The organism is Thioalkalivibrio sp. ALJ21 (genome assembly GCF_000378605.1).
Taxonomy (GTDB): domain Bacteria; phylum Pseudomonadota; class Gammaproteobacteria; order Ectothiorhodospirales; family Ectothiorhodospiraceae; genus Thioalkalivibrio.
Genome location: NZ_KB905157.1, coordinates 217,761 through 273,884 on the forward strand (window position 1 = coordinate 217,761; position 56,124 = coordinate 273,884).

The following is a 56,124-nucleotide window of genomic DNA, read 5'->3' on the forward strand; positions in this document are numbered from 1 at the left end:
GCGAGGCCGCCTGGTCGGTGATCGACGCAACGAAATTCCTGTCGATCACCGCGAACCTGGGCGATACCAAGACCACCATCACCCATCCGGCCACCACTACCCACGGCCGTGTGGACCCGGACAAGCGGGAGGCTCAGGGCATTACCGAGGCCCTAGTGCGGGTCGCGGTCGGGCTGGAGGCGGTCGCCGACATCCAGCGCGATCTGGCCCGCGGGCTCGACGCGCTCTGACGCAGGCACCGGGTCGACCGCGCGGATATGTCCAGACCCGGGTCCGGTGATGTCCATCCGAAGCCGCGCCGGCGTCCGCGCTGGCGTGTACTGCTGACGATTGTCATTGGTTTCCACCTGCTGGGGTTCCTGTCGTCGCTGGATGCGCTGATGTCCACCCGCACGCCGCAGGGCGCGGTGGCGTGGATCGTGTCGCTCAACACCGTTCCCTATGTGGCTGTGCCGGCCTACTGGGTATTCGGCGCCAGCGAGTTTCGCGGCTATGTGGTCGCGCGCCGTGACGAAGACTCCGCTCTGGCGCGGGCCCTGCAGCCGAAAACCGAGGAGCTGTGGTCGCACCAGTACATCGCGCAAGAACCGAGCAAGCACCTGGACGGGGTGCAGCAACTCGCCCGCTGGCCGTTTCTGCACGGCAACGAGGTCGAGCTCCTGGTGGATGGCGAGGCGGCTTTCGACAGTATCTTCGAGGGGATCGAACAGGCCGAGCGCTACCTGCTGGTGCAGTTCTATATCGTGCGTGACGACGCGATCGGGCGCGAACTCCAGCGACGGCTGGTGGAGCGGGCGCAAGATGGGGTCGAGGTCTACTTCCTGTACGACGAGATCGGCAGCTACCGCCTGCCCGGCAGCTATCTCGACGACCTGCGCGAGGCGGGGGTGCATGTGCAGCACTTTCACTCGACCCGCGGGCGCGGCAATCGCTTCCAGCTGAACTTCCGCAATCACCGCAAGATCGTGGTGGCCGATGGCGAACAGGGTTGGGTCGGCGGACTGAACGTGGGGGACGAGTACCTCGGGCGGGACCCGAAGATCGGCCCCTGGCGCGACACCCACCTGCGCATCGAGGGGCCGTCCGCCCTGGCCCTGCAGTCGGTGTTCCTGGAGGACTGGCACTGGGCCACCGAAGAGATCCCGGAGCTGGACTGGCAGCCGGCGACCATGGCGGACGATGGCGTCCCGGTGCTGATCCTGCCCTCAGGACCGGCCGACGAGTTCGAGACCGCCAGCCTGATGATGCAGCAGGCGATCCATGCGGCGGAGCGGCGCATCTGGATCGCCAGCCCGTACTTCGTGCCGGACGAGGGCGTGCAGGGCATGCTCAAACTGGCCGCGCTCAGTGGCGTCGACGTACGGGTGCTGATCCCCGAGGTCACCGACAACCCGCTGACCACGCATGCGGCCTATGCCTTTCTGGGTCCGCTGCTGGATGCCGGCGTGCGCATCTACCGCTATCAGGAGGGTTTCCTGCACGGCAAGGCCTTCGTGGTGGACGACATGGGCGCGGCGGTGGGGACCGTGAACCTGGACAACCGCTCGTTCCGGCTGAATTTCGAGGTCACCGCGCTGGTGATGGATCCGGCCTTCGCTCGCGAGACGGCGCGCATGTTTGAAGCCGACTTTGCCCGCTCGCGCGAGATGACCCGGCAGGACGTGGACGACCTGCCGCTGTGGCGACGGGTGGCCGCAAGGGCTGCCTATCTGCTGGCGCCGGTGCTGTAGGTTTCAAGGCAGTGACCGGAAGGCTTGATCTGTGTCATGTGCAGATGCAGCGCCAGTGCTAGACTTGCAAAACGAATACCTGTTCAGGCCAGCCCGTGTCGCGAGCCCTGCACCATCTGCTGAATCTGCTGATTGTCGCCGCCCTGTTGCTGGCGCCGATTGCCGGCGCCGGGATGATGCACGGTGATCCCGCGGACAGCATGACCGCGGCGGATCACTGCCCGAATCATGGAGCGGGATCACCTGCGGAGCCCCTGCCTTCGGACCTTTCCCTGGACCTCGTGATCCAGGCCGAGCCTTCGGCCTGCGAGATGCCCTGCGCGGTCTGTGGCGTCTGCGGGGTCCCGGCCTTGCCTTCGCCCGCCGGCACGCCGGTCACCGCGGCTGCACCGGTTCTCGCGCCCCTTCCCGTTGCCATGGGCCCCGGTATCCCCGCAGCACCGGATCTGCGACCTCCCCTCTGAGTTCTCCCTGGCTGGGGTTCCGCCCGGCCCCGGGTGATCGTGGATCACCCACTCGGTGCGCGGTGTCGCGCATTGCAGTTGTCACGATGTCCTTGGGAGGACTACACCATGATGCATGAACAAGGTTTTGGCTGGATGACGGGCCTCGGCTTCGGCCATGGCTGGATTGGTCTCCTGATTCTGGTACTGCTGATCCTCGGGATCGCGGCCCTGATCAAGTATCTGTTCAGCAATCGCTAAAGGAATCGCACGATGACGACGGAAACGAAGCCAGCGGACGCCCGCGAGGCGGTGGTGATCGTCCCCGGCATGGGGTCGGATCACTGCGCGGGGATTGTGCGCGCGGCGCTGGAGAAGATGCCGGGCGTGGCCTCGGTGGGGACCAATATCGCCCGCCACCGGGTCACCGTGGGATACGATCCCGAGCAGGTTGACCCGCAGGGGTTGCGAGCCGCCGTGGAGGGGGCTGGCTACGATGTCGCCCAGGTCGAGGGCGCGGCGGGCGGTGCCGGTGCGGTGCGTCTGGTGGTACCCGGCATGGGTTCGGATCACTGCGCGGGGATTGTGCGCGGTGCGATCGAGAAGCTGGACGGCATCCAGGCGGTGCGCACCAATATCGGCGATCACCGTGTGACCGTAGAACCCGGTCCCGGTGGCCCCGACGCCGAGGCCCTGCGCGCCGCGGTCGAGGGGGCCGGCTATGACGTGGCGGCGGTGGAGACCGAGGAGGCCGGCAGCGAGGCGGACGACGCCGAGATTGATGCGGCCTATCTGAAGCAGGCCTGGCGCCGGCTGTGGATCGCGATGATCCCGACCATCGCGATCATGGTGCTGATGATGCCGCACATGTTCTGGCAGGAGATCCCCGGCTATCTGCTGATCATCGCCGTGCTGGCGTTCCCGGTGGTGTTCATGGCCGGGGGTGCGGCCACCCACCGTTCGTCCTGGCGCGCGCTGAAAAGCGGCAGTCTGAACATGGACGTGCTGATCTCCATGGGCTCGCTGCCGCCCTATCTGCTGGGGCTGATCGGCTTTGTCTACCCGATGACCTCGTTCATCGAGATGGCCGCGACCATCATGGCCTTCCACATGCTCGGGCGGTACCTGGAGTACCGCGCCAAGGGCGAGGCCTCCTCTGCGATCCGCAAGCTGCTGGATCTGGGCGCGAAGTCGGCCCGGGTGGAACGCGACGGCGAAGAGATCGAGGTGCCGGTGAAATCGCTGCAGGTGGGCGAGGTGATGATCGTGCGCCCGGGCGAGAAGATCCCCACCGATGGCGAGGTGGTTGCCGGCGAGAGCACCGTGGACGAATCCATCGCCACCGGCGAGTCGGTGCCGGTGGACAAGGCTGAGGGCGATACCGTGCTCGGTGCGACCCTGAACCAGCAGGGGCGGCTGAAAGTGCGCGCGACCCGTGTGGGGGCCGACACTTTCCTGTCGCAGGTGATCCGTCTGGTGAACGAGGCGCAGGGTTCGCGGGTGCCGGTGCAGGAGCTGGCGGACCGCATCACCGCGCGGTTCGTGCCGGCGGTATTGATCATCGCGCTGGCCGCGTTTGCAGCCTGGCTGGCGTTTTCCGGGGCGCTGCAGCCGATCCTGATCTGGGGCGAGGGCTTTCTGCCCTGGGTGGACTCGGAGCGGCCGCCGATCGTGCTGGCTATCCTCGCGGCCATTGCCGTGCTGGTCATCGCCTGTCCCTGCGCGCTGGGCCTGGCCACGCCCACGGCGCTGATGGTGGGCTCCGGCATGGGGGCCGAGCGTGGGGTGCTGATCCGCTCGGGCTCCGCGATCCAGACGCTGAAGGACATCCGCGTGATCGTGCTCGACAAGACCGGGACCATCACCCGCGGGCAGCCGGCACTGACCGACGTGATCGCGGCCGAGGGCTTCGATGACGCTCGCGTGCTGCGCGCGGCCGCGGCCGTGGAGGCTGGTTCTGCGCATCCGCTGGCCGAGGCCATTGTGCAGGGTGCGCGCGATCGGGAGCTGGCGGTCGCCGAGGTCGAACAGTTCCAGTCGCACACCGCGCGCGGGGTGGAGGCCCACCTCGACGGGGAACGCGTCCTGGTCGGCAGCCAGCGGCTGCTGGAGGAGCAGGGCCTGGATCCCTCCGGCCTGCTGGCATCGCTGCGCCGGCTCGAGGATGCCGGCAAGACCGCGATGCTGGTGGCCATTGGCGATCGACCCGCCGGTATCGTCGCGGTCGCCGACACCCTCAAGGCGGAGTCGCAGGCCGCCATCGAACAGCTGCATGCCCTCGGCATCCGCTGCGTGATGGTCACCGGCGACAACGAGCGCACCGCCAACGCGGTGGCCGCGCAGGTCGGGATCGACGAGGTCCGTGCCGGCGTGCTGCCGGAGGGCAAGGTCGAGGCGGTCCGCGAACTGCAGGCGCAGTACGGCGACCACGTGGCGATGGTGGGCGACGGCATCAACGACGCCCCGGCGCTGCAGCAGGCGAACGTCGGCATCGCGATCGGGGCCGGCGCGGATGTGGCCATCGAGGCCGCCGATGTGACCCTGGTGCGCGGTGAGCTGACCAAGGTCGTCGAGGCCGTCCGGCTCTCGCGCCTGACCTTCCGCAAGATCGTGCAGAACCTGTTCTGGGCCTGGGGCTACAACACCGCCGCGATCCCCATCGCCGCGGTCGGCCTGTTGCACCCGATGATCGGCGTGATCGCGATGACCGCCAGCTCGCTCTCGGTCATCGGCAACTCCATCCTGCTGCGCCGCAGCATGCCCAAAGGAGAACAATCATGAAACGACGTCAGTTTCTCGGACTGGCCGCGGCGCTGCCCGTGGTCACCACGTTTGGCGGCTGGACCCTGTTCAACCATGCGGTCTCCGCCCCGCGTTTCGACAACACGCTGTTTCTGCCCGGGAGTGACGGGCCGTTTGCAGTACTGGCGCCCGATGCGCCGTTCACCCTGGTGGCCGAACAGGGGTGGTTGCCGGTGCCGGGCCGCAGCGAGACCCCATTCCTGTGGTACCGCACGCAGGTGAACGGGGCCGACTATCAGAATCCGATCCTGCTGCTGCGCACGGGCGACGAACTGGACGTGACCCTGGACAACCAGCTTGACGAGGGCACGATTATCCACTGGCACGGCCTGCATGTGCCGGGCCGGGAGGACGGGCACCCGATCCATACGGTCGACCCCGGTGACCAGTACGAATACCGCTTCAAGGTCACCAACCGCGGCGGTACCTACTGGTATCACACCCATGCCCACCACCGGACCGCGCGCCAGGCCCACCAGGGACTGGCCAGCTTTCTGCTGGTCGGGGACGACGACAACGATGCCCTGAACGAGGCACTGGACCTGGAGCTGGGCAGCACCGATCTGCCGCTGGTGCTGCAGGACAAGCGCTTCGACCGGCTCGGGCATCTGGTGTACCAGCCGAATCCGATGCAGGGGATGATGGGGTATCTCGGGGACGAGGTGCTGGTGAACATGACACCGTCCGCCCGCCACGAGGTCGAGCGTCGCATCCATCGCCTGCGCCTGCTGAACGGCTCCACCGCCCGGATCTATCGCCTCGCCCTGCGGGCCGATGGCGACGCGGTCCCGTTCCGGGTCATCGGCACGGACGGGGGTCTGCTGGGGTCGCCCCGGGAGGTGAAAGAGGCCTTCCTGTCACCGGGCGAGCGTCTGGAGGTGCTGGTCGACTTCGCGGCCTTTGCCGGGGGCGATCGGGTGGAACTGCACAGCCTCGAATTCGACCCGATGGCCGGCGGCGGCATGATGGGCCGCGGTGGTATGGGAAGAGGCATGGGCGGTGGCATGGGCCGGATGATGGGCGGCGCGATGCACGACGGCGACCCGCTCGCGCTGCTCGAATTCGTGGTCCGCGAGGGCGAGGCCGTGACCGCCCGGGTGCCCGAGCGCCTGTCACGGATTGAGCCCATCGACATCACCGATGCCAGGGAGCGGGACATCCGCCTGGACATGGCCCCGATGCAGTGGCGCATCAACGGCGAGGTCTATGACCCGGACCGGGTGCCGATCGAGGTGGATGCCAACACGAAGGAGGTGTGGGTCATCCGCAATGCGGACCACAGCATGCCGCACCCAATGCATATCCATGGCTTCTCGTTCCAGGTGCTGTTGCGCTCTGGCGGCCCCGATTTCGTGCGCGAACAGGCGGTCAACGACGACGGGCTGACGGTCGCGGATCTGGGCTGGAAGGACACGGTCCTGCTGTGGCCGGGCGAGACCGTGCGCATCGCCATCGACTTCACGCACGATTACGATGGCGACCAGCTCTACGTGTTCCACTGCCACAACCTGGAACACGAGGACAATGACATGATGGTGAACGTCCGCGTGCGTGCCTGACGGCGCGCCTGCACGTACAGGGAGATCCATGAACGCGACAGCGCGACCGGAGGCAAACCTCTACCGGGCGGCCGAGGCCGCCCTGCTGGAATCCGATCCGGAGGGCAAGTGCGAGCGCGTGCTGGGGCTGATGGACGCCTGGTGGTCGGGCGCGACGGCGCTGGCAGCGGCGCCACCCCCGCGGCGCCTGGAGGTGCCCGGGCGCCCCGAGCGTCCGGTGCTCGTGCACCCGCGCGAGCTGCCGCGGCGCGGGCTGCACACGACGGCCGGACGGGCAGCCCTGGTGCATGCCGTTGCGCATATCGAGTTCAACGCGATCAACCTGGCGCTGGATGCCGTCTACCGCTTTCGCGACATGCCGGCTCCCTTTGTCAGCGATTGGCTGCAGGTGGCGGCCGAGGAGGCGCGCCATTTCCGGCTGTTGCGTGCGCGGCTCAACGAGCTGGGAGCGGACTACGGCGACCTGCCGGCCCACAACGGGCTGTGGGAGGCCGCACTCGCGACCGACCACGACGTGATGATCCGCATGGCCCTGGTGCCGCGGGTGCTGGAGGCGCGCGGGCTGGACGTGACCCCGGGCATGATCGAGCGCCTGACGGCGGCGGGCGATCACGCGACCGTGGCGCTTCTCGAGATCATCCAGCGCGAGGAGGTCGCTCACGTGGCGATCGGCACGCGCTGGTTCCGCGAGCTGGCCCACGCACGCGGGCTCGACCCCGAGCCGCTGTTCCTCGAGCTGCTGGCCGAGTACATGCCGGGCCGTGTACGCCCGCCCTTCGCCCACGAGGCCCGCCGCGCCGCCGGCTTCACCGACTCCGAGATGGCGCAACTGGAGGCCCAGGCCATCACCGAACCGTCGCCCTAGACTCGACCGCCTGCCTTATTGAGGCTGGCCTTGGTTCGGCACCCGGTGTTTACGTGCCTTCGGTCCGCATACTGCCGAGCGCTCACTCGCGAGTGCGCCGCGAGGTACTTTCTTGTTTGCCCAAGAAAGTACCCGTCGAGGCGCACCCGGATTCCGCCCGGGGACCTTGCTCCAGGGCCCTCGGGCCGGCGGCGCTGAAACTCGCTGCGCTGTCGCTCCGCTCAGACAGTCAGCGCCCCCGTTTCTATTTTGAATCGTCCGTCCCGAGAACCCTTCCGCAAGGGGCTTCATACGGGGGGATAAGGTCAAGACAACGGCTGGCCTGACGTTCCTGCCAGTGGATAGAGGCTAGGCATTCGGACATCTTGGCACGCTCGGCCTTCGGCCCTGGCGTGCCGCGCCCGCCAGCGGGCGCCAGACCCATCGTAGGATGCGGATGAGCGCAGCGAATCGCATCAGGGTTAACCCCGGCGTCGGATCGGTGAGTTTCGCTGTGCTCAACGCACCCTACAGCTCGGGACTTAGACAGGTGCGGGAACACCGCCTGTTTTGACCTACCCTCCCGATATGAGCCCCTTGTGGAGGGCGTGACAGGCCGGGAGAAGGCGCTGACTGTCTGAGCGGAGCGACAGCGCAGCGAGTTTCAGCGCCGCCGGCCTGGCGCGTCCGGAGCAAGGTTCCCGGGCGAATCCCGGGCGTGTTTCTTGGTTACTTCTTTGCACGAGCAAAGAAGTAACTCGGGGCGCGCTGCCGAAACAGCGCTTGGCAGGCGGCCGGCCGAAGGCACCGTAAACACCGAGTGCCGAGAAAGAGGCCCAGCTTTACAGCGGCGCGAGGCGCGTGGTTCAGGCGTGCAGCAGGTGCGCGGGGTAGGGCGAGCCGTCCAGCTCGCGCAGGACGGGCCCGGTTGCCGCGACCTCGAGGTAGCCCGGGTGCTCGTCCCAGGCCGGGAGGACGCAGCGCTGGCGGGGCTGACCGTCGACCGCCAGGTCGTGGATCGCGGGGCGGTGGGTGTGGCCATGGATCATCAGCGGGACATCGGCGTCGCGGAAGGTATCCGCTACGGCGTTCGCATTCACGTCCATGATGGCGTCGGCCTTCATCCGGCTGTTGTCACGACTGGTGGCGCGCATGGCCTCGGCCTGCCGGATGCGTTCCTCCAGTGGATGGGCCAGGAAGGCCCGCTGCCATTCGCCGCCGCGCACCTGCTGGCGAAAGGCCATGTGTTCGGTGTCGTCGGTGCACAGGGAATCGCCATGCAGCAGCACGGCGGGCCCGCAGGGCAGGGCCGCGTGCAGCGGCTCGGGCGCCAGCTGCATCCCGGCGCGGGCGGCATAGTCCGGGCCCACGAGAAAATCCCGGTTGCCATGGATGAAGGCGACCGGGATCTCGAGTGACTTGAGGGCGTTGGCCAGTTGTTCGGCGGCCGGGAAGCCGGCGTCATCGCCGACCCAGTATTCGAACAGGTCGCCGAGGATGTACAGCGCCGAGGCGCTGCGCGCCGGTCCCTTCAGGAAGGCGAGCGCGGCCTCCAGCAGGGGGCCGGGCTCGCGATCCAGGTGCAGGTCGGAGATGACCAGGGCCGGCGCACTCGAAGCCACGGGGTGGCTCAGTCCTCGACGCGTTTCACGCTTTCCATCACGACCGGCTCCTGCGGCACATCCTGGTGCATGCCGGAACGCCCGGTGGGCACGGATTCGATCTGGCGCACGACGTCCATGCCCTCGGTCACCTTGCCGAACACCGCATAACCCCAGCCCTGCGCATTCGGGGCCGTGTGGTTAAGGAAGTCGTTGTCGTTCACGTTGATGAAGAACTGCGCGGTGGCCGAGTGCGGATCCTGGGTGCGGGCCATGGAGATCGCACCCACCTCGTTCTTCAGGCCGTTGTCCGCCTCGTTGCGGATCGGCTCGCCGGCGGACTTCTGGCTCATGTTCTTGTCGAAGCCGCCGCCCTGGACCATGAAGCCCGGGATCACGCGGTGAAAGATCGTGCCGTCGTAGAAGCCGTCATCCACGTAGGACATGAAGTTGGCGACCGTCTCCGGGGCGGCCTCGGCGTTGAGTTCCAGCACGATGCGGCCATGGTTGGTTTCGATCGCGACCTGCGGATTGGTATCGGCCATGGGGGCTCCTGAAAGCAGTAGGGCAAGAAGGGCGGTGGCCAGCACAATGCCGAGCCGGAAACGGGATCGCTGCACGGGACTGGCCCTCCGGATGAATGTCGGGCAGCCATGGTACCCGGCAGGCGGGGTGCCTGCCAGCAACGCTACTAGGGAGACGCTGATTGAATCGCGCGTCCGCGCTCGAGTCGCTTTTGCGTGCGAACAAGGCGCGGTGACTGCCGTGCAGTCATTCTGCACAAGGGAACCGCAACGCCGTTCCCACGCAAAAGCGGCCGAGCCCCTGCAGTAAATGGCTTGTGGGGTTGGTGCCCCCTGTTCCCCGATCCTGCGTTGCGCCGCTTGCGGGTAGAACCACTACCCGCTGCACGACGCGCCTTGTCTCGGAAAACAGGGGGCACCAACGCGGACGTGCGATTCAATCAGCGTCTCCCTAGGGCCACGGCCAGCCCGGCTGGTGGCGTGCGGGGTGCTCCGCTAACATGCGCGCGATGACGACACCGCCGACCAAGACCCGTTTCGCGCCCAGTCCCACCGGGCTTCTCCATCTCGGCAACGTGCGCACCGCGTTGTTCAGCGCGCTGTTCGCCCGCTCGCGCGGCGGGCATTTTCTGCTGCGGATCGAGGACACCGACGCCGAGCGCTCGCGCCCGGAGTTCGTGGCCGCGCTGATGCGCGACCTGCGCTGGCTGAAGCTGGACTGGGACGAGGGCGTTGATTCGGGTGGCGATGCCGGACCGTATGCCCAGTCCGAGCGTGGCGGGATCTTCGATGGCTATTACCAGCAGTTGATCGACGCCGGTCAGGCCTACCCCTGTTTCTGTTCGCCCGCCGAGCTGGAGCGGGGGCGCAAGCGCATGCGCGCCCAGGGCAAGCCGCCGCGCTATCCGGGGACCTGCGCCCACCTGAGTGCGGAGGAGGCCGAGCGGCGCTTGGCCGAGGGGCAGAAGCCGACCCTGCGCTTTCGTGTGCCGCTGGGCCGCACGGTCCGTTTCGAGGACGGGGTGCGCGGGCCGGTGAGTTTTCGGACCGACGAGATCGGCGATTTCGTGATCCGCCGCTCCGACGGCACGCCTGCCTTTTTCTTCTCCAATGCGATCGACGATGCCCTGATGGGCGTAACTGACGTGGTGCGCGGCGAGGACCATATCGCCAACACCCCGCGCCAGATGCTGCTGCTGGAGGCGCTGGGGCTGGCGGCGCCGGCCTATCATCATCTGCCGCTGGTGATGGGACACGACGGTGCGCCGCTTTCCAAGCGCAATGGCTCGGCCAGCGTCGAGGATCTGCGCACGGCGGGCTACCTGCCGCTCGCGATCCTCAACCATCTCGCCCGCCTTGGGCACCGGTACGAGTCGGATGAACTGTTGAGCGTTGAGGAACTGGCGACCGGGTTCAGCCCGGAGCGTATCGGTCACAGCGCTGCACGCCACGATGCACAGCAGCTGGAACACTGGCAGGCCGAGGCCCTGCGCCAGCTGTCCGATCCCGATCTGCTGGCCTATCTCGAGGACTTCGATGTATTCGGGCAGGTGCCAGAGGACCAGCGCCCGGCACTAGCGGGACTGTTGCGTGACAACATCACCCGCGCCGAGGACGCCCGTATCTGGGTGGAGGCCTTCGCCGCCGATCCGGCCCCGGTGAGCGAGGCGGCCGCCGCCGAGCTGCAGCAGGCGGGTGCCGATTTCTACCGCGCCGCCCTGGAGGCCCTGGACGAGGCCGAGGATTTCCCGGCTCTGGCAAAGGCCGTCGGCGCAGCGACGGGTGCGAAGGGGCGCAAGCTGTTCATGCCGTTGCGCGCAGCGCTGTCCGGCCAGACGCATGGGCCCGAGCTGCCGCGTATCTTCGAGTATCTGGGACGCGAGCGTGTACGTGCGCGCCTGCAGGTCGCGCTCGAACAGGCGGGCTGAAGCGCTTTTTCAGTCTCCCTCGGGCGATTTCGTCGCCGTCACCTTCAGTTCCAGTGCGCCGCGCGCCAGGCGGGCCTTCAGCGGCGCGCCAATCTCGGTTCTTGCGGCGTCGCGCAGGACCTGTCCTTCTTCCGTTTGCAGGATCGCATAGCCGCGCTCCAGGACCGCCTGGGGGCCGAGGGCGTTCAGTTGGCGCCGCGTCGCCTCCAGCCGCTGCTGGCGGATCGTCAGGGCCTGGCGCATCTGGTATTCGAGATCCCGGTGCAGGCGTGCCAGGCGCTCGCGGTGCGCGCGGATGTCGTGTGCCGGGGTGGCACGCGCGAGACGCTGGTGCAGATGGTCGAGGCGCATTCGCGCAGAGGCGATGCGATTGCCGGGTGAGGCCCCGGCCAGGCGCAGGCGCAGATGCTGCAGGCGCTGGCCGGCCTGCTCGTGGCGGCGCTGCCAGGCGCGTTGCAGGCGCTCGTGCTGGTCGTCCAGGCGCTGTGCGTTGCGTTCCATCAGCTGGCGCGGGTGGCGCCGCTCGAGTCGGGTCCACAGGGCGTTCAGCGTCTGCCGGTGCTGGGCAACGCGCTGGGCCGCAAGTGTGGTCATCCGGTCGCGCGCCCGCTCGATCCGGTGGCGCAGGGTGGCGCCATCCGGGCTGACCGCCTCGGCCGCCGCGGTGGGTGTGGAGGCGCGCAGGTCGGCGACGAAGTCCGCAATGGTGGTATCGGTCTCGTGCCCGACCCCCGTCACGACCGGGATCGGCGAGGCGGCGATGGCGCGGGCCACGCTCTCCTCGTTGAACGCCTGCAGATCCTCCAGCGACCCGCCGCCGCGCGCCAGGATGATCACGTCCACGGTGCCCTCGCGGGCGGCCTGCTCCAGGGCCGCGGCGATCTGGCTGGCGGCCTGCGCGCCCTGTACCGCGGTGGGGTAGAGGGTGAAGGGCAGCAGTAGCGGGAAACGCCGCGCCAGGGTGCGTTCGATATCGTGCCGCACATCGCCCTGGGTGGAGGTGATCACGCCGAGGCGGTGGGTCCAGGGGGGGAGGGGCTTCTTCCGCTCGGGGTCGAACAGGCCCTCGGCGGCGAGCTTTTCCTTGAGGCGCTGGAAGGCCGCCAGAAGCTGGCCCTCGCCGGCCGGCTGCAGCTGCTCGACGATGATCTGGAACTGGCCGCGTGCCGCGTAGATCCCGGCGCGGCCCTGGATCTGCACTGCGTCGCCATCGGAGAAGCGGGCAGCGTTGCGGGCATTCCCGCGAAAGAGCACGCAGCTCACCGAGCTGTTCGCGTCTTTCAGCGAGAAGTACTGGTGGCCGGAGGCGTACTGGCGCAGGTTGGAGACCTCGCCCTCCACGCGTACCCGGCCCAGGCCGTCGCGCAGCAGGCCGTCGGCACACTGGTTGAGTTCGGTGACGGTCAGTACGGGGGCGTCGCTCATGGCTCGGGATTCGCGGACGTGGGTTTAAGGGTATGGGGGGGCGAGGGGCTACTGGCGCCGGAACACGCGGTGCAGGACATCGGTGCCGCGTCCTTGCGGGTTGGCCCGCAGGCGGGCCTCCTCTTCAGCCAGCATGAAGAACAGGCCGTCCATCGCATGCTCCAGGACGTGCTCGACCGGGTCGAAGCGCACGCGGGCGAGGAAGGGGATGTCGCGCATGCGCTCCTTCAGTTCGCCGTAGGTGTCCAGGGCCTGCACCTGCTCCAGACTCTGCTGGATGGCCGGGCGCATCGCCTCGGTGATGCCGGCGCGTGCGTGGTATTCGAGATGCCGGGTGGCGGCGTCGTCATCGCCACCCAGGATCTCGCGGGCATTGTCCAGATCCAGCGCGAACACGGCCCGCACCAGCGGCTCGCGTGCCTCGGGTATGGCGGCCTCGGCGGCCCGGTTCATCCCCTCCTCAAGCTGGGTTAGTGGTGTTGCCATGCCGATGCGGTCCAGCGACCGGCGGGCGGTCGCGAGTACCTCCGGGAGCGGGATGCGTACGTCCGGGTTGCCGAAGAAGCCGTTGCGCTGGGACAGGGTCTCGGTGGCTGAATGGGAGGCGATGATCAGGGCTTCGTGTACCGCCTCGATGATCTCGGCCGTCGTGAGATCGGAGGCATCCGGGCGGCGGGTCAGCGCGCGCAGCACGTCGGGGTTGAAGGGCCACCAGCTGGCGCGGGCCGTCGGTGCCGCGGCGATCGCGATCAGCCCGGGCGCGAGCATCAGGGCAAGCAGTCGGCGGCGGCTCAGGCGGGGCATGCGCTCGGGCATGAACGGGCTCGGTGGCTTGAAACGAGGACGGTCATCGTAGCAGGGTGCCGACGTTGCGTCTGCCGGGCGACATGCACGGCGTTTGCCCGGTCTGCTTGTCGGGAGCTAGCCGGAAAATTTATACTGACCGGCTATTTATCTTTCTGGGAAAGAATTCGGTTCTTCCCCCCGCTGGACAGTCCTGGAGCGATGCATGCGGATACTCGGTGAAGCCCTGACCTTCGATGACGTGCTGCTGATCCCGGGGCATTCGAATGTCGTCCCCCGCGATGTCGATCTGACCACGAACATCACCCGCGAGATCCAGTTGAGCGCGCCGGTCGTCTCCGCCGCGATGGATACGGTGACCGAGGCGCGCCTGGCGATCGCGATGGCGCAGGAAGGCGGGCTCGGGATCGTGCACAAGAACATGTCGATCGAGGCCCAGGCCGCCGAGGTCCAGCAGGTCAAGAAGTACGAGAGCGGGGTGATCAGCGAACCGATCACCATCGGCCCGAGCGCGACGATCGGCGAGGTCGTGGAGCTGACCCAGGCCAATCACATCTCCGGCGTGCCGGTGGTGGATGGCAATGACCTGGTCGGCATCGTGACCTCCCGCGACCTGCGCTTCGAGACCCGTATGGAGGCCCCGGTCACCGAGATCATGACCCCGCGCGAGCGCCTGGTCACCGTGCCCGAGGGCGCGGATCGCGGTCACGTGCTGGAACTGCTGCACAAGCACCGCATCGAGAAGGTGCTGGTGGTCAACGACGACTTCCAGCTGCGCGGGATGATCACCGTCAAGGACATCCAGAAGTCCACCGAACACCCGAACGCCTGCAAGGACGATCGCGGTCGCCTGCGCGTGGGCGCGGCGGTCGGTGTGGGTGCCGGTACCGACGAGCGCGTGGCCGCTCTGGTCGAGGCCGGGGTGGACGTGCTGGTCGTGGATACCGCACATGGCCACTCGCAGGGCGTGCTGGATCGCGTCGCCTGGGTGAAGAAGCACTATCCGGACGTGCAGGTAATCGGCGGCAACATCGCCACCGCCGCCGCCGCGAAGGACCTGGTCGCGGCCGGGGCCGACGGCGTGAAGGTCGGGATCGGCCCGGGCTCGATCTGCACCACCCGTATCGTGGCCGGCGTGGGTGTGCCGCAGATTACCGCGATCTCGGATGTGGCCGAGGCGCTGAAGGGCACCGGTGTGCCGATGATTGCCGATGGCGGCGTGCGCTTCTCCGGCGACCTGGCCAAGGCGATCGCCGCCGGCGCCAACTGCGTGATGCTGGGTTCGATGTTCGCCGGGACCGAAGAGGCCCCGGGCGAGGTCGAGCTCTATCAGGGCCGTTCCTACAAGATCTACCGTGGCATGGGCTCGCTGGGCGCGATGCAGCAGGGCTCCTCGGATCGCTATTTCCAGGACCCGAACAGCTCCGCCGACAAGTTCGTGCCCGAGGGCATCGAGGGCCGCGTGCCGTACAAGGGTTCGATCGTCGCGATCATCTACCAGCTGATGGGCGGGCTGCGCTCGTCCATGGGCTATGTCGGCGCGCACGACATCGAGGAGATGCGCAGCAAGCCGCACTTCGTGCGCGTGACCGCCGCGGGCATGCGCGAGAGCCATGTGCACGACGTGGCGATCACCAAGGAAGCCCCGAACTACCGAATGGACTGATCCTGCCCCCGGGCGGATCCCCGACAGCGACCCGGCCGTCCGGCCGGGATACCGGATGACCTCATGACCCAGGATCTTCACGCCCACCGCATTCTGGTGCTGGACTTCGGCTCCCAGTACACCCAGCTGATCGCCCGCCGCGTGCGCGAGGCCGGGGTCTACTCCGAGGTGCATGCCTGGGACATGCCGGCGGCGGACATCCGCGCCTTCAATCCCACCGGGATCATCCTGTCCGGCGGCCCGGAGTCGGTGAACGTCGACCACCCGCCGCGCGCCGAGGATGCAGTGTTCGAGCTGGGTGTGCCGGTGCTGGGGATCTGCTACGGCATGCAGACCATGGCCGCGCAGCTGGGCGGACGGGTCGAGCCCTCCGAGCGCCGCGAGTTCGGTTACGCCCAAGTGCGTGCCCGCGGCCATACGCCGCTGCTGCGTGATATAGAGGATCACACCACACCGGAGGGCTACGGCCTGCTGGACGTGTGGATGTCGCATGGCGACCACGTGACCGAGCTGCCGGAGGGCTTCCGCCTGATGGCCTCCACCGATTCCGCGCCCATCGCCGGCATGGCCGACCCGGAGCGCGGTTTCTACGGTGTGCAGTTCCACCCCGAGGTCACGCACACGACCCAGGGCCAGCGCATCCTGGAGCGCTTCCTCCACGAGATCTGCGGCTGCGAGTCGCTGTGGACTGCGGACAACATCATCGACGACATGGCCGCGCGGGTGCGCGAGCAGGTCGGGGACGACCACGTGGTGCTGGGCCTGTCCGGCGGGGTCGACTCCTCGGTGGTCGGGGCGCTGCTGCACAAGGCGATCGGCGACCAGCTGACCTGCGTGTTCGTGGACACCGGCCTGCTGCGCCTGGGCGAGGGCGACCAGGTGATGGCGACCTTCGCCCGCCACATGGGCGTGAACGTGATCCGCGTGGATGCCGAGGACCGCTTCATGCGCTCGCTCGCCGGGGTCGAGGACCCGGAGGCCAAGCGCAAGGTCATCGGCGGGCTGTTCATCGACGTGTTCGACGAGGAGGCCGCGAAGCTGAACAACGTGCAGTGGCTGGCCCAGGGCACGATCTACCCGGATGTGATCGAGTCGGCCGACTCCAAGACCGGCAAGGCGCATGTGATCAAGTCGCACCACAACGTGGGCGGGCTGCCCGAGAACATGAAGCTGGGGCTGGTGGAGCCGCTGCGCGAGCTATTCAAGGACGAGGTGCGCAAGATCGGCGTGGAGCTGGGCCTGCCCACCGAGATGGTCTACCGCCATCCGTTCCCGGGGCCGGGCCTGGGCGTGCGCATCCTCGGCGAGGTCAAGAAGGAATACGCCGAACTGCTGCGCCGGGCGGACGCGATCTTCATCGAGGAGCTGCGCGCCGCGGATCTGTACGACAAGACCTCGCAGGCGTTTGCGGTGTTCCTGCCGGTGAAGTCGGTCGGGGTGATGGGCGACGGCCGGCGCTACGACTACGTGGTCGCGTTGCGCGCGGTGGAGACCATCGACTTCATGACCGCGCGCTGGGCGCACCTGCCGTACGACTTCCTCGACCACGTCTCGCGCCGGATCATCAACGAGATCCCCGGCATCTCGCGTGTGACCTACGACATCTCCGGCAAGCCCCCGGCCACGATCGAGTGGGAGTAGGCGCTGCGGCGCGAGGGGGCGAGTCTCCCTCAGGCCCCGGCCAGAAACAGATAGCCCGCCGTACCGGCGATGCCTGCGGCTACGGCGGCCGCGACCCAGCCCGCCAGGGCCAGCAGGCGGCGCCGATCGCCCGGCGGGGCGTGGCTCGTTGAAGGCGTGCTCCCGCTGGTCGCGGGTGCGGTCTCCAGCTCGCTGTCGCGTCCGCTGCGCAGGAGATCCAGCATCGCCTCGATCTGCTGATCGTCGAAGCCGAATGGATCGAACCGGCGCTGCCCGAACTGCTGCAGCAGGGCGCGTACCTCGCCGGCCGCGGGTACATATTTCATCGACCACTCTCCGAACCCGGGGCGCTCCAGTTCGCGCTCGCGCAGTACGGTGATCTCTTCGTGGCGCGGGTCGCAGCGGATGCGCTCCAGGGTCGCGTAGACGGCCTTGGGCTCGCCCTCCAGGCATTGGAAAAAGTGGCCGTCGCCGTAGTAGAGCGCACCCACGATGCCGGCCCGGGGGTTGTTCTGGCGCGACTGCAGCAGGATCCGCCCGACCTCGGGCTCGATGCCCTGGGCGGCATGTTCATGGGGCGCAAAGGCCGCGCGGCTGACATACACCAGCTGGAGCGTCATCAGCGGAACATCCCTGAATGGATATGTAGGGAAGACCACACCCGGGGTCGGACGTTCCGCAGCGGGTGTCGGTGTCCTCGTTTTACTCGATGATCTGGTTGACGTGTTCCAGACCGATCGCGTCGCCTTCCCAGTCCAGATTCCGGGTGGACGAACGCGGGGCCAGTCGGCGCAGTGAAGCGACCCCTTCGCGATCGATGTGGGCCAGGCGGTGGGGAGTGCCGACATGGCTTTCGATGTTCGCGGCCTGTACGACGTCGCTGTAGCTGATCGGGGACTCGGGCTCCGGTTCGCGCTGGAGGTTCTCGTGGTCGGCGACCGCGCGGATGATCTCCGGCTCGAAGTTCCAGTTCTTCAGCATCGCGCGGCCGATTGCGACGTGCGCGGCATCTGCCGCTGCCTGCAGGGCGCGTGGATCCTCGTAGATCGCCGGCGTCTTCTCCGCACGGCGCAGGATCGGGATCATGCCGATGTCGTGCACCAGGCCGGCGAGCAGGGCGGTGTCCGGGTCCAGATGCGGATGCCGGCGCGCCAGCAGATAGCTAATGATCGCGACCTCGAGGCTGTGGTTCCACAACGCCTCCATGCGTTGCCGGATCGCGTCGTTCCCGCTTTGAAAGACCTCTTTCATCGACAGGGCGATGATGGTCTGCCGCGCCCGCTCCATCCCCAGTCGGGTCACCGCGGAGCGGATGGTCGCGCAGCGGCTCAGCCCCCGATAGGCGGGGCTGTTGGCATGGCGTACCAGCCGCGTGGCCAGCGCCGTATCACGAGAGATCAGGTTGACCAGGTCGGCGATGGAGCTGGTGTCGTCCTGCACGATGAACAGCGCCTGCACGGAAATATCCGGCAGGGTCGGGATGTCGATCTGCTGACGTTCCAGATCCGAGCGCAGTCGCTCGAGGAATTTTTCCACTTCCGCGCGGGTGGCCAAGGGTCGTCCCTGTATGGCTGGGAGGTCAGGCGGGATTATGCCACACGGTGTCGCCCTCGCCGATCGGAAGGTGAACCTGGTTGACGGGTTTGCGACCGCCGCCGATGATGGAGAAAGAACCCGACAGGAGGTCGTGATGCGCCGCTTTGTGCTGGATACCAGCGTGTTCACCAACCCGCATGTGGCGGGTCAGTTCGGTGCGGATCCGGAAGACATCCTGCGGACCTTTCTGCACCTCGCTCGGGACTGCCCGGCCGAGTTCTACATGCCGCTGTCGGTGTACGACGAGTTTCGCGGCATGCGCGATCTCGAGGCCCTGGCCGCCGATTTCGAGACCGTGGTCTGGGTACGCTCGCCGCGTCGCTTCGCCCTGACACTACCCAGCGACATCCTCTACGAGTTCATCGACGAGGTGCGTACACGCATCGACCGCGGGCTGCGCATTGCCGAGGAGCACACGCGCCAGGCCGGTGCAGCCGAATCGCTCAAGCCGGAACTCATTACCCAGCTGCGTGAGCGCTTTCGCGAGGCCATGCGCAAGGGCCTGGTGGATTCGCGCGAGGATGTCGACGCCGTCCTGCTGGCGATGGAACTCGATGCCGAGCTGGCCAGTGCCGACGAGGGCATGCGCAAGCTGGGCAATCGCATGGGGATCAAGCTGGTCACCGCCGACTACCTGCGTCGGGTGATGGAGAATCTCGCGGAGACGGAGCGCCCCGGCGCCTGACCCCGGGCCCGGGTCAGTCGTACTGGCGGTCGCCGGCCAGGGCGGAGGCCAGCGTGCCGGTGATGCGGTCGAACTGGCGTTCGAACTCCAGCAGCCAGTAGCCATCCTCCTCGCGCGGCCCGTCGTCGGCAAAGCTTACGTGACGTCCGCCCGTGGCCTGCATGTGATTCATGAAGTGCAGGGCGTTGGCATGCTCGCGAAAGCGGCAGCGATAGCGATGGCCGACGTGCCCCTGCCGTCGGTGTTGAGCGACCGCGCCATGGAGCCCTGACAGCAGTGCCTGGCCCAGTGCCTGATCGAGGTCGGCGTGGTGCCGATCCGGGTGTTCGGACAGGAAGATCGCGAGCCGTGTCAGGCGGTTGGTGAAATACTCCGGCGGCAGGTCCAGTAGCTGTTCCGCGCAGACCCGGATATCGGAGACGCAGGAGCTCCCGGTCACATACTTGGCCCGGTGCAGCCCGTCCGCAGTCTTCAGCACCAGTCCCTCGGCGCCTTCCTCGTCCAGTCGCTGAATCAGGCGCCAGAGTGGCTTGGTGTCGCGCGGGGTGAACTGTCCGTGCAGTGGTGCCGGGGGTAGGGCGTGGCGCTCGATCAGTGCGAACTTCTCCGGCTGGGGTACGAAGCCGGGGTGGCCCAGGCGCATCAGATCGAACACGAACAAGCCCACGTCATGGGCGACCCGGGGCGTGGACCCTTCCAGGTACGGCGTATCCGGCCCGGCGATCTCCGCGCACAGGATCAGGTCGGGTTCGGCATCGAAGATCACCGGGTCCATGAAATCCACTACCCGGTCAGTGCTGAATGCGCAGACGTAACCGCCGCGGCTGAACGCATAGACGCGCCCCTGCCAGCGCAGGATGCGCACGTTGAAGCCGTCGATCTTTTCCTCCGCCCAGAACGGCTGCTCGAACTGCCGTGGCAGCCCGGCCTCCAGCGACTGGATGCGCCCGATCGACGGGTATCCGGGCACCACCGAGCCACCTGGCAGCACCACGGAACCACGCGGATAGTGGTTCACCGGTTCCAGCAGGCGGGCGTATTTCAGTCCGTCGAACGTCAGCGCCTCGGCGCGACGATTCTCGATGGCTTCTTGCAGCACTTGGTGCTCGATCATGCGGTTTCCGAATCCAGTGTCGAGTCGAGGTCCCGAGGATGGTTTTGCAGGATCTCGCTGTGGCGGCGCGCCTTGTCGGCCTGAGTCACCAGACGACGCGCCATGCTGATGATCCGCAGCTGCCGCTCCATCTCGGCCATGCTCAGCGAACCGAAGGTCCCCTCGCGCAGCAGCGCGGCCTTTAGTTCGGCATAGGCGATCTCAACCGATTGCACGGCCTCGGCAGCCGCGATGTTCTCGCCATTTTCGGGTTCCAGGTTGGCCAGGTCGAGGGCGCGGATAACCTGCTCCTGCCAGGTGCGACGCTGTTCGCTGACGGCCGGGCGTTCCTCGCCGGTGGATTGCCTGCGCAGGTCGCTGATCTGCTCGGCCAATACGGCAATCTCGCGATGATAGCGGGCGATGCGGACGACCTCGGCGATCCCGTGCCCTATCGCCTGCGGCATGGGGTGGTTGGCGGTGCGGGTGGCGAAATCGCTGATCGCCGCCGTCAGCTGCTCGACTGCGGCACGCCGGGTGTCCAGGCTGCCCTCGGCTGGTGGGTCGGCCCGCAGGGCCTCACGCGCCATGGAGTGGCTGATATCGGCGAGACGGTCGGTCTCCTGCAGCAGTGACTGCAGCGCCAGATCCGGCACGCCGGCGCTGTGCCGGTCAAGGAAACGCGGCCGGGCGATGTCTTCCTCTTCTGTGCGAAAGCGTGTCTGCAGGAAGCGGATCATCGGCGGGGCGACCGGCACCATCAGCGCCACACCCAGCAGGTTGAACGCGGTATGGAACAGCGCCAGCAGTACCGCCGGGGCCGGGGCCTCCCCGGTGCTGCCCCAGATCCAGGCGATCGCGGCCAGGAACCAGGGCAGGATAAGCAGGGCGACAATTGCGGTCAGGCCATTGAAGATCACATGGGCCGCGGCGACGCGCTTGGCGTTCGGGGTCGCGCCGATCACGACCAGCAGCGCCTTGACCGTGGTGCCGAGGTTCGCGCCAATCACGGCGGCGGCGGCCGCTTCCAGCGGAACCGCGCCGCTCATCGCGGCGGTCAGGGCCATGGCCATGGAGGCCGAGGAGCTCTGCATCAGCACAGTCAGCAGCGCGCCGAGGCCGACCATGATGACCAGCCCGAGGAAGCCGGGGCGGGCCAGCGCGCCGAGGTCAAAGGTCGCGCTTAGGCCCTCGAAGGCCTCGCGCAGCACGTCGATGCCGAAGAACAGCAGGCCGAAGCCGGCCAGGGCCAGGCCCAGATAGCGCGGCCGCGCGGCCTTCATGAACAGGTAGAGCAGGGCGCCGATGCCGATCGCCGGCAGGGCAAAGGCCTCGATGCGGATATTGAAGCCGATCAGCGCGACCAGCCAGCCGGTCATGGTGGTGCCGACGTTGGAGCCGAAGATCACCCAGACGGACTGGCCGAGCGTCAGCAGACCGGCGTTGGCGAAGCCGATGGTGGCCACGGTGACCGCGCTGGAGGACTGCACCAGCGCGGTCACACCCATGCCCGAGGCGAGGGCGCGCGGGCGGGTGCGTGTCCACTGCCCGAGGATGTGTTGCAGCGCCTTGCCGCCGGCGGTCTTCAGGCCGTCGGTCAGCAGGGTCATCCCGAGCAGGAACAGCCCGAGACCGCCGAGGAAGCCGGCGATCAGGGCATAGGTGCTGACGGCTTCGGCCTCCAACATCGGTGCTGATTTTTCGTGCGGTTACAGGGTGATGGTCTCGCCGAAGGCGGGTACATGCGCCTCGGCCCCCAGCTCGTCGCGCAGGCCGGCGGCCAGGGCCTCGCGCGCTTCCGGCTCGCCGTGGACCAGATGGAACACCGGCTGGTCCTGAAAACCGCGTGCCCAGTCGAGCAGCTGGCTGCGCCCGGCGTGGGCGGAAAAGCCGCCCAGGGTGTGGACCTTCGCGTTCACTGCGACCTCGTCGCCCAGCAGCTTGACTCGCTCGGCGCCGTCCACCAGCCGCCGTCCCAACGTACCCGCCGCCTGGAAGCCGACGATCACCAGGTGCGCCTCGCGCCGCCACAGGTTGTACTTCATGTGGTGACGGATGCGCCCGCCATTGCACATGCCGGAGCCGGCAATGATGATCGCGCCGCCGGTGATGCGGTTGATCGCCATGGATTCCTCCACCGTGCGGCAGACCTGCAGCCCCGGCAGGTAGCCGTTCGGGTCGCCATTCGCGGCCTGGTGGAGTCGGTCGACGTCCTCCGGGTCCAGTGTCCGGCGCAGGCGGGCGTACAGCTCGGTGACCTTGATCGCCATCGGGCTGTCGAGGAAGACCTTCTGCTGCGGCAGGCGCCCGGCGTGGTGCAGCATGCTCAGGTGGTAGAGGATCTCCTGGGTGCGGCCCACGGCGAAGGCCGGGATCAGCACGTTGCCGCCGCTCTTGTCGGCCTCGGCCAGCACCTGCGCGAATTCCTCGACCGTTTCGTCCATTGGGCGGTGGTCGCGGTTGCCATAGGTGCTCTCCAGCAGCACATGATCCGCGTGTTCCGGGCGAGCCGGCTTGTGCATCAGCACCGCGTCGTCATTGCCGAGGTCGCCGGAGAAGATCAGGTGCCGGTCACGCCCGCCAGAGGGCACGATCAGGCCCACGATCGCGGAGCCGAGGATATGCCCGGCATCGCGAAAGGTCAGTCGGACCTCGCCCGCGATGGTGCGGGTGTCGCCGTAGGGGATGGCTTGGCAAAGCCCGAGGGTGGTCGCGACATCATCGATGTCGTAGACCGGCTCCAGCAGCGGCCTGTCCGCGCGCCGGCGCCACTTGTTCTCCCACTCGATGTCCTTGCTCATCACGAACGCGGCGTCCTCGAGCATGATCTCGAGCAGCTCCTCCGTGCCCGGCGTGCAGTAGATCGGGCCGCGGTATCCGTCGCGCACCAGCTTGGGCAGTAGCCCCGAGTGATCGAGGTGGCCGTGGGAGAGGACCACCGCATCGATTGTTTCCGCCAGTTCGGCGAGCGAGGCGCGATTCGCCTCGTCCGCCTCGCTGTTGCCCTGGTGCAGGCCGCATTCCAGCAGGATGCGGGCGTCGTTGGTCTCGAGGAGATAACGCGATCCGGTGACTTCGCCGGTCGCGCCGAGAAAGGTCAGTTGTGCCATGGCAGGAAGTGTACGCACGGTCAGGCCCGTCTGCGCAACCCGCTGGTGCTTTCCGGGCGCGCCGGGCGCTTCGGTTCAGCGGCGCTCCAGGCGTTCGAAGGTAAAGGCGCAGGCGTGGCGGTCGTCGGGTTCGTGGCGTTCGGACCAGACGCAGTCCCAGTCATCGGGGTTGATGGCCGGGAACCAGGTGTCCCCGGTATGGGGTTCGTGCACGCGTGTCAGGTGTAGCACAGAGGCCCGGGGCAGGGCCTCGGCAAACAGCCCGGCACCGCCTATCACGAAGGCGGGGCCCTCGGGGATGGAGGCCAGGGCGCTGTCGAGATCCGGATAGACTTCTACACCGTCCTCCTGCCAGTTCGCCTGGCGCGTCAGCACCAGGTTGCGGCGTTTCGGAAGAGGGCGGCCGATGGACTCGAACGTGCGCCGACCCATGATCATCGGGTGCCCGTCGGTGACGCGCTTGAAGTGCTGCAGGTCCTTCGGCAGGTGCCAGGGCAGATCGTTGTCGCGTCCGATCACATGGTCCGGGTCCAGCGCGACGATCAGGTGGATCTCGGGGGTCGCCATCAGATCGCCACCGGCGCCTTGATTGGCGGGTGCGACTGATAGTCGCGCACCTCGATGTCGTCGAAGGTGAAGGCGAACAGGTCGGTGACCTCGGGATTCAGGTGCAGGGTGGGCAGCGGCAGGGGCTCGCGGCCCAGCAGCTCGTCCACCTGCTGTTCGTGGTTGTGATACAGGTGGGCGTCGCCGAAGGTGTGCACGAAGTCGCCCGGTTCCAGGCCGGCGACCTGCGCCAGCATGTGTGTGAACAGGGCATAGCTGGCGATGTTGAACGGCACACCGAGAAATACGTCGGCACTGCGCTGGTAGAGCTGACAGGACAGTCGGCCATCGGCAACGTAGAACTGGAACAGGGTGTGGCAGGGCGCCAGCGCCATGCGCCCGGCGTTCGCATTCTCCTGCGGCGAGACGGACTCGTCCGGCAGGTCGGCCACATTCCAGGCGCTGATGATGTGGCGCCGCGAGTAGGGACGGTTCTTCAGGTTGTCCACCAGTTCGGCCAGCTGGTCGTGCCCGGCCCAGTTGCGCCACTGTGCGCCGTAGATCGGGCCGAGGTCACCGTCCTCGGTCGCCCACTCGTCCCAGATGCGGACCTTGTGTTCCTTGAGATAGCCGATGTTCGTCTCGCCGCGGATGAACCACAGCAGTTCGTGGATCACCGAGCGCAGATGGGTGCGCTTGGTGGTGACCAGCGGGAAGCCCGCAGCGAGGTCGAAACGCATCTGGTAGCCGAACACCGAACGTGTGCCGGTGCCGGTGCGGTCCGGGCGGTCGGTGCCGTGTTCGCGAATGTGGCGGACGAGGTCGAGGTATTGCTGCATGTCAGGGGCTCTCGGTGGCCGGGCGGGATTCCGGCACGGCGTTCTTGCGTGACCAGACGATCAGACCGATCCCGAACAGGATGACCGGCAGGCTCAGGACCTGGCCGAGCGTCAGCCAGTCGAAGGCCAGATAGCCGATATGCGCATCCGGCACGCGCACGAACTCGACCAGGAAGCGGAAGCTGCCGTATAGCGTCAGGAACAGCCCGGAGACCAGCCCCGTGCGGCGTGGATGACGCGAGACGATCCATAGCACCACGAACAGCACCAGCCCCTCGAGGAAGGCCTGGTAGAGCTGCGACGGGTGGCGCGGCACGTAGTCTGCGGCCGGGAAGATCATTGCCCAGGGCAGGTCGGTGGGCTTGCCCCACAGCTCCCCGTTGATCCAGTTCCCGATGCGTCCCGCGCCCAGGCCGATCGGCACCAGCGGGGCGATAAAGTCCGTCAGGCGGAAGAAGCCCACGCCCAGTCGGCGTGCATAAAGCCAGGCCGTTACGAGTACCCCGACCAGACCGCCGTGGAAGGCCATGCCGCCCTCCCAGACGCGGAACAGGCTGACCGGGTCGGCCAGTGTGGCATCCAGGTTGTAGAACAGGGCATAGCCCAGGCGCCCACCGATGATTACGCCGATCGCGCCCCAGAACAGCAGATCGCCGACCTGTACCGGCTGCAGGGGCGCCCAGCCCTGCGTGCGTGCACGCCAGGCCCCCAGCGCCCAGAAGGCCACGAAGCCGATCAGGTACATCAGCCCGTACCAGTACAGGGTCAGGGGTCCCAGCGACAGGGCTACCGGATCGATAAACGGGTGCGTGGGCATGGTCGCTTGCGGATGGAAAATCGGCTGCACATGCTACCCGGCCTGGCCCTGACGTGCACCTGTGCCCGCCGGGGCGAATCCGATTTCCAGGGAGGTCGTGCGATGAACCGACTGGCTGGAGCCAGCAGCCCGTATCTGCTGCAGCATGCCGACAATCCGGTGGACTGGTATCCGTGGGGCGAGGAGGCGCTGGAGCGCGCCCGCCGCGAGGGCAAGCCGATCCTGCTGTCGATCGGTTATTCCGCCTGTCACTGGTGCCACGTGATGGCGCATGAATCGTTCGAGGATCCGGCCACCGCCGAGGTAATGAACCGCCGCTTCATCAACATCAAGGTGGATCGCGAGGAGCGTCCCGACCTCGATCGTATCTACCAGAACGCCCACATGCTGCTGTCCCAGCGCCCGGGCGGCTGGCCACTGACGGTGTTCCTGACCCCCGACCAGGTGCCGTTCTTTGCCGGCACGTACTTCCCCAGTACCCCGCGCCACGGGCTGCCGTCATTCGTCGACCTGATGAACCGGGTGGCTGATTTCCTCGCGGAGCACCCCGACGAGATCCAGCGCCAGAACGAGTCCCTGCAGCAAGCGCTCTCACGCATCTACCGCCCGGCAGGCGGGGCGATACCGGCGATCGGCGCACTGGACAAGGCGCGGGCGGAACTCGCGCAGACCTTCGACGCGCAGTTCGGGGGCTTCGGCGACGCGCCCAAGTTCCCGCACCCGGCCAGCCTCGAATGGCTGGCCTGGCACTCGGCGCGCCACGATGATGCCGAGGCCGACCACATGCTCGAACGGACGCTCGCGGCGATGGCCGCAGGCGGGATCTTCGACCAGGTCGGTGGCGGCTTCTGCCGCTACTCGGTGGATGCGCGCTGGATGATCCCGCACTTCGAGAAAATGCTCTACGACAACGGGCCGCTGCTGGGCCTGTACGCCGAGCGCGCGGCCACCGGCGACGACCGCGCCCGGCGCGTGGCCGAGCAGACGGTCGCCTGGCTGGAGCGCGAGATGCGCGACCCCTCCGGCGCGTTCTACTCCAGCCTCGACGCCGATTCCGAGGGCGAGGAGGGTCGCTTCTACGTCTGGGATCCGGAGACGGTCGAGGGTCTGCTGGCGGAGGACGAGTGGGCGGTCGCCAGCCGGGTCTGGGGGCTGAACGGCCCGGCCAATTTCGAGGGCCGCTGGCACCTGCACGAGGTGGTCCCGATTGCGACCGTGGCCGATGCCGTGGGCATCGACCAGTCCGAGGCGGATGCGCGCCTCGGCCGTGCCCGCGAGCGCCTGCTGGCCGCGCGCGAGCAGCGCGTGCGGCCGCATCGCGACGACAAGATCCTGGGCGCCTGGAACGCGCTGATGATTACCGGGCTCGCCCGCGCCGCGCGCGCGCTCGGGCGGCCCGACTGGCTGGGACTCGCCCGCGCGGCGATGGACGCGGTGCGCGAGCGGCTCTGGCGTGACGGTCGGCTGTTTGCCAGCTACCGCGAAGGGGCAACCGGCCAGCTGCCACGCGCCTATCTGGACGACCACGCCCTGCTGCTGGAGGCCACGCTGGCGCTGCTGGAAGCCGAATGGGACAGCGACCTGCTGGGCTGGGCCACAACCCTGGCGGAGGCCCTGCTGGACGACTTCGAGGATGCCGAGCACGGCGGCTTCTTCTACACCGCGCGTGATCACGAGGCGCTGATCCAGCGGCCCAAGGTCTACGCCGACGACGCGATGGCCGCCGGCAATGGCATCGCCGCGCAGGTGCTGCAGAAGTTCGGCTTCCTGCTGGCCGAGCCACGCTATCTGGAGGCCGCCGAGCGTACGCTGGCCAATGCCGGGCCGATGATCGAGCAGGCCCCGCTGGGGCACATGAGTCTGCTGATCGCGCTGGACATGCATCATCAGCCGCTGCCGTTGATCGTGCTGCGTGGCGCGGCGGACGAGCTGCCGGCCTGGCAGCAGCGCCTGCGGTCACAGGGCCGCCCGGTGTGGGGGTTCGCGATCCCGGGCGATGCCGACGGCCTCCCGGCAACCCTGGCGGAGAAGACGCCGCCGGAGGCTGGCGTGTGCGCCTATCTCTGCCGCGGCCTGCAATGCGAGGCGCCGGTAGCGGCCCCGGATGCCCTGGAAAACGCCCTGGGTCAGGGTTGAATCGGCGCCCTTTGGCCACAGTTTGAAGTACCGTCGTATCCGTTTTCTGTTCACTGCAAAGGGAAGGTTCGAATGAGCGAGAAGAAGCTGATGGATTTCGTCGCCGAGGCGCGCCAGAACGTCGAGGAGATCTCCCCCGAGGAACTCTCGGAGAAGATGGAGGCCGGAGAGGACTGGTTGCTGGTGGACGTGCGCGAACCCTACGAATACGAAAAGATCCATGTGCCGAACTCGCTGCTGATTCCGCGCGGCCTGCTCGAAGGCGCGGCGGATCCGAACACCCCGCATCGCATCGATGCACTGGTCAACGCCCGCGAGAAGCCGGTGGCCGTGATGTGCGCCACGGGCGGACGTGCCGCGATGTCGGTGCAGCGCCTGCGCGAGATGGGCTTTGGCCAGGTCGTGAACGTGGCCGGCGGCATAAAGGGCTGGGAGGCCGAGGACCTGCCGGTGGAATCCGGCGCCTATACCGGTCAGCTGCCGTAGAAAACCCTCCCTGCTGACACCCGTGGCGTGTTCACGGGAACGTCACGCGGGTTACACGAGGCCGTCAAATCGCGGGCGTAGTCTCCGGGACAGTTCAACCGGAGGTGGCGCCCATGTCCGCACCGCAGATCATCCCGCCCGTAAAGGCGGCTCACGCCGAGACGGGCTTTCGCGTTCATCTGGCCGCCGGACCGGGCGATCTGGAGGCCGCTCAGCGCCTGCGCTACTCCGTGTTCGCGGAGGAGATGGGCGCGCGGATCCCCGACGCCGAACGCGAGCTGGGTGCCGATTATCTGGACCCCCACTGCCATCACCTCCTGGTACGCGAGCCCCGCACCGGGGAGCTGGTCGCCTGCACACGCATCCTGACCGAGGAGAGCGCGGCCATTGCCGGTGGCTTCTACTCACTGGCCGAGTTCGAGCTGGGTCCGTTGATGAATCTGCCCGGCAAGACGCTGGAGATCGGGCGCACCTGTGTGCGCGCGGATCAGCGCCAGGGTGCGGCGATCAATGCCCTGTGGTCCGGTCTCGCCCGCTTTATGACCGCGCGGCAGTATCAGTACCTGATGGGCTGTGCCAGCCTGCCGCTGACCGAACGGACCCCGGCCCAGCTCGCCTGGCTGCGCCTGTTCCATCGCGGCCCGTCGCGCCTGCGGGTCACACCGCGCCGGCCGCTGCCCAATTCCCTCAGTATCTGGCACGGCACACCCTCGCGCGCCGACTTGCCGCCGCTGCTCAAGGCCTATCTGCGTCTGGGCGCCCGTATCTGTGGCGAGGCCTGTCACGATCCCGACTTCAACGTCGCCGATCTGCTGGTCCTGCTGGATGTCAGGGACCTCCCGGATCGCTACCATCGGCACTTCCTGGGCGCGACCGCGCCCGCAAGCCGAGGGTTGCACCATGACGGGAAGCCTGCGGGCATCGGGTAGGCTGATGCGCATTCTCCTGCACCTGCTGAAGGGCGTCTGGCTGACCTGGCGCATGTCGCGCCGGGGCGATGACTTCGAGACACGCAGCCGCATCCGCCGCGACTGGTACGACCGTGCGTTGTGGCTCGCGGGTGTGCGTTTTCGCCTTACCGGTACACGGCCCGAACAGGCCTCGCTGGTGGTGGCCAACCATGTCTCGTGGCTGGACATCCCGCTGATCGGTGCGGCCGTGGATCCGTGCTTTCTTTCCAAGGACGAGATCGCCCGCTGGCCAGTGATCGGCTGGCTGGCGCGCCAGCACGACACGCGTTTCATCCGCCGCGGTGCGGGCGAGGCAAACGCCCACATCGAGGCCATGCGCGAGGGCCTCGACGAGGGCCGGCACTTCGTCGTGTTTCCGGAAGGGACGACCAGCCGCGGACAGGGCGTACGCCGCTTCCACCCGCGCCTGTTTGCCGCAGTGGCCGAGAACGGCCATCCGGTGCAGCCGGTGGCGCTGGACTACGAGCGCCCCGAGGGCGGTCCGGTCCCGGTCGCCTATACCGACGACGACCGCCTGCTTGTGAATGCCTGGCACCTGCTGTGCCGCCGCGAGACCCGCGTGCAGGTGCATTTCCTTGCGCCGCTGCAAACCGCTGAAGAGGATCGCCGTTCGCTGGCCGAGGCCTCGCGGGATGCGATCGTCGAGCGCCTGGGTCTGCCCGCCGACCCCCTGGACCCGCCCACCACGAAGCGACGAAAGGCGCGCTGACCATGGAGGCCGCGACGATGCCCGCCCCGTTTACCCTTGCATCGCGTGGCCCGAATCCAGGTCGTTTGAACGTGGCCCTCGTGACCGAGACCTGGCCACCCGAGGTCAATGGTGTGGCGCATACGCTCGAGCGGCTGACCGAGGGGCTGCGGCAACGCGGCCACCGGGTACAGGTGATTCGCCCGCGGCAGGTGCTGGATCGGCCCGTCGCGGGGCCCCGGCATGCAACGAGCCCCGAGGATGTCACGCTGCCCGGTATCGCGATCCCCGGCTACCGGGGGCTGCGGATGGGTTTGCCCTCCACGCGCCGGTTGCGCCACCTGTGGCGGCACTCACCCCCGGATGTCGCCTACATCGCCACCGAAGGACCCCTCGGGCATGCCGCGCTGGCGGTGGCCAGGCAGCTCGGTATCCCGGTGGCCTCGGGTTTTCACACGCGCTTCGATGGCTATGCCCGCCACTACGGGCTGGGACTGCTGACCCTCCCGGTGCGCAGTCTGTTGCGGCGGTTTCACAACCGTTGCGGCGCTACCCTGGTACCCACCCGCGCGCTGGCCGAGGAGCTTCGGGATCAGGGCTTTCGACGGGTGGGGGTGCTGGCGCGAGGCGTGGATACCCGGCGTTTCACTCCCGCGCGTCGTTCCCGGACGCTGCGGGGGCAATGGGGCGCGAGTGGTTCGGTACCGGTCGTGATCCATGTGGGACGCCTGGCCGCGGAGAAGAACCTGGATCTGGTGATCGCCGCCTTCCGCGCGATCCAGACGGCCCGTCCCGATGCGCGGCTTGTGCTGGTGGGGGACGGCCCCCAGCGGGAGCGCCTGGCGCGCGCGCATCCGGATGTCATTTTCGCCGGGCAGCAGACCGGACAGGCCCTCGCGCAGCACTACGCCAGCGCGGACCTGTTCCTGTTCCCGTCGACCTCCGAGACCTTCGGCAATGTGGTGATCGAGGCCATGGCCAGCGGACTTCCGGTGCTCGCTTTCGATACGGCCGCCGCCCACGAGCACCTGGCCGATGGCATCTCGGGTACTCGCATCTCGCTGACCGGCGCCCGTCGGGTCGACGAGCAGGCCTTCGTGCGCGCGGCGCGCGAGCTCGCCGACCGCCCCGAGCAGTGGCCGCTGCTCGGCGCGCGAGCGCGGGAGCATGCGTCCACGCTGGACTGGTCCGAAGTGATCGGCGGCTTCGAGTCGGTCCTGGTGCAACTGGTGCAGACGGAGGCCCGTGATGCGCATGCCTCGGCGCATGGATGAGGCGGAGCTGGCGATCTGCCAGCTGTGCAATCAGGTCAATCGTCAGTGGGCGGTCAGCCGCTTCTTCGGACTGATCAGCCGGCTGGGAGACGGGGTGTTCTGGTACGGGCTGATGCTCCTGCTACCGCTGCTCCACGGTCCCGAGGCCGCCTGGGTCAGCCTGCAGATGGCCGCGGTGGGGCTGGCGTCATTACCGCTGTACAAGTGGCTGAAACGCCGCACGAGCCGACCGCGACCGTGCCACCGCGACCGTCCGTTCACCCGCACGGTGGATCCACTGGACGAGTTCAGCTTCCCCTCCGGCCACACCATGCATGCGGTGGGATTCACCGTCGTGCTGGTGGCATGGTTCCCCGTCTGGGCCTGGCTGGTGGTGCCGTTCGCCGCCCTGGTCGCCGCCTCGCGCCTGGTACTGGCGCTGCACTATCCCAGCGATGTCGCAATGGGGGCGCTGATCGGGGCCAGCATGGCCGGAGCGGTGCTGGCACTGGCCGGTCTGGTTTGAGTTGGCCCCGCCCCTTGTGAGTAGGCTGTCGCCAGCACCCCGGATAGCCACTGCGCGGTCCCCGGGGTGTCGGCACGGTGGGCGAGGGGGTCAGCCGCGCGAGGAGAGGGCCTCGTCGTTGTAGGCGGCGTCGATGGTGACGATGGTCTTCTCGACCAGGCGGAAGCCCTCGACCGGGGCGTCGTCGGCCATGTACTTCAGGCGCAGCGGGCCGATGGCCTTGACCGCCTCGGCGCGCTCCAGGGTGGTGTCCGGGCCGTCGGCACCGGCACCGTCCATCAGCGTGGTCAGCACCTCGGCCGCGATCGGGTTGCGGTGCTGGCCTGCACGGGCCTTTTCCAGGGTGCTGGCCGGGTCGCCGTCCAGGAAGACCCCCTCCATGTTCTCGTCCAGATACTGCAGCAGTTCGGATAGTGTCATGTTGCGTCTCCCGCAGGTTTCGTTATCGGCTCGCCCAGGAAGCGCTGAATAAAGCCATCCTGGCTTTCTCAGCGCACGCGGCGTTGCAACGTTCTTGATGCCCTGGCACGGGCCAAGGCGGTTTGCAGCTTGCTTCGGAATCAACCACCTACGGTGGCCGATTCCGGCGGCACGTCCCTGTGCCGCAGGGAAACGCCAATAACTCAGCGTTTCCCTCGCACGGCCCTAGGCTTGCTTGTAGCTCGCGCGGGCGGCGGCCAGGGCCTGGCCCGGCTTCACCGCGCCCATGTCGGCCAGTACCGCCTCCAGCGCGGACAGGCACAGCGACACGTTGCGCTCGTTGGCGCCATGGCCCATCAGGCCGATGCGCCAGACCTTGCCGGCATAGGGGCCGAGCCCGGCGCCGATCTCGAGGTTGTAGCGCTCCAGCAGCTCGGCGCGCACCGCGGCCTCGTCCACGCCTTCGGGGACGTGCACGGCGTTGAGTTGCGGCAGGCGGTGGGCCTCGTCGACCAGGAACTTCAGGCCCATCGCCTCGAGGCCCGCGCGCAGTGCTGCGTGGTGGCGGGCGTGGCGGGTCCAGCTGTTCTCGAGGCCTTCCTCGGCGAGGATGACCAGCGACTCGTGCAGCGCATACAGGGCGTTGATCGGCGCGGTGTGGTGGTAGGCGCGCTTGCCGCCGCCACCCCAGTAGCCCATCACCAGGTTCAGGTCGAGGAACCAGCTCTGGACCTTGTGGCTGCGCGCCTGGATGCGCTCCACCGCACGCTGGCTGAAGCTGACCGGCGACAGACCCGGGGTGCAGGACAGGCACTTCTGGCTGCCGGAGTAGATCGCATCCACGCCCCAGTCGTCGACCTTCAGCGGGCTGCCACCCAGGCTGGTGACCGCGTCCACGATGGTCAGGCAGTCGTGCTCGCGGGCCATCCGGCACAGGGTCTCGACATCGGAGCAGGCGCCGGTGGAGGTCTCGGCATGCACGAAGGCGAGGATCTTCGCGTCCGGGTTGCCCTTCAGCGCGTCCTCGACCTTGCTCGGGGAGACCGGGGCACCCCAGTCATCCTCGACCACCACGGCGGTGCCGCCGCAGCGCTCGACGTTCTCCTTCATGCGCGTGCCGAACACGCCGTTGATGCAGACGATCACCTTGTCGCCCGGCTCCACCAGGTTGGCGAAGCAGGTCTCCATGCCGGCGGAGCCGGGGGCGGAGACCGGTAGGGTCAGCGCGTTCTCGGTCTGGAACGCGTACTGCAGCAGGCCCTTCATCTCCTCCATCATGCCGACGAACACCGGATCCAGGTGGCCGATGATCGGGCGGCTCATCGCGCTCAGGACGCGCGGGTTCACGTCGGAGGGGCCGGGGCCCATCAGGGTGCGCTGCGGGGGGAGAAAGGATTTTGCCTGCATGGATGCGTCTACCGGATTGGAAAAGGGGGAATCTAGTTCGCCGCAGGAGCCCGGGCAAGCGCCCCTACGCACCGGCGGGAGTTGCCGGGCAATGGCGTTCGAGCAGTGTCAGCCAGTGCTCGACTGGCGTTTCGGTCCCGGACTGGAGATGCGTCTGGCAGCCGACGTTGGCCGTCACGATGCGCGCGGGCGCGGCGGCCTCCAGGTTGTCCAGCTTGCGGGTACGCAGCCGGGCGGCCATCGCCGGTTGGGTGATCGAGTAGGTCCCCGCCGAGCCACAGCACAGGTGAGGCTCCGCTGTGGGTACCAGTTCGAAGCCGGCCGCCTGTAGCAGCGGTTCCACCCGCCCGGCCAGGCGCTGGCCATGTTGCAGGGTGCAGGGGGCGTGCCAGGCGATCGGGTCGTGGCCCTGCGGCGCGCGAATGCCCAGCTTCTGTATGGCAGCCGGGGTGAGCAGCTCCACCGGGTCGCGTACGCGCTCGGAAACGGCGCGTGCGCGTTCAGCGTAAGCGGGGTCGCCGGCCAGCAGGTGGCCGTAGTCGCGCAGCATCACGCCGCAGCCGCTGGCGGTGCTGACCACCGCGTCCACGCCCTGGTCGAGCACGGGTCTCCAGACGTCAAGGTTGGCGCGCACCCGTTGCCGGGCCCGTTCCTCGAAGGCGAGGTGGTGCTCAACGGCGCCGCAGCACCGGGCCTCGCCGGTCTCCACGACCTCGATGCCGAGGCGTCCCAGCAGGTTCTTCAGTGCGGTGTTGGTGCGCGCGTCGACGGCGTCGTGCACGCAGCCCCCCAGCAGCAGCACGCGCCCGTGGGGGAAGCCTTCCAGCATCGGTGAAGGGGCCGGTTCTGTCGCCTCATGGGCTTCCTGCCGCTCGGGCACCCGGCGGCGCAGGATCGCGGGCAGGGCGGGGCGGACCAGTCGCCCCAGCCCCAAGGCCATTTGGAACGGCCAGCGTGCGGGCAGGGCGCGGGCCAGCAGACCGCGCAGGGCCCGCTCGCGCCAGCTTCGGTCGAGGTCGTGTTCGATCACCTCCCGGCCGTAGGCGACCAGGTGGTTGTAGTCCACCCCAGATGGGCAGGTGGTCATGCAGTTGAGGCAGGTCAGGCAGCGGTCCAGGTGGGTGCGCGCGGTCGGGTTGGCCTCCCCGGACTCGAGGATCTCCTTGATCTGGTAGATGCGCCCGCGCGGTCCGTCGACCTCGTCACCCAGCTCCTGGTAGGTCGGGCAGGTCGCGTTGCAGAAGCCACAGTGCACGCAGGCGCGCAGCGCATCCTCCGCAGTGCGCGCGGCCGGATCGTTCGCGAAGCGTTCGTGCAGCCGGGTCTCCATGGCTCAGGTGGTGCGCGGCCGGCGGGAACGGGGGTTCGGCAGCAGGGGGGCGAAGAAGACGCCGTCCGGGTCCAGGGCCTCGCGCAGGCGGCCTTCCAGGGCCTCCAGCCCTTCCCCGCGCGGGTGCAGGCGGGACACGCCCGGGGCGTCGCCGAGCCACAGGCGGGCGTGCCCGCCGGCGTCGGTCACGGCGCGGCGCACGGTCTCGGGGTGTTCCGTCGTGCGCAGCCAGCGTTCTGCGCCGCCCCAGTTCATCAGCCATTCGCCGGACAGCGCGAGCGGTTCCGTCGCCGGCGGCAGGCTGATCCGCCACAGCCGGGCCCCGGTGGCCAGTTCATCCGTGAACAGGGGCAGGCTGCGATCCCTCAGCCCGTTCCAGAAGCCCCGGGCCGGGTCGCCCGGTTCGGCGTCGATACGCCGGATGGCCTCGTCCACCGCTTCCTCGCCGCCGCCAAGACGGATATGGGTGACGCCGTCGTGCCAGGCGATGCCCGAGAACGGCCACCCGGTGCGTCCCCAGGCGCCGCAGCGCGCGATGAACGATTCGGCATTATCCTCGCGTTGCAGGTAACGCTCGCAGGCCGGGCGCGGCAGCAGCTTGAAGCTGGTCTCCAGGATCAGCCCGAGACCGCCCAGGCTGCCACACATCAGGCGGGAGACATCGAAGCCGGCGACGTTCTTCATTACCTGGCCACCGAACTGCAGGATGTCGCCGCGTCCATTCACGACCCGGGTGCCGAGCACGGCATCGCGCAGTGCAGCGGCCCACGGGCGGCGCGGTCCCGACATGCCCAGCGCGACCATGCCACCGACGGTGGTTTCGGGGGCGCCCAGCGCGGGTTCGAAGGGGAGCATCATGCCGACCTCGTCCAGGGCCTGGTCCAGGGTGACCACGGGCGTCCCGCTGCGCACGGTGACGACCAGTTCGCTCGGCTCCAGGGTCACGATCCCCCGATGTTCGTGGCTCTCCAGCTGGAGTACGCCGGTGGGGATGCCGTCGGGGAAGCTCTGATCACCATGCTGGCGGCCGCCGCGCAGGGCGATTCGGTTCCCTGCCACGCTGGCCTCGCGGATCGCCTCCGCGAGCGGCGCGGCATGGTCTTTGGTGTCTCTCACCGGGCGGCAGGCTCAGCCGGCTTCCAGTGCCTGGCGGACCCGTTCGAGGCGTTCCCGGACATCGCTGGCGAGGGCCTCGACGCCCGGTTTGTCCACCAGGGCCATCACCGCGACCGGGTCCATGAAACCGACGGTGCAGGTCCCGTCCTGGTTGTCCTGCACCAGGACGTTGCAGGGCAACAGCAGCCCGATGTTGGGATCGGCCTCGATGGCATGACGCGCGAGATGCGGGTTGCAGGCGCCGAGGATGCGATAGGGGCGATGATCGAGATCCAGCTTCTTCTTGAAGGCGGCGGCTACATCGATCTCGCTGAGGATGCCGAAGCCCTCCTCGCCGAGGGCCGCCGTCGTGCGCTCGATAGCCGTATCCATCGGGGCGCTCAGAATCACGTTAAAGCCGTATTTGGGTTGTTCCATAGTGCCGTTCTCCTGTCGCGTGGATCGTCAGGCGCTGAGCGCCGGTGCCGCCGCAGTCGGCCCGGAGGGCGGCTCGCGGCGGCGCTGGTTCCAGGCCACCAGCAGCGCCGGCAGGAGACCCGGGAGGTACCACCAGTAGGGGCTCGGACGGTCCGTCTCAACGAGCACGCTGGTGATTGTCCAGCCGCCTTCCAAGCCTACCCGGCCGGCCGGACTGCCAAAAGCAACCGTCTGGATGCGGGCCTTTTCCGCGTCTTCGTCAAAGGTGACGTCGAGGCCGGCATCGGACAGGCGTTCGCGCGGTTCCAGATCCGGGTCGCCCAACGGGAACATCACGGTGCGGGTGATCTCGCGGCCCTCCAGGTCAATGCCGGTGGCCTCGACCCGCAGCGATTCGCGAGCCGGGATGGTCTCGACGACCTCGAACAGCTGTTCGGCTGGTACTCGCTCATAGGGCTCCGCTACCCGATCCATCAGCACGGTCGGGGCCAGCAGCACGAACGCACTGACCAGCAGCAGCGCCGACTCCCAGCGGCGACTGCGAGTCAGGAACCAGCCTTGGGTCGCCGCAGTGAACAGCAGGATACCCGCCAGCGAACCGAGGAAGACCAGCAGCAGCTGGAACACGTTGTCCACGCCGATCAGCAGCAACTGGCTGTTGAAGATGAAAAAGAACGGCAGCGCGATGGTGCGCAGGCTGTAGGCGAAGGCCTGTATCCCGGTGCGGATCGGGTCCGCCTTGGCCACGGCCGCCCCGGCGAACGAGGCCAGACCCACCGGAGGCGTCACGTCCGCCATGATGCCGAAATAGAACACGAACAGGTGTGCGGCGATCAGCGGGATCAGGATGTCGTTCTGTGCGCCCAGTTCCACGATCACCGGGGCCATCAGGGTCGCGACCACGATGTAGTTTGCGGTGGTCGGCAGCCCCAGGCCCAGCACCAGGCTGATCAGCGCGGTCAGCAACAGCACCATCAGCAGATTGCCGCCGGAGAGGGTGTCGACCAGGTCGGTCAGCACCAGCCCGACCCCGGTCATCGCGACGGTGCCGACGATGATCCCGGCCGCCGCAGTCGCCACCCCGATGCCGATCATGTTGCGCGCGCCGGTCTCGAAGCCCTGGAACAGCTCCCAGACCCCGACCCAGGTCGCCTGGGCGAGCCGGCCCTGGCGCCGGAACAGCGCTACCAGTGGCCGCTGGGTCAGCACGATGAAGATCATGAACGCCACGGCCCAGAAGGCCGAAAGCCCGGGCGACAGGCGCTCAACGACCAGGGCCCAGACGAGCACCACCAGCGGCAGCACGTAGTGCAGGCCGCCCAGCACCGTGGGCAGCACGCGCGGCAGGGGACGCTCGGTATCCAGCGGCTCCGGCTCCGGCTCGTGGGCGGCAATCCACAGCAGCACCAGATAGGCGGTAAACAGCAGCCCGGCGATGATCCAGGCGGCCGCGTCGCCGGCCAGATCCTTGATCCAGCCAAGCCCCCAGTACACCGCGGCGGCGAGGATGATCAGGCTGGATACCGTGATCCCGAAGCTGATCAGGCGGCCACGCCAGGTGGTGACGGTGGCGCGTTTGAGGCCCTCCATGCCGTTCTTGCAGGCCTCCAGGTGCACGATGTAGATCAGCGCGATATAGGCGATCAGGGCCGGCAGGATCGCGTGCTTGAGGACCTCGACATAGGGGATGCCGACGTACTCGACCATCAGGAACGCGGCCGCACCCATCACCGGCGGCATCAGCTGCCCGTTTACGGAGCTGGCGACCTCCACGGCCCCCGCCTTGTGCGGGCTGAAGCCGACCCGCTTCATCAGGGGCACGGTGAAGGTCCCGGTGGTGACGACATTGGCGATGGACGAGCCCGAGACTACCCCGGTCATCCCCGAGGCCATCACCGCCGCCTTGGCCGGGCCGCCGCGCAGGTGCCCGAGCAGGGAGAAGGCGACCCGGATGAAGTAGTCCCCCGCGCCGGCGCGTTCCAGCAACGCGCCGAACAGCACGAACAGGAACACGAAGCTGGTCGAGACCCCGAGCGCGATTCCGAACACACCCTCGTTGGACAGCCACTGCTGGGCCATCGCGCGCGGATAGCTGGCGCCGCGATGGGCAATGATGTCCGGCATGATCGGGCCGGCGAAGGTGTAGAACAAAAAGATCGCGGCGATGATCGTCAACGCTGGACCCAGTACCCGCCGGGTGGCCTCCAGCAGCAGAATCAGGCCGATCCCGGCGACGATCAGATCGACGTCCGAGGGCGCCCCGGGGCGATCGGCCAGTTCGGCATGAAACAGGTACAGGTACAGCGCACTGAAGGCCGCGATCGCAGCGAACATCCAGTCGGTCAGCGGTATGTGGTGGATCGGGTCGTGGCCGCGCAGCAGCGGCAATGCGATCACCAGCAGGGTCAGTCCGATGATCACGTAGACCTCGGCCAGGCGCTCCAGGCCCAGCAACTGCCAGATCCCGAACGCCATCAGGACCAGCCCGCCCAGGGCGTAGGTCACGCCAATGGCGCGTGGCCAGGAAACGTGGCGCGTGCCCGGCCGGATCGCGGGAAACAGCAGGTAGGCTAGGAAGGCCGCAAAGGCCAGATGGATCGAGCGCGCCTCGGTATCCGAGACGACAAAGAAATCCAGCCAGTCGCCCAGGGGCGAGGCGATCCAGATCTGGAACAGCGACCAGGCTACCGCAGTCAGCCAGATCAGGCTGCGTGTGCCGCGCCCCGGGTGACGCGCACCGGACTCCAGTTCCTGAGCGGTCTCGGCCGCGTTGTTCCCCGGTTCCGTGGTCTGCCCGGTGGTCCCCCTGGTCTCGCTCATTCGATCAGCCCCGCTTCACGGAAATAGCGTTGAGCCCCCGGATGCAGAGGGGCCGACAGTCCTTCGTCCACCATCGTCTCGCGCTCCAGCGGGCCAAAGGCCGGATGCAGGCCGCGAAAGGTCTCGAAGTTCTCGAACACCGCGCGAGTGATCTCGTAGACCGCGCGTTCCGAGGTGCGGGTCGAGGTCACCAGCGTGGCACCGACCCCGTAGGTGTGGATGTCGTCGTCCTGGCCCGGGTAGGTCCCGGCGGGGATCACCGCGCGCAGGTAATAGGGGGTGTCCTCGACCAGTTGGTCGACGGTTGCACCCTCGATCGACACCAATCGGGCGTTGCAGGTTGCGATGGGTTCCTGAATCGCAGCCGAGGGGTGGCCGACGGAAAACACAAAGGCATCGATGCGGTTGTCGCAAAGCGCCTGGGCCTGTTCGCGCGAGGGCAGTTCACTCACCCGGCGAAAAGTGTCCTGGTCCCAGCCCAGTGCATCCATCAGTTCTTCCATCAGGATGCGCTGGCCCGAGCCCGGATTACCGATGTTGACGCGCTTGCCGGGCAGGTCATCCAGCCCCTCGATGTCTGCGTCAGGACGCACTACCAGGGTGAGGGGTTCGGCATGCAGGCTGAACGCCGCTCGTAGATGGGGGGCGGGGCCAAACTCCTCGAAACGCCCGGAGCCTCGATAGGCGTGGTGCTGCAGGTCCGACTGCGCGACACCAAAGTCCATGTCGCCCGAGCGGATCATGTTGAGATTGAATACCGAGCCGCCGGTGCTCTCCGCTGTGCAGCGCATCCCGTGCTCGTCGCGGCGGGTGTTGAACAGGCGACACAGGTGCTGGCCTGCCGGGTAATACACCCCGGTGACCCCGCCGGTGCCGATATTGATGAAGCGCGATTCGGCCTGCGCGGTGGTGGCCAGCAGCAGGCTGACCAGGGTGAGCACTGGCAGCAGGCGTTGCAGCCATCGCCGGTCGGCCCTCGGCACACTGGATCGATTCATACGCCCTCCGGGGTCATGCCGGGAACGAATCGCGGCAGTGCCGAGGATTCTAGGGAGACGTCGATCAAATAGCACGTTCGCATTCAGGTCGATTGTGCCTGCGGGCGGGGACGATGGGGGCAGCCTCGCCTTCGGATATCCGTGGTCCTGTGCAGGTGACTCTTCAAGCAGGATCAAGGACACGCCCGACAGGCGTGCCCTTTATGGCGCGCGGCGACGGGCCGCGGTGTGTTTGGCTAGGCCGGAAAACGGGACCCCTGAAGCCGGTTTCGGCGAAGCATCAGCCCGAGCAGGCCGAGCCCCAGGCCCATCAGCAGCATCGTCTTCGGTTCGGGGACGGTGCCGACCGCGCCCGAACGGTAATAGACGCTGATATGCGAGATGTTGCGTGTAGCCGCGCCCGGATAGCTGAAGGGCGGTTGGGTGAAGGGCGAGCTGTATTCACCGTTCATCCCGGTCATCAGGAAGCCGACCAGGTTGGTGCCGCTGCCATGGCTGAACACGAACAGCAGGTCTCCATAGTCCCATTCGGAATCGAGGCTCCATTGCCCGTTGTGGCGATTGCCATCAAAGCTGGCGAGGGTCGAGCTGTTCGACCCGGGGGAGGTCCAGCGGCCGTCGAACAGCCAGTCGCTGATCCCGAAGAACCCGGTATCGCCCGCGGTATTCACCAGCCAGTTCGAAGGGTCCCCAATGGTGGAGTCGGTCGCGGCGCCATCCAGTGGCGACAGGATCTGGCAGCCGATATTGCTGGTAACTGCATCGCCGACACTGCCGGGCAGGGTGTTGCAGTCCAGAAGGGCGGCGTGAGTGGCTCCGGAGAGCGACAGGCTCAGTACGAGCAGCGCCCCGGTCAGGAACGAGGGCAAAGGCTTGCATGACATCGGGCATACCTCCGTGGGACGGGAGTCCCTCCATGGTTTTCAGTGTTTCCCTCATGAATGCGGCTGTGGCAGACCTCGCCCGAAAGTGCCATCACTCACAAAGCGGGAATACAGCACGCTTCGTGCCACATTCGATGGGGAGGGGAGATTGGCTCGATGAAACAATCGCTTGCAGGTATTGCTGTGGCGGAGGCGGTCGCCGACTGTGGCCGAGGTGTAAAAAAGCCGGACATGTCCGGCTGAGGTGAGTCATTCACTACCGGTCAGCAGACCGGAACGAAATGATGGCGCCACATGGGCGCCATCATGGTTGGGGTGAGCAGAACCGATCAGGCTGCCATCGTGTCCTTGCGTGACTTCCGGCGGAACGCGATGCCGAGCAGCCCCAGTCCCAGGCCCACCAGCAGCAGGGTGTGAGGTTCGGGGACATGGCCACCGGGGCGGTAGTAGATGCTGACATGGGAGATGTCGCGATCGTTTCCTGCCCCCGGCAGCGGGAACGGCGGGCTGCTGAAGGGCGTGGAATAGGAGCCGCTATAACCGGTGATCAGGTAGCCAACCAGGTTCGTGTTGCCGCCGTCCTTGAACAGGAACAGGAGGTCACCGTAGACGAAGCTCGGATCGAGTGTCCAAGTGCCGCTCAGAGAGTGGCCATCCAGGGTGACTAGGTTGAGTGTCGGGTCCGCCGGGTCAAACTCCAGCGGATCGCCGTTGCTGTCGGGCGGGTCTTCCCAACGACCATCGAACTGCCAGTCACTGATGCCGAAAAACCCCGTGCCACCGGCGGTGTTGACGATCCAGTTGGCTGAGTCGCCGCCCACGGGGTCGTTCGCATTGCCATCGAGTGGCTGGAGTACCTGGCAGCCGATGTTGCTGGTAACACGATCCTCGAGGCCCCCGTCAAGGCTGGCGCAGCTGAGCAACGAAGCCTGTGCGGCGCCGGAAAGGCCCAGGCCTAACAACAGGGCGGCACTCGCGAGATAGGGTGTAATACGTTTGGGTTTCATTCGATGCACCTTCCCTGGGAATAGCCCCCTGGGTGGCTTGCGCGGATCCGGCCCATCCGGTCCTTGTGCATGCAGGGGGGTATGCAGAAACGGTGCCATGCGGGCCCGGTGCAAGAATCCATACGCAAAACATATGGATAGGCGAATGTCGCCGTTGTCGGGCATGGCGCTAAGGGTATGGGTGTAAAAAAGCGTGACGCCGTTTGGCCGTCCATTTGGGTGACAGGCCTAGTGCGCACGTGGTTAGAAGGCGGTGGCCGTATGCCGTTTCCCACGCCGGTCCGAGATCGGGTGTAAAGAAACAGGACACTAATGGTATGTACGGGGCGCATCGGTTGGCCTCGCTACCGCGCCGGCCTCGTGAAAGAACGGAAACTCGTCTAGGCAATTGAAAAAAAGGAGATAATGTCGGTATTGCGTGGTGTGCCGAATTGCGGGTGGCGGGGCCTTGCCGGGGTGGCCGCCTGAAAAAAAGCCCCGCATCCCCTATCATTACGCGTCTTTGTTTCCCCCTTCCCAGGCCTGCGCCGGTGAGTCGGCGCGCCGGGAAACCGAATCCACGAAAGTAATGAAACGGGAGATCCGAATGTTTTCGATCGACATGAGCATCCACGGCTACGACGACGAACTCTGGGGCGCGATCAGCAAGGAAGCGCAGCGCCAGGAAGAGCACATCGAGCTGATCGCCTCCGAGAACTACACCAGCCCGCGCGTGATGGAGGCCCAGGGCTCCGTGCTGACCAACAAGTACGCCGAGGGCTATCCGGGCAAGCGCTACTACGGTGGCTGCGAGTACGTGGATATCGTCGAGCAGCTCGCGATCGATCGCCTCAAGGAGCTCTACGGCGCCGACTACGCGAACGTCCAGCCGCATTCCGGCTCGCAGGCCAACGCGGCCGTGTACATGGCCCTGCTGCAGCCGCATGACACCGTGCTGGGCATGAGCCTGGACGCCGGCGGTCACCTGACCCACGGCGCCAAGCCGAACTTCTCCGGCAAGATCTACAACGCGGTGCAGTACGGCATCACTGACGAGGGCCTGATCGACTATGACGAGGTCCAGCGCCTGGCCACCGAGCACCAGCCGAAGATGATCGTCGCCGGCTTCTCCGCCTACTCGCGCGTGGTGGACTGGAAGCGCTTCCGCGAGATCGCCGATTCCGTGGGCGCCTACCTGATGGTGGACATGGCCCACGTCTCCGGCCTGATCGCCGCGGGCGAATACCCGAATCCGATCGACCATGCCCACGTGGTCACCTCCACCACGCACAAGTCCCTGCGCGGGCCGCGTGGCGGCTTCATCGTCACCAAGGGTCAGCCGGAGCTGAATAAGAAGTTCCAGTCGCTGATCTTCCCGGGTACCCAGGGCGGCCCGCTGATGCACGTGATCGCCGGCAAGGCGGTGGCGTTCAAGGAGGCCCTGGAGCCGGAATTCAAGACCTACCAGAAGCAGGTGATCGCCAACGCCCGCGCGATGGCCGAGGTCCTGGTCGAGCGCGGCTACGACATCGTGTCCGGCGGGACCGACAACCACCTGTTCCTGCTGAGCCTGGTGTCCAAGGGCATGACCGGCAAGGCCGCGGACGCCGCGCTGGGCCGCGCCAACATCACGGTCAACAAGAACGCGGTGCCCAACGATCCGCAGTCCCCGTTCGTGACCTCCGGCATCCGCATCGGCACCGCCGCGCTGACCACCCGTGGCTTCACCGAGGCGGAGTCGCGCGAGCTGGCCGGCTGGATCGCCGACGTGTTGGACGACCACGAGAACGAGCAGGTGATCAACGCGACCCGCGACAAGGTCGTCGAGATCTGCCGCCGCTTCCCGGTCTACGGCGCCGCCGAATAACGCGGCGTAGCGGCGGCCTGCCATGCGCTGCCCGGCCTGTGGCGCTCAGGACACCCGCGTGGTCGACTCGCGGGTGGCCGGCCCGGAGCAGGAACAGATTCGGCGGCGGCGCGAGTGCCGCGAGTGCCGGGCGCGCTTTACCACCTTCGAGCGGGCGGAGTTCAGCCTGCCGCGGGTGGTCAAGCGCTCCGGCGAGCGTGTCGCCTTCGACGAGGACAAGCTGCGCAGCGGTCTGCGCCGGGCGCTGCACAAGCGCCCGGTGAAGACCGAGGATGTCGAGCGCGTGATCGACGACATCAAGCGGCAGCTCGCCTCTCTGGCGGCCCCCGAGGTCAAGTCCGACCGCATTGGCGAGATGGTATTGGCGGCCTTGCATGCCCTGGACCATGTGGCCTATATCCGTTTTGCCTCCATCTATCTGAGCTTTGCCAGCGTGCAGTCCTTCCGCGAGGCCATCGAACGGCTCGAGGATGACCTGACGCCGGAGATGCGCCGTTCGCAGCTGCGCCTGATCGATGAGGGGCTCGCCGACACGGACGCCTCCGCGCCGGGGGATTCGCAGGAGGGCAGTTGATGGCACAGCCGGGACACGAGCAGGTGGTGGAGGATCGACTCCACATGGTGCGGGCGCTGGAGCTGGCCGATCGTGGCCGCTTCAGTGCCGATCCCAATCCTCGGGTGGGCTGCGTGCTGGTGCGCGATGGCGAGGTCGTCGGAGAGGGGCTGCATTGGCGCGCCGGCGAGCCGCACGCTGAGGTGAACGCCCTGCACGCGGCCGGCCAAGCCGCGCGCGGGGCCACCGTCTATGTGACGCTCGAGCCATGCAGCCACCACGGCCGCACCCCTCCCTGTACCGAGGCGCTGATTCAGGCCGGTGTGGCCCGGGTGGTGATCGCGATGCAGGACCCGAATCCGCAAGTCTGTGGTGGCGGCATGGAGGCCCTGCGCGCGGCCGGGGTCGAGGTCGAAACTGGTGTGCTCGAGGCCGAGGCACGGGCGTTGAACCCAGGCTTTGTCCAGCGCATGGAGCAGGGACGCCCCTGGGTCCGGATCAAGCTGGCGGCCAGCCTGGATGGGCGTACGGCGATGGCCTCGGGCGAGTCGCGCTGGATTACCGGCGAGGCGGCACGCCGCGACGTACAGCTGTGGCGCGCGCGTGCCGGGGCGATCCTGACCGGCAGCGGCACCGTGGTGGCCGACGACCCGCGCCTGACCGTGCGCATGAAGCCGCACCAGCTGGCCGCCCAGGCCGGTTTTCCCGATGACCCGCACTACTCGGACCTGCCCACCCGGCAGCCGCTCAGGGTGATCCTGGATGCCCGGCTGCGCACGCCCCCCGGCGCCCAGATCCTGAAGAGCGGCCCCGTCTGGATCCTGACCGGTCCGGATGCAGCACGCTCGCCGGCAGCCGATACCCTGCGCGGGCATGGCGCCGATGTCCGGCCGGTCGCGCTGGCCAGCGACTCGCCCGAGGGCGGGCTGGATCTCGGCGAGGTACTGGCGGAATTGGCACGGGCCGAAGTCAACGAACTGCATGTGGAGTCCGGCCCGGGCCTCGCCGGGGCCCTGGCCCGCGGGGGCTGGGTGGACGAGTGGCTGCTGTACCAGGCGCCGTTGCTGCTGGGCTCGAGTGCTCGCCCGCTGGTGGAATGGCCGCTGGCGCGCATGGACGAGCGCGCGGAACTGGAGATCCTCGAGAGCCGCTGGGTCGGCGACAGCCTGCGCCTGCGGGCCCGCCCGCGCACCTGAGGGGCTGACCGCTCGGCGTCTCTCCAGGCTAAACCCATACGCCCACCGTCGTGTGGTGCGAAGTCCTTCATGTTTCCCTAAGATGGGCGGCTCGCGGCACCCCCTCCCGGGGCGGCCTGCAACCGAAACAAGGCCCATGTTCACCGGAATTATCGAGACCCTTGGCAGCCTGGATCGCCTGACCCCCAGCGGCGGCGACGTGCGCCTGTACGTGAATGCCCCCGGGATGGACCTGTCGGACACGCGCCTGGGCGACTCCATTGCGGTCAATGGCGTGTGTCTGACCGTGACCGACCTGACGGGCGCGGGCTTCGCCGCCGACGTCTCGCGCGAGTCCCTGAACGTGACCACGCTGGGCGGGCTGGGGCCCGGCGACCGGGTCAACCTGGAGCGGGCCCTGGCCCTGGGCGACCGCCTCGGCGGCCACATGGTCTCGGGTCACGTCGATGGCGTGGGCGAGGTGGTCGCGATGGAGCCGGACGCACGCTCTACCCGCGTGCGCTGTCGCGCCCCCGCCGCCCTGGCGCGCTACATCGCGGCGAAGGGCTCGATCACCATCGACGGCACCAGCCTGACCGTGAACCGGGTCGACGGGGCCGAGTTCGAGGTCAACATCATCCCCCACACCTGGTCGCTGACCCGCTTCTCCGTGTACGCGGTGGGTACGCCGGTGAATCTGGAGGTCGACCTGATCGCCCGCTACCTGGAACGGTTGATGCTGGGCGAGCGCGCGGCCGAGCCGGGCACGGACGCCGGCGATCTGTCCGAGGCCTGGCTGGCCGAACAGGGCTTCCCCAATCATCCCGGGCCGCGCGACTGAGCGCAGGGCCCCCGACCGAAGGCACGCATGGAATTTTCCAATACCGAAACCATCCTCGAGGAACTGCAGGCCGGCCGCATGGTGGTCATCGTCGACGACGAAGACCGCGAGAACGAGGGCGATCTGCTGATGCTCGCCTCGCATGTGCGCCCCGAGGACATCAACTTCATGGCCAAGTATGGCCGCGGGCTGATCTGCCTGACGCTGACCCGCGAGCGCTGCAAGCAGCTCGCGCTGCCGCTGATGGTGACCGACACCAACGACGTGCACGGCACCAACTTCACGCTGTCGATCGAGGCCGCCGAGGGCGTGACCACCGGCATCTCTGCCTATGATCGCGCGCACACCATCCGCACGGCCGTGGCCCCGAACGCCCAGCCGGGCGACATTGTCCAGCCGGGGCATGTGTTCCCGCTGATGGCGCAGCCGGGCGGGGTGATCGTGCGCGCCGGCCATACCGAGGCCGGCTGCGACCTCGCGCGCCTGGCCGGGGCCGAGCCGGCCGCGGTGATCGTGGAGATCCTCAACGAGGACGGCACCATGGCGCGGCGCCCGGACCTCGAGCGCTTCTGTGCCGAACACGACCTGAAGATGGGCACGATCGAGGACCTGATCCGCTACCGCATCGAGAACGAAAAGACCGTTCAGCGCGTCTCGGAGCGCCCGTTCCCGACCGCACATGGCGAGTTCCGCTTGCTGTCATTCCAGGACGAGGTCGACCATCAACTGCACTTTGCGCTGGTGCGCGGCGAGCCGAAGCCGGAGCAGGACACCCTGGTGCGCGTGCATCTGGAAAACACCTTGCACGACACCCTGGGCTATGCCGGCCCCGATCGTGGCTGGCCGCTGGACGATGCCCTGCGCCGCATCGACGAGGCGGGCGAGGGGGTCGTGGTGGTGCTGCGCAAGCACGAGAGCGCCGAGGCCCTGGCACAGCGCCTGGAACAGCTCGGGCAGCCGCCGCAGGAGGAGCGCGGCGGGCGCGAGAATTCGGCCGAGTGGCGCATGTACGGCATTGGTGCGCAGATCCTGGCGGACTGCGGCGTGGGCCGCATGCAGCTGATGTCCGCGCCCAAGCGCTTCCATGGCCTGGGCGGTTTCGGGCTCGAGGTCGTCGACTACATTCACGAGTAGCCCGGGCCACGAATATCCCGGGGCCGCGAGCAGCGCAGGGCGCTCCTCGTGCTCGTCCGCGCTATATCACCCCGTCCAGGCGCAGGTAGCCGATCAGGAACAGCACGGCCAGCACCCCGGACAGCACGTACAGCCAGTTGGACAGCGTCGGGTTGTTGGGGCGGCTGAAGAAGGCCGCCCACAGCGCCAGCAGGATCAGGACGAAAAAGAAGAACAGAAATCGCATGGCTCAGGCTCCTTCCGGCACTGCGTAGGGCAGGTCGACGACCTCCGCCCGCGGGCCATCCGGTGACCCCCAGTGCAGCTCGCCTTCGGCGGCTGCCACTTGCACCACCGCCAGGGCCGAGTAGAGCCCGTCCGGGTGCAGCTCGGCGGCCACGATCTCGCCATCCGATTGCTCCGGGTTGCCGTCGGAGCGAAACACCGGCGAGCCCGGCTGCGGCGGCTCCGCGGCATGGATCGCCAGACGGAACATGCGCCGCTTCAGCTTGCCGAGGTAGTGCATGCGGGCCACCACCTCCTGTCCCGGGTAGCAGCCCTTCTCGAAGTTGATCGCCCCCAGTGCGTGCAGGTTCAGCATCTGCGGCACGAACATCTCGCTGGTCGCCTCGACCACGGTCGGCATCCCGGCGAGGATGTCGAGCAATGCCCACTCGCGCGGACCCACCGGGCCCGAGCGCACGTTCAGCTTGTCCCAGGCGGTGCGCATCGGTTCGAGCTCGCCGAACAGCTCGAAACGCGGGTGCACGCCGGGTACACGCACGATGGTCACGCCGTCTTTCTCGACCACGTCGTCCACGTTTGCGGGGCAGGCTCCCAGGGCGTTGTTCAGTTCGGATTCCGCGTCGGGGCCGGAGAGCCCGAAGTGGATGCGCGAGTCGTCGGCGCGCTCGATCACCACATGGGCCCGCAGCACGAACATCCGCAGCCGCTTGGCGATGGCCTCGATGCGGTCGGCCGGCATCTCCAGCAGGTAGCTGTCCGCGGTGCGCAGCACGCGGAACACCGCGTAGGCGCGCCCCTTGGGGCTGGAATAGCTGGAGATCTGGCTGTGGCTGGCATCGACCTGGGTGATGTCGTTGCCGAACTGGCCCTGCAGGAAGTCGGTCGCGTCCTCGCCGCGGACCTCCAGCAGGCCCCGGTGGGACAGGTCGCAGATCACCTCGCCATTGATGGCCATGCGGCGTTCGCGCTCGGGGTTGCCGTAGTGCAGGAGGTCGTCGTCCTCGAACTCGGCCCCGGCGTCGATCAGGTGATTCTTCCAGTCTTCGCGCATCGAAAACTCTCCCGTGGCAGCGCGTCGTGTGTCCGTTCGGCTTGTGGCCTTGGGGACCCACGGCGGCGGATTGAGGTGGTAAGCTCAACACAGGTCGGGCGACCGGCTGAACCAAGCGGGTCGATAGTAGACGAACCTCTTGCAGGGTGTCAGCCCGACATTTTTCATCATCCGGTTTTGGGGGTGGCATGAGTTCTCCGGCACGGCCCGTTTTCCTGGATCTGCGCAAGATCCGACTTCCGCTGAATGCCGTGGTTTCCATCCTGCACCGTATTACCGGGATTCTCCTGATTCTCGCTATCCCCGTGCTGTTGTGGCTGCTGGATCGCTCGCTGGCGAGTCCGGAGGGCTTCGCTCAGGTGGTCGCGATTATCCGGCACCCGATCGGGCTGGCGCTGCTGCTGATCGGCCTGTGGTGGCTGCTGCATCACCTGTTCGCCGGGATACGCTATCTGCTGATGGAGTTCGGCATCGGGGAGGATCGGGCCGGTTCGCTGCGCACTGCGCGTGATGCCCTGTACGCCGCGATCTTCGCCACGCTCGCCGTCTGGCTGGGGTTGATCCTGTGAGGCTGCTGTCGGGGCAGGGCGCCTGGCTGCTGCAGCGGATCACGGCGGTGTATGTCGGGCTGTTCGTGATCGCGGCCCTGGGCTATTTCCTGATCGCCCCGCCGACGGATCACGCGGCCTGGGTAATGGTGATCGCGCACCCGGTCGTGGCGCTGGGCAGTGCGCTGTTTGTCGTGCTGCTGTTGCTGCATGCCTGGATCGGATTGCGCGATGTCCTGCTCGACTATGTGAAGCCACTGGCACTGCGCCTGACCATGCTGACCGTCGGCGCGGGCGCACTCATTCTTCTGGGCCTGTGGGCCCTCTACCTCCTGATTCGAACGGGGCTTGCATGAACCTGACCCGGCGCAAATTTGACGCGCTGATCATCGGCGCCGGCGGCGCGGGCCTGCGTGCCGCGCTGCAGCTGTCCAACGGCGATGCCAAGGTCGCGGTGGTCTCCAAGGTGTTTCCCACGCGCTCGCACACGGTGGCCGCGCAGGGCGGGGTGAATGCCGCGCTGGCGAACGTGCTGCCGGACTCCTGGCACTGGCACATGTTCGATACCGTGAAGGGGTCGGACTATCTGGGCGATCAGGACGCGATCGAGTACATGTGTCGCGCCGCATCCAAGGTGGTCTACGAGCTGGATCACTTCGGCGTGCCGTTCTCGCGCCTGGACAACGGCAATATCTACCAGCGTGCCTTCGGCGGGCAGAGCCAGAACTTCGGCCAGGACCAGGCGGCGCGTACCTGTGCGGCGGCCGACCGCACCGGGCACGCGATCCTGCACTCGCTGTACCAGCAGAACCTGCGCGCACGCACGCACTTTTTCGATGAGTACTTCGCGGTCGACCTGCTGCGCGACGAGCAGGGTTTCGTGCTCGGTGTGCTCGCCTTCGAGATCCTGACCGGCGAGCCGATCGTGATCGAGGCCAAGACCACGCTGATCGCCACCGGCGGGGCGGGTCAGTTGTTCCGCACCACCACCAACGCGCTGATCAACACCGGCGACGGCATGGCGATGGCCCTGCGCGCCGGGGTGCCGCTGGAGGATATGGAGTTCGTGCAGTTCCACCCGACCGGCATCGCCGGACGCGGGATGCTGATTACCGAGGGCGCGCGCGGCGAGGGCGGCTTCCTGGTCAACGCCGACGGCGAGCGTTTCATGGAGCGCTATGCCCCAAGGGCAAAGGACCTGGCCTCGCGCGACGTGGTCAGCCGCTCCATTGCCACCGAGGTGCGCGAAGGTCGTGGCTGCGGGCGTAACCGCGATCACGTGTTGCTGGACCTGCGCCACCTTGGCGCGGATGCGATTCGCCATCGGTTGCCGGGTATTCGCGAGGCGAGCATGACCTTCCTCGGCGTGGACCCGATCGAGGCCCCGATCCCGGTGTTCCCGACCTGCCACTACAGCATGGGCGGGATCCCGACCAATCGCTTCGGCCAGGTGGTGGCGCCGGTCAAGGACACCCCGGAGGACCCGGTGCCGGGGCTGTACGCGGCCGGGGAGGCCGCCTGTGTCTCCGTACACGGGGCCAACCGCCTGGGCGGCAACTCGCTGCTGGACATCCTGGTATTCGGACGTGCGGCGGCCAACCATATCCTCGAATACCTGCGCGAGAACCACTACCACCGGCCGCTGGACGAAACGGCGGTGGAGCAGGCGATGGCACGACTGACGCGCTGGGACCGCAAGGACCCGGGCGACGGCTCCTCCGAGCAGGTCGAACCGCTGAAGCGCGAACTGCGCAAGGTGATGGAGGACCACTGCTCGGTGTTCCGCACCGACGAGGTGATGCGCGAGGGGGTAGAGAAGGTCCGCGCACTGCGCGAGCGCCTGAACCACGCCGTGATCGCGGACCACTCGGCCACCTTCAACACCGCCCGGGTGGAGGCGATGGAGCTGGAGAACCTGATGGACTGCGCGATCGCGACCATCCGCTCCGCGCTGGGGCGCGAGGAGAGCCGCGGGGCGCATTCGCGTATCGACTTCCCCGATCGCGACGACCAGCACTGGCTCAAGCACAGCCTGTACTCGCTGGCGGACGACAGCCTCGACTACAAGCCGGTGCGCACCCAGCCGAACACCGTGCCCTCGTTTCCGCCGAAGGAGCGGGTCTATTGACGGCCGGTGCTGCTTCCAGGGAAGCCTCGCATCAGGTGGTGACTGTGAAAGCACCACGTTCGGTGCGTTTCGCGGGCCTCAACGCACCCTACGCACCCTGGGCTGTACACGGCAGGAAGCGACGATCGCAGTCGGCCCCCTAGCGCGATGATGGGCCGCCGGTGGCGCCACTGAAAGGAGAGACGATTGGAATTCTCGATCTACCGCTTCAACCCGGAGACGGACACGCTGCCGAAGATGCAGCGCTTCACCCTGCCCGACGACCAGGTCGAGCCGGGGATGATGCTGCTGGACGCACTGCTGTTGCTGAAGGAGCAGGACGATTCCCTGGGCTTTCGCCGCTCCTGCCAGCACGGGGTCTGCGGCTCCGACGGCATGAACATCAACGGCATGAACGGCCTGGCCTGCATCACGCCGCTCGCGGATCTGGAGGCGCCGGTCACGCTGCGCCCGTTCCCGGGGATGCCGGTGATCCGCGACCTGATCGTGGATATGGGCAACTTCTGGGACCAGTACCGCAAGGCCGAGCCCTGGCTGGTCAACGACAGCCCGGAGCCCGAGGTCGAGCGCAAGCAGAGCCCGGAGGATCGTGACCAGCTGGATGGTCTGTACGAATGCATCCTGTGCGGCTGCTGTTCCGCCGCCTGTCCGTCGTACTGGTGGAATCCGGACAAGTTCCTGGGGCCCGCCGCGCTGCTGCAGGCCGCGCGTTTCATCCAGGACAGCCGCGACGAGGCCACCGATCACCGCCTGGCACAGCTGGACGATGCCTGGAAGCTCTACCGCTGCCACACCATCATGAATTGCACCCAGGTCTGCCCCAAGGGCCTGAACCCGAGCCGGGCGATCGGCGATATCCGCCGTACCATGCTGAAGAAATCGCTTTGATGGAACCCGACAGCCGTACTCGCTGGCGCTGCCGCCGCGGCATGCTGGAGAACGACTGGCTGCTCGGGCAGTTTCTCGCGCAGGGATATGCGCAACTGGACCAGGAGGGTCGCGATGCCTTCGAGCGCCTGCTCGACTACCCCGACAATGTGCTGCTGGATGTGGTCATGGGTCGCCAGACCACGGTGGATGACGGGATAGCCCGGCTTGTCCCGGCGCTCCGTGCCGCCGCTGCGGCTGAGACTGCACCCTGACCCCGTTTTGCCACGGCTGGCGCTAGCCGGGCAGATCCTGCTGGTCCTCGCTGTCTCCGGATTTGTGCTGGTCTACAGCCCGTTGTGGATGCTGTTGCCGGTCTGGGGCCTGGCGACGATCGGCTGGTGGTGGCAGCGGCGCGATGCGGCACCGGACTGGGCCTGGCTGGGACAGACGCCGGAGGGGGATAGCTGGGTCGCGACCCGCGAGGGCCTGCGCCAGGAGCAGGTAACCTGGGTCGAGTTGCTGCCCGACAGCCGGGTCCTGGCCGGGACGGTTCTGCTGGTGCTGCGCGAACGGGACGGCAGGCGGCTGTGGCGGCTCTGGCTGCATGCCGCGCGCATGGATCGCGAGGACCTGCGCCGGCTGCGGGTCCGCCTGCGCTGGCCGCCGGTCGCGCCACCGGAATCCGGTTGGCGCGTGCGGCTTCGGGCCGGTCGGGAACGGGCCGTTGCTATACTGGCGCGAATGCGATCACGCGGAGGACCGACGATGGCGGGACCCGACAAGGCTCAGGTGATGGTGGATGTCTCCCACCTGCTGAGCGATGACCCGGATCATGTGTACAGTGAGGACGAACTGGACGCGATCGAGGAGCTCGATCCGGAGCTGGCGCTGCGCCTGGACCGGGCACAGACTTTCGCCGAGCGCGAGGCCTCCGATGTCCCGGCGGACGGGCCGATCGACGAGGACGCGGTGCGCGCGGCGATCGAGGAGGCACGGCGCATCCTGATGCAGGACGGCGGCGATATCGAGTTCGTGGAGCTCGACGGGCGCACCGTACGGGTGCGCTTGAAGGGGGCCTGCGTAGGCTGCCCGCGTTCGACGCTGGATCTGAAGAACGTGGTCGAGCGCCTGGTGCGCTCGCGCGCGCCGGGGGTTGCCAGCGTCGCGAATACCTTTTGACTCGACGGGCGTTCGCGCGCCGAGCGCCAGCAGGGAGTGCATGATGCAGCGGGCTTTCCGGATCCAGACTGAACTGCGGGAGATCCCGCGCCTGGCCGAGCAGGTGGAGGCCTTCTGCGAGGAGGCCGGCGTCTCGATGTCCTCGGTCTACCCGATCAATCTGGTGCTGGACGAGTGGCTGACCAATCTGATCACCTATGCCTTCGATGACGGCGCGGAACACACCATCGAGGTGGAGTTGCGCAAGGCGGATGACGGGCTGACGATTACCGTCACCGACGACGGCCAGGCCTTCAATCCGCTGACCGATGCCCCCGAGGCCCAGCTTGACGGCGATATTGATTCGCGCCAGGTCGGAGGCTTGGGGATTCACTTCATGAAGACGCTGATGGACGAGATCGACTATCGATCCGCCGATGGCGTCAACTGCCTGACCCTGCGCAAGCAGCCGGTCTGATCCGGTCGCGCCCGCGCGGTGGAGCGCGTGTGGGCGGGGCCGCTACTCAATAACAACGAAAAGGCAAGGCGCACCGATGCAAGTCAACGAAGAGACGATCGACGGCGTGCTGGTCGTCAGTCCGGCGGGCCGTCTGGACAGCAATACCTCGCCCGAATTCGAGGCCCATCTATTCCAGCGGATGGAAGATCACCCGTCGCTGGTCATCCGCTTTGGCGACGTCGACTACATCTCCAGCGCGGGGCTGCGCGTGATGCTGATGACCGCGAAGAAGGTCAAGCAGAACGGCGGGCGGCTGGTGCTGTGCGAGATCGGGGATCCGATTCGCGAGGTGTTCGAGATCAGCGGGTTCCTGACCATCCTCGAGGTGTGCGATGACCCCCGCGGGGCCGTGGAGCGCGTCAACGCCTGACAGGAATACCCGGCCCGGGAGCGGGCCGGGTGGCAGAGCGGATCGTTAATCCGCCGGGGGCATGTATTCGTGCCGGATGTGGTCGGGCTGCGCGGGCAGCTGGATTCCGGCCTCTTCCAGGGCCTCGGCCAGTTCCTCACACTCGTCCAGTTCATCGGCGCGCTTTTTCAGTGTGGCCAGGGCATCGGAGGCCTCCGCCTCCGGCATCGTGATCACCAGTTCGCCGTTTTCGGCCTTTTCCAGATGCATAATGTCCTCCTTGCGGGTTCCGTGTGTATACGAGCGGGCTCGCGTCAGTCCTCGATCGATGGCTGCTTGGGCGCGTGCTCGTCGAAGGCGTGCGGCGGCTGGCGGAATTCGTTCTCCAGCTCGTAGACACCCTGCTGCAGTACGGAGCCGAGTGCGCGGGCACCGTTGCTGATCTCGCCCTCGAGCTCGGTGATGTTCTCCGCGATGCTCTCGGCGGTCTTCTTGTCGATCTTCAGGGTCAGGATCCCGTCCTTCAGTGTGGCCTCCATGTCGTGCTCCTTGTCGTCAGGTGGATGACTGGTGGCCCGATCGGCCCGTCGGGCTGGCGGGTACTCAATTGATCTGCGTCAAGCCGCGTTTGTGTGGATTCCGGCATACTGCTGCGGCCGCGCGGCTCCTGTTGGTGGAGACAGCCCCTGGTTCGAGAGGGTTCCACCGGATGCTGCGGAATCCATCGCCGGCGGGCCACCCGTCACCGATCTCAACATTCTTCTGCTGCGGACGCTACCAATCACTGGCGGTCAATCCGTTCAGTGTCACCCGAGAGAGGCGAATCATTCCTTGAAAGCGTTGGCACAAACCAGGCGATCGCGGGCCCCCGAGTGGATTGCCGGGGCCTTTCTGCTGCTGGGAGTGCTGTGGGTCACCCTGTCCGATGTTGCCGTTGCCTGGTGGCTGGGCACCGAGATCGGCGATGCGCTGACCCTGGCCAATCTCGGCAAGGGCCTCGGATTCATCACTGTATCGGCTTTGGCCCTTTATCTGGCGATGCGCTGGAGCGCAGTCGGGCAACTGGATGGCGACCGAGCGCCATCGTTGATGTCCTCCATCCCGAAGCGTTTTGGCCCAAAGCGTTTTGGAGCGGGTGGCTGGACGGTGCTGGCCCTTGCTGTGGCCCTGTCCACCACCGGTATGGCGTTTGGTACCTGGCAGATCCAGGCGACCTCCGCGAAGGATCAGGCGCGTGAGGATCTGCGCCGATCCGCCTTTCTCAAGGGTGCCCTGCTGGACCGCTGGCTGGCGGAGCGCGAGGGCGATGCGATGGTGCTCGCCCAGGCGCGGGACTTCTCCGTCTTTGCGCGAACCGCGGTCTTGGTGCAGTCGCCGCTGGCGCTGGAACAGGTACGTCATCGCCTGGAGTTGATGCATGAGCGTTACGACTACGACGCCATTTCGCTGATCGACCGGGACTGGCGGCCCATTGTGGAGGTGGGGCATAACTCGCTGGACGATGTCGCGGTGGACAAGGCGGTCACGGAAGCCCTGGTCAGCGGTGAAGTGAGCGCCCCCTACCTGCATGCGAATGCCCGGGGCGAGGTGCGGATTAGCTGGGCGGTCCCGGTA

56 protein-coding genes (2 of these 56 running past the window's edge) are annotated in these 56,124 nt (G+C 67.4%); 31 read left to right on the plus strand and 25 right to left on the minus strand.

Annotated features, from left to right (window positions below):
• From F579_RS0112415 to F579_RS0112445, 7 genes are all read left to right on the plus strand, one after another.
• Positions 1-230, plus strand: partial view of an O-succinylhomoserine sulfhydrylase gene (locus F579_RS0112415; protein WP_019024991.1) — the 3' portion only. Its footprint begins 961 nt before the window's first position; the window shows 230 of its 1,191 coding nt (coding positions 962-1,191); the start codon falls outside the window, past its left edge; the stop codon is at positions 228-230.
• 27 nt (positions 231-257) lie between these two features.
• A complete protein-coding gene (gene cls / locus F579_RS0112420) occupies positions 258-1,730 on the plus strand; it encodes a cardiolipin synthase (protein ID WP_019024992.1) in 1,473 nt (490 codons plus the stop codon).
• A gap of 95 nt (positions 1,731-1,825) precedes the next feature.
• Entirely contained in the window at positions 1,826-2,194 is a 369-nt protein-coding gene (locus F579_RS15195) for a hypothetical protein (protein WP_038029925.1), read from the plus strand.
• A 108-nt stretch (positions 2,195-2,302) separates the two neighbouring features.
• Positions 2,303-2,434 carry a hypothetical protein gene (locus F579_RS15465; protein WP_018861924.1) on the plus strand — a complete coding sequence of 44 codons (132 nt, stop codon included), beginning with the start codon at positions 2,303-2,305 and terminating at the stop codon, positions 2,432-2,434.
• A gap of 12 nt (positions 2,435-2,446) precedes the next feature.
• Complete coding sequence (locus tag F579_RS0112435; RefSeq protein WP_019024994.1) at positions 2,447-4,954, plus strand: heavy metal translocating P-type ATPase; 2,508 nt, start codon at positions 2,447-2,449, stop codon at positions 4,952-4,954.
• Positions 4,951-6,534 carry a multicopper oxidase family protein gene (locus tag F579_RS0112440; RefSeq protein WP_019024995.1) on the plus strand — a complete coding sequence of 528 codons (1,584 nt, stop codon included), beginning with the start codon at positions 4,951-4,953 and terminating at the stop codon, positions 6,532-6,534. Before F579_RS0112435 ends, F579_RS0112440 begins: the two co-directional genes overlap by 4 nt.
• Positions 6,535-6,562: 28 nt before the next feature.
• The gene (locus tag F579_RS0112445; protein WP_019024996.1) at positions 6,563-7,399 is read left to right on the plus strand and encodes a ferritin-like domain-containing protein; all 837 of its coding nucleotides are present in this window, start codon (positions 6,563-6,565) and stop codon (positions 7,397-7,399) included.
• An 845-nt stretch (positions 7,400-8,244) separates the two neighbouring features.
• On the opposite strand, the gene F579_RS0112450 is transcribed toward F579_RS0112445, so the two are convergent.
• Positions 8,245-9,000, minus strand: a complete 756-nt coding sequence (locus F579_RS0112450; protein ID WP_019024997.1) for a UDP-2,3-diacylglucosamine diphosphatase — start codon at positions 8,998-9,000, stop codon at positions 8,245-8,247.
• A gap of 8 nt (positions 9,001-9,008) precedes the next feature.
• Positions 9,009-9,524, minus strand: a complete 516-nt coding sequence (locus F579_RS0112455; protein ID WP_018137548.1) for a peptidylprolyl isomerase — start codon at positions 9,522-9,524, stop codon at positions 9,009-9,011.
• A gap of 479 nt (positions 9,525-10,003) precedes the next feature.
• Here F579_RS0112455 and gltX point away from each other — a divergent pair, with 479 nt between their 5' ends.
• Positions 10,004-11,431, plus strand: coding sequence for a glutamate--tRNA ligase (gene gltX, locus F579_RS0112460; RefSeq protein ID WP_019025006.1), 1,428 nt, complete (start codon positions 10,004-10,006; stop codon positions 11,429-11,431).
• Positions 11,432-11,440: 9 nt separating this feature from the next.
• Here the strand turns inward: gltX and xseA are convergent, their stop codons facing one another.
• Both xseA and F579_RS0112470 read right to left on the minus strand, forming a co-directional pair.
• Positions 11,441-12,856: an exodeoxyribonuclease VII large subunit gene (xseA, locus tag F579_RS0112465; protein WP_019025007.1), complete on the minus strand. Its 1,416-nt coding sequence runs from the start codon at positions 12,854-12,856 to the stop codon at positions 11,441-11,443.
• A gap of 48 nt (positions 12,857-12,904) precedes the next feature.
• On the minus strand, positions 12,905-13,672 hold the full coding sequence (locus F579_RS0112470) for a DUF4197 domain-containing protein (protein WP_019025008.1): 768 nt from the start codon (positions 13,670-13,672) through the stop codon (positions 12,905-12,907).
• 193 nt (positions 13,673-13,865) lie between these two features.
• On the opposite strand from F579_RS0112470, the gene guaB reads away from it, so the two are divergent.
• Together guaB and guaA are read left to right on the plus strand one after the other, a co-directional pair.
• Positions 13,866-15,326: an IMP dehydrogenase gene (gene guaB, locus F579_RS0112475; RefSeq protein WP_019025009.1), complete on the plus strand. Its 1,461-nt coding sequence runs from the start codon at positions 13,866-13,868 to the stop codon at positions 15,324-15,326.
• A gap of 63 nt (positions 15,327-15,389) precedes the next feature.
• Positions 15,390-16,967, plus strand: coding sequence for a glutamine-hydrolyzing GMP synthase (gene guaA / locus F579_RS0112480; protein ID WP_019025010.1), 1,578 nt, complete (start codon positions 15,390-15,392; stop codon positions 16,965-16,967).
• A gap of 29 nt (positions 16,968-16,996) precedes the next feature.
• On the opposite strand, the gene F579_RS0112485 is transcribed toward guaA, so the two are convergent.
• Positions 16,997-17,587 (minus strand): BLUF domain-containing protein, encoded by a 591-nt coding sequence (locus F579_RS0112485; protein ID WP_019025011.1) that lies wholly within the window; start codon positions 17,585-17,587, stop codon positions 16,997-16,999.
• Between the two features lie 82 nt (positions 17,588-17,669).
• Positions 17,670-18,521, minus strand: a complete 852-nt coding sequence (locus tag F579_RS0112490) for an HDOD domain-containing protein (protein ID WP_019025012.1) — start codon at positions 18,519-18,521, stop codon at positions 17,670-17,672.
• A gap of 136 nt (positions 18,522-18,657) precedes the next feature.
• Here F579_RS0112490 and F579_RS0112495 point away from each other — a divergent pair, with 136 nt between their 5' ends.
• Positions 18,658-19,248 (plus strand): RNA ligase partner protein, encoded by a 591-nt coding sequence (locus tag F579_RS0112495; protein ID WP_026301104.1) that lies wholly within the window; start codon positions 18,658-18,660, stop codon positions 19,246-19,248.
• Between the two features lie 13 nt (positions 19,249-19,261).
• Here the strand turns inward: F579_RS0112495 and F579_RS0112500 are convergent, their stop codons facing one another.
• The 6 genes from F579_RS0112500 to lgt form a co-directional block, all read right to left on the minus strand.
• A complete protein-coding gene (locus F579_RS0112500; protein WP_019025014.1) occupies positions 19,262-20,362 on the minus strand; it encodes an RNA ligase in 1,101 nt (366 codons plus the stop codon).
• The gene (locus F579_RS0112505; protein ID WP_019025015.1) at positions 20,359-22,029 is read right to left on the minus strand and encodes a Na/Pi cotransporter family protein; all 1,671 of its coding nucleotides are present in this window, start codon (positions 22,027-22,029) and stop codon (positions 20,359-20,361) included. Before F579_RS0112505 ends, F579_RS0112500 begins: the two co-directional genes overlap by 4 nt.
• Before the next feature lie 21 nt (positions 22,030-22,050).
• Positions 22,051-23,451, minus strand: coding sequence for an MBL fold metallo-hydrolase RNA specificity domain-containing protein (locus F579_RS0112510; RefSeq protein ID WP_019025016.1), 1,401 nt, complete (start codon positions 23,449-23,451; stop codon positions 22,051-22,053).
• A 75-nt stretch (positions 23,452-23,526) separates the two neighbouring features.
• On the minus strand, positions 23,527-24,018 hold the full coding sequence (locus tag F579_RS0112515; protein WP_019025017.1) for a dihydrofolate reductase: 492 nt from the start codon (positions 24,016-24,018) through the stop codon (positions 23,527-23,529).
• Entirely contained in the window at positions 24,018-24,836 is an 819-nt protein-coding gene (locus tag F579_RS0112520) for a thymidylate synthase (protein ID WP_019025018.1), read from the minus strand. The genes F579_RS0112515 and F579_RS0112520 overlap by 1 nt, the downstream gene beginning before the upstream one ends.
• A gap of 1 nt (position 24,837) precedes the next feature.
• Positions 24,838-25,683, minus strand: a complete 846-nt coding sequence (lgt, locus tag F579_RS0112525; protein ID WP_019025019.1) for a prolipoprotein diacylglyceryl transferase — start codon at positions 25,681-25,683, stop codon at positions 24,838-24,840.
• Between the two features lie 72 nt (positions 25,684-25,755).
• On the opposite strand from lgt, the gene F579_RS0112530 reads away from it, so the two are divergent.
• From F579_RS0112530 to F579_RS0112555, 6 genes are all read left to right on the plus strand, one after another.
• Positions 25,756-27,789 (plus strand): thioredoxin domain-containing protein, encoded by a 2,034-nt coding sequence (locus F579_RS0112530; RefSeq protein WP_026301105.1) that lies wholly within the window; start codon positions 25,756-25,758, stop codon positions 27,787-27,789.
• A 72-nt stretch (positions 27,790-27,861) separates the two neighbouring features.
• A complete protein-coding gene (locus F579_RS0112535) occupies positions 27,862-28,275 on the plus strand; it encodes a rhodanese-like domain-containing protein (protein ID WP_019025021.1) in 414 nt (137 codons plus the stop codon).
• Positions 28,276-28,388: 113 nt separating this feature from the next.
• Positions 28,389-29,204, plus strand: coding sequence for a GNAT family N-acetyltransferase (locus F579_RS0112540; protein ID WP_019025022.1), 816 nt, complete (start codon positions 28,389-28,391; stop codon positions 29,202-29,204).
• Positions 29,205-29,208: 4 nt separating this feature from the next.
• Positions 29,209-29,955 (plus strand): 1-acyl-sn-glycerol-3-phosphate acyltransferase, encoded by a 747-nt coding sequence (locus tag F579_RS0112545; protein ID WP_019025023.1) that lies wholly within the window; start codon positions 29,209-29,211, stop codon positions 29,953-29,955.
• 65 nt (positions 29,956-30,020) lie between these two features.
• Positions 30,021-31,208, plus strand: a complete 1,188-nt coding sequence (locus F579_RS0112550; protein WP_026301106.1) for a glycosyltransferase family 1 protein — start codon at positions 30,021-30,023, stop codon at positions 31,206-31,208.
• Positions 31,183-31,713: a phosphatase PAP2 family protein gene (locus F579_RS0112555; protein ID WP_019025025.1), complete on the plus strand. Its 531-nt coding sequence runs from the start codon at positions 31,183-31,185 to the stop codon at positions 31,711-31,713. Before F579_RS0112550 ends, F579_RS0112555 begins: the two co-directional genes overlap by 26 nt.
• 90 nt (positions 31,714-31,803) lie before the next feature.
• On the opposite strand, the gene F579_RS0112560 is transcribed toward F579_RS0112555, so the two are convergent.
• The 9 genes from F579_RS0112560 to F579_RS0112600 all read right to left on the minus strand — a co-directional run bounded on the left by F579_RS0112560 (position 31,804) and on the right by F579_RS0112600 (position 42,112).
• Entirely contained in the window at positions 31,804-32,133 is a 330-nt protein-coding gene (locus tag F579_RS0112560; RefSeq protein WP_019025026.1) for a hypothetical protein, read from the minus strand.
• A gap of 225 nt (positions 32,134-32,358) precedes the next feature.
• Complete coding sequence (locus F579_RS0112565; protein WP_019025027.1) at positions 32,359-33,540, minus strand: alanine--glyoxylate aminotransferase family protein; 1,182 nt, start codon at positions 33,538-33,540, stop codon at positions 32,359-32,361.
• 64 nt (positions 33,541-33,604) lie between these two features.
• Positions 33,605-34,870: a glycolate oxidase subunit GlcF gene (gene glcF, locus F579_RS0112570; RefSeq protein WP_019025028.1), complete on the minus strand. Its 1,266-nt coding sequence runs from the start codon at positions 34,868-34,870 to the stop codon at positions 33,605-33,607.
• A gap of 3 nt (positions 34,871-34,873) precedes the next feature.
• Positions 34,874-35,986 carry a glycolate oxidase subunit GlcE gene (gene glcE / locus F579_RS0112575; protein WP_019025029.1) on the minus strand — a complete coding sequence of 371 codons (1,113 nt, stop codon included), beginning with the start codon at positions 35,984-35,986 and terminating at the stop codon, positions 34,874-34,876.
• Between the two features lie 12 nt (positions 35,987-35,998).
• The gene (locus tag F579_RS0112580) at positions 35,999-36,403 is read right to left on the minus strand and encodes a DUF302 domain-containing protein (protein WP_019025030.1); all 405 of its coding nucleotides are present in this window, start codon (positions 36,401-36,403) and stop codon (positions 35,999-36,001) included.
• A 27-nt stretch (positions 36,404-36,430) separates the two neighbouring features.
• Complete coding sequence (locus tag F579_RS0112585) at positions 36,431-39,223, minus strand: TRAP transporter permease (RefSeq protein ID WP_019025031.1); 2,793 nt, start codon at positions 39,221-39,223, stop codon at positions 36,431-36,433.
• Positions 39,220-40,221 carry a TAXI family TRAP transporter solute-binding subunit gene (locus F579_RS0112590; protein WP_019025032.1) on the minus strand — a complete coding sequence of 334 codons (1,002 nt, stop codon included), beginning with the start codon at positions 40,219-40,221 and terminating at the stop codon, positions 39,220-39,222. Before F579_RS0112590 ends, F579_RS0112585 begins: the two co-directional genes overlap by 4 nt.
• A 236-nt stretch (positions 40,222-40,457) precedes the next feature.
• Positions 40,458-41,090, minus strand: a complete 633-nt coding sequence (locus F579_RS0112595) for a PEP-CTERM sorting domain-containing protein (protein WP_019025033.1) — start codon at positions 41,088-41,090, stop codon at positions 40,458-40,460.
• A gap of 344 nt (positions 41,091-41,434) precedes the next feature.
• Positions 41,435-42,112, minus strand: a complete 678-nt coding sequence (locus F579_RS0112600; RefSeq protein WP_019025034.1) for a PEP-CTERM sorting domain-containing protein — start codon at positions 42,110-42,112, stop codon at positions 41,435-41,437.
• 586 nt (positions 42,113-42,698) lie between these two features.
• On the opposite strand from F579_RS0112600, the gene glyA reads away from it, so the two are divergent.
• The 5 genes from glyA to ribBA all read left to right on the plus strand — a co-directional run bounded on the left by glyA (position 42,699) and on the right by ribBA (position 47,661).
• Positions 42,699-43,958: a serine hydroxymethyltransferase gene (gene glyA / locus F579_RS0112605; protein WP_019025035.1), complete on the plus strand. Its 1,260-nt coding sequence runs from the start codon at positions 42,699-42,701 to the stop codon at positions 43,956-43,958.
• Positions 43,959-43,980: 22 nt separating this feature from the next.
• Positions 43,981-44,532, plus strand: a complete 552-nt coding sequence (gene nrdR, locus F579_RS0112610) for a transcriptional regulator NrdR (protein ID WP_019025036.1) — start codon at positions 43,981-43,983, stop codon at positions 44,530-44,532.
• Positions 44,532-45,707, plus strand: coding sequence for a bifunctional diaminohydroxyphosphoribosylaminopyrimidine deaminase/5-amino-6-(5-phosphoribosylamino)uracil reductase RibD (ribD, locus tag F579_RS0112615; protein ID WP_019025037.1), 1,176 nt, complete (start codon positions 44,532-44,534; stop codon positions 45,705-45,707). Before nrdR ends, ribD begins: the two co-directional genes overlap by 1 nt.
• 136 nt (positions 45,708-45,843) lie before the next feature.
• Positions 45,844-46,527 (plus strand): riboflavin synthase, encoded by a 684-nt coding sequence (locus F579_RS0112620; protein WP_019025038.1) that lies wholly within the window; start codon positions 45,844-45,846, stop codon positions 46,525-46,527.
• Positions 46,528-46,554: 27 nt separating this feature from the next.
• Positions 46,555-47,661 (plus strand): bifunctional 3,4-dihydroxy-2-butanone-4-phosphate synthase/GTP cyclohydrolase II, encoded by a 1,107-nt coding sequence (gene ribBA / locus F579_RS0112625; RefSeq protein WP_019025039.1) that lies wholly within the window; start codon positions 46,555-46,557, stop codon positions 47,659-47,661.
• 61 nt (positions 47,662-47,722) lie between these two features.
• On the opposite strand, the gene F579_RS15370 is transcribed toward ribBA, so the two are convergent.
• Positions 47,723-47,887: a hypothetical protein gene (locus F579_RS15370; RefSeq protein WP_018138462.1), complete on the minus strand. Its 165-nt coding sequence runs from the start codon at positions 47,885-47,887 to the stop codon at positions 47,723-47,725.
• Positions 47,888-47,890: 3 nt separating this feature from the next.
• A complete protein-coding gene (locus F579_RS0112635) occupies positions 47,891-48,937 on the minus strand; it encodes a folate-binding protein YgfZ (protein ID WP_019025040.1) in 1,047 nt (348 codons plus the stop codon).
• A gap of 188 nt (positions 48,938-49,125) precedes the next feature.
• On the opposite strand from F579_RS0112635, the gene sdhC reads away from it, so the two are divergent.
• The 8 genes from sdhC (at position 49,126) to F579_RS0112675 (ending at position 54,531) form a co-directional block, all read left to right on the plus strand.
• Complete coding sequence (sdhC, locus tag F579_RS0112640; protein WP_019025041.1) at positions 49,126-49,506, plus strand: succinate dehydrogenase, cytochrome b556 subunit; 381 nt, start codon at positions 49,126-49,128, stop codon at positions 49,504-49,506.
• Positions 49,503-49,841: a succinate dehydrogenase, hydrophobic membrane anchor protein gene (sdhD, locus tag F579_RS0112645; protein WP_019025042.1), complete on the plus strand. Its 339-nt coding sequence runs from the start codon at positions 49,503-49,505 to the stop codon at positions 49,839-49,841. Before sdhC ends, sdhD begins: the two co-directional genes overlap by 4 nt.
• Positions 49,838-51,613 carry a succinate dehydrogenase flavoprotein subunit gene (sdhA, locus tag F579_RS0112650; RefSeq protein WP_019025043.1) on the plus strand — a complete coding sequence of 592 codons (1,776 nt, stop codon included), beginning with the start codon at positions 49,838-49,840 and terminating at the stop codon, positions 51,611-51,613. Before sdhD ends, sdhA begins: the two co-directional genes overlap by 4 nt.
• A gap of 186 nt (positions 51,614-51,799) precedes the next feature.
• A complete protein-coding gene (locus F579_RS0112655) occupies positions 51,800-52,501 on the plus strand; it encodes a succinate dehydrogenase iron-sulfur subunit (protein WP_019025044.1) in 702 nt (233 codons plus the stop codon).
• Positions 52,501-52,755, plus strand: coding sequence for a succinate dehydrogenase assembly factor 2 (locus F579_RS0112660; RefSeq protein WP_019025045.1), 255 nt, complete (start codon positions 52,501-52,503; stop codon positions 52,753-52,755). Before F579_RS0112655 ends, F579_RS0112660 begins: the two co-directional genes overlap by 1 nt.
• Complete coding sequence (locus F579_RS0112665) at positions 52,709-53,662, plus strand: NifU family protein (RefSeq protein ID WP_026301107.1); 954 nt, start codon at positions 52,709-52,711, stop codon at positions 53,660-53,662. Before F579_RS0112660 ends, F579_RS0112665 begins: the two co-directional genes overlap by 47 nt.
• Before the next feature lie 43 nt (positions 53,663-53,705).
• Complete coding sequence (locus tag F579_RS0112670; protein WP_019025047.1) at positions 53,706-54,119, plus strand: ATP-binding protein; 414 nt, start codon at positions 53,706-53,708, stop codon at positions 54,117-54,119.
• Positions 54,120-54,195: 76 nt separating this feature from the next.
• Complete coding sequence (locus tag F579_RS0112675; RefSeq protein WP_019025048.1) at positions 54,196-54,531, plus strand: STAS domain-containing protein; 336 nt, start codon at positions 54,196-54,198, stop codon at positions 54,529-54,531.
• A 45-nt stretch (positions 54,532-54,576) separates the two neighbouring features.
• Here the strand turns inward: F579_RS0112675 and F579_RS0112680 are convergent, their stop codons facing one another.
• Both F579_RS0112680 and F579_RS0112685 read right to left on the minus strand, forming a co-directional pair.
• Positions 54,577-54,780: a hypothetical protein gene (locus F579_RS0112680; protein ID WP_012983238.1), complete on the minus strand. Its 204-nt coding sequence runs from the start codon at positions 54,778-54,780 to the stop codon at positions 54,577-54,579.
• 44 nt (positions 54,781-54,824) lie between these two features.
• Positions 54,825-55,049: a hypothetical protein gene (locus F579_RS0112685; protein ID WP_012983237.1), complete on the minus strand. Its 225-nt coding sequence runs from the start codon at positions 55,047-55,049 to the stop codon at positions 54,825-54,827.
• A gap of 364 nt (positions 55,050-55,413) precedes the next feature.
• Between F579_RS0112685 and F579_RS0112690 the strand changes: the two genes are divergently transcribed.
• Positions 55,414-56,124, plus strand: the 5' end (the start) of a protein-coding gene (locus F579_RS0112690) for a bifunctional diguanylate cyclase/phosphodiesterase (RefSeq protein WP_019025049.1). It continues 2,559 nt past the right edge of the window; the window shows 711 of its 3,270 coding nt (coding positions 1-711); its start codon is at positions 55,414-55,416; its stop codon lies beyond the right edge, outside the window.

Excerpts from the sequence above, each read along its gene's own strand:
- F579_RS0112670 (WP_019025047.1), top strand. The coding sequence starts at position 53,706 with ATGCAGCGGGCTTTCCGGATCCAGACTGAACTGCGGGAGATCCCGCGC.
- gltX (WP_019025006.1), top strand. The coding sequence starts at position 10,004 with ATGCGCGCGATGACGACACCGCCGACCAAGACCCGTTTCGCGCCCAGT.
- F579_RS0112530 (WP_026301105.1), top strand. The coding sequence starts at position 25,756 with ATGAACCGACTGGCTGGAGCCAGCAGCCCGTATCTGCTGCAGCATGCC.
- F579_RS0112560 (WP_019025026.1), bottom strand. The coding sequence starts at position 32,133 with ATGACACTATCCGAACTGCTGCAGTATCTGGACGAGAACATGGAGGGG.
- F579_RS0112455 (WP_018137548.1), bottom strand. The coding sequence starts at position 9,524 with ATGGCCGATACCAATCCGCAGGTCGCGATCGAAACCAACCATGGCCGC.
- F579_RS0112675 (WP_019025048.1), top strand. The coding sequence starts at position 54,196 with ATGCAAGTCAACGAAGAGACGATCGACGGCGTGCTGGTCGTCAGTCCG.
- glcF (WP_019025028.1), bottom strand. The coding sequence starts at position 34,870 with ATGGAGACCCGGCTGCACGAACGCTTCGCGAACGATCCGGCCGCGCGC.
- F579_RS0112505 (WP_019025015.1), bottom strand. The coding sequence starts at position 22,029 with ATGTTGGAGGCCGAAGCCGTCAGCACCTATGCCCTGATCGCCGGCTTC.
- F579_RS15465 (WP_018861924.1), top strand. The coding sequence starts at position 2,303 with ATGATGCATGAACAAGGTTTTGGCTGGATGACGGGCCTCGGCTTCGGC.
- F579_RS0112620 (WP_019025038.1), top strand. The coding sequence starts at position 45,844 with ATGTTCACCGGAATTATCGAGACCCTTGGCAGCCTGGATCGCCTGACC.
- F579_RS0112545 (WP_019025023.1), top strand. The coding sequence starts at position 29,209 with ATGCGCATTCTCCTGCACCTGCTGAAGGGCGTCTGGCTGACCTGGCGC.
- F579_RS0112470 (WP_019025008.1), bottom strand. The coding sequence starts at position 13,672 with ATGCCCGAGCGCATGCCCCGCCTGAGCCGCCGCCGACTGCTTGCCCTG.
- xseA (WP_019025007.1), bottom strand. The coding sequence starts at position 12,856 with ATGAGCGACGCCCCCGTACTGACCGTCACCGAACTCAACCAGTGTGCC.
- F579_RS0112685 (WP_012983237.1), bottom strand. The coding sequence starts at position 55,049 with ATGGAGGCCACACTGAAGGACGGGATCCTGACCCTGAAGATCGACAAG.
- F579_RS0112590 (WP_019025032.1), bottom strand. The coding sequence starts at position 40,221 with ATGAATCGATCCAGTGTGCCGAGGGCCGACCGGCGATGGCTGCAACGC.
- cls (WP_019024992.1), top strand. The coding sequence starts at position 258 with ATGTCCAGACCCGGGTCCGGTGATGTCCATCCGAAGCCGCGCCGGCGT.
- F579_RS0112500 (WP_019025014.1), bottom strand. The coding sequence starts at position 20,362 with ATGATCGAGCACCAAGTGCTGCAAGAAGCCATCGAGAATCGTCGCGCC.
- F579_RS0112585 (WP_019025031.1), bottom strand. The coding sequence starts at position 39,223 with ATGAGCGAGACCAGGGGGACCACCGGGCAGACCACGGAACCGGGGAAC.
- F579_RS0112520 (WP_019025018.1), bottom strand. The coding sequence starts at position 24,836 with ATGCAGCAATACCTCGACCTCGTCCGCCACATTCGCGAACACGGCACC.
- F579_RS0112515 (WP_019025017.1), bottom strand. The coding sequence starts at position 24,018 with ATGGCGACCCCCGAGATCCACCTGATCGTCGCGCTGGACCCGGACCAT.
- F579_RS0112445 (WP_019024996.1), top strand. The coding sequence starts at position 6,563 with ATGAACGCGACAGCGCGACCGGAGGCAAACCTCTACCGGGCGGCCGAG.
- F579_RS0112660 (WP_019025045.1), top strand. The coding sequence starts at position 52,501 with ATGGAACCCGACAGCCGTACTCGCTGGCGCTGCCGCCGCGGCATGCTG.
- glyA (WP_019025035.1), top strand. The coding sequence starts at position 42,699 with ATGTTTTCGATCGACATGAGCATCCACGGCTACGACGACGAACTCTGG.
- F579_RS0112680 (WP_012983238.1), bottom strand. The coding sequence starts at position 54,780 with ATGCATCTGGAAAAGGCCGAAAACGGCGAACTGGTGATCACGATGCCG.
- F579_RS0112600 (WP_019025034.1), bottom strand. The coding sequence starts at position 42,112 with ATGAAACCCAAACGTATTACACCCTATCTCGCGAGTGCCGCCCTGTTG.
- F579_RS0112495 (WP_026301104.1), top strand. The coding sequence starts at position 18,658 with ATGCGCCGCTTTGTGCTGGATACCAGCGTGTTCACCAACCCGCATGTG.
- F579_RS0112510 (WP_019025016.1), bottom strand. The coding sequence starts at position 23,451 with ATGGCACAACTGACCTTTCTCGGCGCGACCGGCGAAGTCACCGGATCG.
- F579_RS0112555 (WP_019025025.1), top strand. The coding sequence starts at position 31,183 with ATGCGCATGCCTCGGCGCATGGATGAGGCGGAGCTGGCGATCTGCCAG.
- guaB (WP_019025009.1), top strand. The coding sequence starts at position 13,866 with ATGCGGATACTCGGTGAAGCCCTGACCTTCGATGACGTGCTGCTGATC.
- sdhC (WP_019025041.1), top strand. The coding sequence starts at position 49,126 with ATGAGTTCTCCGGCACGGCCCGTTTTCCTGGATCTGCGCAAGATCCGA.
- F579_RS0112440 (WP_019024995.1), top strand. The coding sequence starts at position 4,951 with ATGAAACGACGTCAGTTTCTCGGACTGGCCGCGGCGCTGCCCGTGGTC.
- F579_RS0112535 (WP_019025021.1), top strand. The coding sequence starts at position 27,862 with ATGAGCGAGAAGAAGCTGATGGATTTCGTCGCCGAGGCGCGCCAGAAC.
- ribD (WP_019025037.1), top strand. The coding sequence starts at position 44,532 with ATGGCACAGCCGGGACACGAGCAGGTGGTGGAGGATCGACTCCACATG.
- nrdR (WP_019025036.1), top strand. The coding sequence starts at position 43,981 with ATGCGCTGCCCGGCCTGTGGCGCTCAGGACACCCGCGTGGTCGACTCG.
- ribBA (WP_019025039.1), top strand. The coding sequence starts at position 46,555 with ATGGAATTTTCCAATACCGAAACCATCCTCGAGGAACTGCAGGCCGGC.
- F579_RS0112635 (WP_019025040.1), bottom strand. The coding sequence starts at position 48,937 with ATGCGCGAAGACTGGAAGAATCACCTGATCGACGCCGGGGCCGAGTTC.
- F579_RS0112580 (WP_019025030.1), bottom strand. The coding sequence starts at position 36,403 with ATGGAACAACCCAAATACGGCTTTAACGTGATTCTGAGCGCCCCGATG.
- F579_RS0112485 (WP_019025011.1), bottom strand. The coding sequence starts at position 17,587 with ATGACGCTCCAGCTGGTGTATGTCAGCCGCGCGGCCTTTGCGCCCCAT.
- guaA (WP_019025010.1), top strand. The coding sequence starts at position 15,390 with ATGACCCAGGATCTTCACGCCCACCGCATTCTGGTGCTGGACTTCGGC.
- F579_RS0112540 (WP_019025022.1), top strand. The coding sequence starts at position 28,389 with ATGTCCGCACCGCAGATCATCCCGCCCGTAAAGGCGGCTCACGCCGAG.
- F579_RS0112565 (WP_019025027.1), bottom strand. The coding sequence starts at position 33,540 with ATGCAGGCAAAATCCTTTCTCCCCCCGCAGCGCACCCTGATGGGCCCC.
- F579_RS15370 (WP_018138462.1), bottom strand. The coding sequence starts at position 47,887 with ATGCGATTTCTGTTCTTCTTTTTCGTCCTGATCCTGCTGGCGCTGTGG.
- F579_RS0112435 (WP_019024994.1), top strand. The coding sequence starts at position 2,447 with ATGACGACGGAAACGAAGCCAGCGGACGCCCGCGAGGCGGTGGTGATC.
- sdhA (WP_019025043.1), top strand. The coding sequence starts at position 49,838 with ATGAACCTGACCCGGCGCAAATTTGACGCGCTGATCATCGGCGCCGGC.